Here is a 57,671-nt window from a genome sequence, read left to right on the forward strand (position 1 = left end):
ATTATTGAAGCTATTGCAGTAGAAGATGCGCAACTCTTTGATGATATTTTTTGTCGTTATGAAGCCCAAGAAGAGAGTATTCAAGCAATTATTCATGTAATGAAGGAAATCATAGAGCTCTATAATCATCCGCAATATGCACGTATCAGCATTGAGATTTTTGCTGAAGCTTCACGTAATGCGAGCATTCACGAAATTTTTATTGAAAATGAAAGAAACAATAAACAACGTTTGATTGCAATGCTAGAGAGCGGTATTAAAAAAGAGCAAATTGATCCGACGTTAGAACCAGAGAAAATTGCGGCTTGGCTATTAGTCATTGCGGATGGCTCAATGGGAAGAAATCTTATCGACCCTGAGTTTAATGAAAGTGAGAACCAAAATATGCTGGAATTAATGTTGAGAAAGATATTGGCTAGGCCATAAATAACATGTGTTTTTCTCTTATTGGAATTAGCTAAACGTCAGTTGAAACTGCTTATTTTTAGCCAATTGAGGATTGATTTTTCGATGTTAGAGACGGAGTATAGTCCCTTTCTTTTTATTCCATTCAACAAAAATTAGAATGACTTTATGAATTTACTTAAATCACTTGCCGCTGTGAGCTCCATGACTATGTTTTCACGAGTCTTAGGGTTCATTCGTGATGCAATCATTGCGCGTATTTTTGGCGCAGGTATGGCAACCGATGCTTTTTTTGTTGCGTTTAAATTACCAAATTTACTTCGCCGTATTTTTGCTGAGGGTGCATTTTCACAGGCATTTGTTCCTATCTTAGCGGAATACAAAAATCAACAAGGGGATGAAGCAACTCGCACTTTTATTGCTTATGTGTCGGGAATGTTGACACTGATCCTTGCCGTTGTCACCGTGATCGGCATTGTGGCTGCACCTTGGGTAATTTATGTTACTGCACCCGGTTTTAGTAGTTCACCTGATAAATTTCAATTGACGACAGATTTATTACGGGTCACCTTTCCTTATATTTTTCTTATTTCTTTAGCTTCATTAACAGGCTCAATTCTTAATACGTGGAATCGTTTTTCTGTTCCTGCATTTGCACCAACACTGCTTAATGTCAGCATGATCTTTTTTGCTCTTGTCGTTGCGCCTTATTGTAATCCACCAATTATGGCATTAGCGTGGGCCGTGGTTGCGGGAGGTGTGTTACAACTGGCGTATCAATTACCGCATTTGAAGAAAATTGGTATGCTGGTATTACCCCGGGTTTCATTTAAAAATAGTGGAGTATGGCGAGTTCTTAAATTAATGGGGCCGGCCATTTTGGGGGTTTCTGTTAGTCAAATATCATTGATTATCAATACGATTTTTGCTTCTTTCTTAGTTTCAGGCTCTGTTTCTTGGATGTATTACGCAGACCGACTTATGGAATTACCTACCGGTGTATTAGGTGTGGCATTAGGCACTATTTTATTACCATCATTATCTAAAAGTTTTGCCAGTGGTAATACGCAAGAGTATAGAAAACTGATGGATTGGGGACTAAGATTGTGCTTCTTATTAGCATTACCTTGTACCATTGGTTTAGCAGTATTGTCTGGTCCTTTAACTGTTTCTTTATTTCAATATGGTAACTTCAATGCACATGATGCATTAATGACACAACAAGCGTTAATAGCTTACTGTGTTGGGTTGATGGGACTTATTATTATTAAAATCTTAGCTCCCGGTTTTTATTCTCGTCAGGATATTAAAACGCCCGTAAAAATAGCCATTGCAACACTTATCCTTACGCAACTTATGAATCTAGCATTTGTGGGTAGCTTACAGCATGTCGGTCTTGCGCTTTCTATAGGTATTGCGGCTTGTTTCAATGCATCAATGTTGTTCTGGCAAATTCGTAAGAAAGATATCTATCAACCTTTAGCGGGGTGGCCTGTATTTTTGTTAAAACTGACGATTGCACTTGTGGTCATGGGAGCAGTTTTAGTCGGAATGTTATGGATAATGCCAAGTTGGGATGTTGGCAGTATGCTAATGCGGATCTTACGTCTGTTATTGGTTGTTGTAGCGGGAGCGGGTAGCTATTTTGTTGCTTTATATGCGTTAGGTTTTAGACCACGCCATTTTTCGTTACGCGCTTTATAGTTTATGGTACAGACTCCTTGCTACGGTGTTAAGCGCGAGGAGTCTTAAACCAATAATGTTTTTGTTAGCATCACTTCGGTTATCTAGATCCTTCCTCTATTTTTAGACTATTTATAATGCCACTCAGATCACATTTTTAGCATTTAATTCAGCCCGCCATATTTATTGCATTGAGAGAAAAAAACAAAAAATAGGCTGGGGAGAATTTTACTAGATTCTTTTTTTATTAAATTTTTTTTCCAATCATTGAACGATTCATACAGTTTTTCGGCATTTTAATATGACTTTTATCTGTTATTGATAAATAAATCTAAACATTAAACATGCCGAATATCTTTAGATAATTTGTCTACTAAAGGTGTGGTTTTACATAAAGTAAAAAAATAGACGCTATATTCTAAACACTTATGGTTTGATAAATTATCTTTTTTTAGATAAACTCTCTGGTGTTGTCTAGGTTTAAAAAATGACACATCTGTTAAATATTTCTTACTTAATGATGATATATTACAAATATTTCAAAATATTGCAGTATATTTTAAAATATTTGATTTTTTTGATTTAAAACATATTATTATTTCTTTATTCAGGTAGATTAACCGTGACTGTAAAGTTATTTGCTTGTTATCGTTCAGTACTACTGAAAGTAATCATATCTATTTTGTCTGCGCTTCAAATAGGTAAATACGATTGCTGGGGATAAGCAGTGAACAATAAGTCGTGTAAATAATGAAAATAATATTGAATCTATTATTAATGGGTAATTAGGTTACTGAGAATTCAGTATGGTACACTAATTATTACTTTCATTTGTTCCGTCTTTGTTTTCTGTTTTTCCCTCTCTTTTCAAATCCTTCGCAATATTTCTCACTTTTTTCATTAATAGCTCAATAACTCAAATATTTCTTCATTTGTTCGCTATACTCAAAGCAGTTGTAAACTATTAGATATTTCTAGTTTGAAGACTACTAAACAATCATTCGATGATTTTTAGTAAAAATAAAAATAAAAGAGTGTCAAGGAGCTACTATGAAAAAAGCAATTATCATTTCTGTATCATTAGCTACGCTATTTCTTGCAGGTTGTACGGCGGACGGAAAAATTAATACCTCAAAATTAACACCAGTTAACTGTGTTGGTGTATTTGACAAGACTAATGAGAAGCTGTCATTCACAGCTAAAGATGTCAATGACCGCCTTTATAGCCCAAGCAAACCAATAGATAGTGTTGATGGCTGGATTGAGGCGAAAGATATCAGAGGGCTATTGTGTCAGGATGTTATAACTGCTAACGAAGATTAATGATTAAGTAGCATTGGACGTTGAATTGGAGTGAGCAATTGAAGTGGTTCTCTCGTTATATTGAATAAATTAATAAAAAAACCGATGGTTAAATTGCCATCGGTTTTTTTGTCACTGTTATTTGATAATAGGGAAAAATTACATTCTATCGACCGTTTCAATACCTAATGTATCTAAACCTTGCTTTAACGTTCTCGCTGTTAAACGAGCCAGTTTTAAACGGCTTTGGCGAGTATTTTCATCTTCAGCGGATAAGATAGGGCAGTTTTCATAAAAACCAGAGAAAGATTGTGCTAGATCGTAAAGATAAGCGCACATCACATGAGGTGTGCCATCTCGTGCAACCTGCATAATAGTCTCATCAAATTGTACTAAACGTAATGCTAATTGTTTTTCATGAGATTGAGTTAATGCAATAGGCTGTGTTAATGAGTTTTCATCAATGTCAGCACGTTTAAAGATTGAAGCAACGCGTGTATAGGCATATTGCATATAAGGCGCAGTATTACCTTCAAAACTTAACATTAGATCCCAATCAAAGATGTAATCTGTTGTACGGTTTTTAGATAAATCAGCATATTTAACCGCACCGATACCGACAACTCGAGCAACATTATTTAATTCTTCTTCATCCATATCAGGATTTTTTTCAAGAATTAAGTTACGAGCTCTATCATAAGCTTCATCAAGTAAATCGGTTAAACGAACTGTACCACCAGAACGTGTTTTAAATGGGCGACCATCTTTACCTAGCATCATGCCAAACATATGATGCTCAAGTGACATTGATTCAGGAATATAACCAGCTTTACGTACAATCGTCCACGCTTGCATTAAATGCTGATGCTGGCGAGAGTCGATATAATAAAGAACACGATCAGCATGTAGGTTTTCATGACGATATTTCGCACAAGCAATATCGGTTGTTGTATAAAGGTAGCCACCGTCTTTTTTCTGAACGATAACACCCATTGGTTCGCCTTCCTTATTTTTATACTCATCAAGGAAAACAACGGTTGCACCTTCACTTTCTACAGCAAGGCCTTTCGCTTTTAGGTCAGCAACAATACCAGGTAACATCGGGTTATAAAGACTTTCACCCATAATGTCATCTTCAGTCAAAGTGACATTAAGGCGTTGATAAGTGACTTGGTTTTGTTGCATGGTGATATCAACGAGTTTACGCCACATGGTACGGCAATATTCATCACCACCTTGCAGTTTTACAACGTAGTTACGGGCACGCTCTGCAAATACGTCATCTTCGTCATAGCATTTTTTAGCTTCGCGATAAAACTCTTCGAGATCCGATAACGCCATATCTGCGGCATTTTCGTTTTGTTTTTTTTCTAAATACGCAATCAACATACCAAATTGCGTTCCCCAATCACCTAGGTGATTAGCTCGAATAATATTATGGCCTAAGAAAGATAAAGTACGTGCACTCGCATCACCGATAATGGTGGAACGTAAGTGACCCACATGCATTTGTTTCGCAACATTCGGCGATGAATAGTCGATAACAATAGTTTGAGGTGCGACTGGGGTAACATTCAAATGTTCATCAGCTAATGCATTATCAGCTTGTTTAGCTATCCATTCTTGGGTTAGAAAAATATTGATAAAACCAGGGCCTGCGATTTCAACTTTATCTGCAATATCGGTAATATCGAGCTTTTCCAGAATTTTTTCTGCGAGTTGTCGGGGTGGGATCCCCATTTTTTTTGCAGCTCCCATGACACCATTTGCCTGATAGTCACCAAATTGTACTTTAGCTGACTGACGGACAAGAGGTTCGCTATCAGCGGGTGCGCCAGCAGCACACATTGCCACACTGATTTTTTCTGAAAGAAAAGCCTGAATATTCACCGGGTTACCTTAAATTATTGAGAAAATAAAACCTGAAGACAGATGCCTGCCAAGTTTATTATAAAGAATTGGGATTAACCTTGAATTTATAACATATTCCAGCTAGGACATGCTACTATCTGAGCCTTATCTTTAAGGTTTTTTCTCTGTTTTTCATTAAGGTTGCTCAAAATGGCGTTATTTTCTTCAATACCTCAATTAAATGATTTAAATCGTGAACTTCCATTCTTTGAAGAAAATATGATGCAATTTGCTAATAGTATAGGTTTAGATTTAACACGGTACTCTACCGATCATGTATCGTTACGTTGTCACAATTTAGAGTTGGCAACGCAATGGCAAATAGGGCTAAGTCAATGTGGAAAGTGTATTTCTGATAATGTCATTAATGGGCGACCTATTTACCTATTTCAGTTAGATACGCCATTAATGATTTTAAATCAGCCTATCTCTATTATTGAATTGCCATTTCCAACACATAAAACATACGAATACCAAGGTTGGGAACATATAGAACAAGTTATTTCCATTGAACCTACTGAATTAGTGAATAAAGTGATGTCATTTTTACCTCAACCTTTACCAGAGGGAATTGGTTTAAAAATCAGTGAGCCTAAAGGGGAAAAAGAGCGTTTGCCTAATCCGACGGTTGCTATTTCTAATGGAAAAGTCACTGTGAAGTATCATCCTTATTCGTTACTTGAAATCGTAGAAAGTGAGTGTTGAGCGACATTTTCAGAAAATAGTTTGCTTGTGTCAGCACAAAATTCTGATGGTGGAATTGAATGAATAACGATATTCGACAACTATTGTTAGTAATCGCTAAGAAATGATATTTATTTTCTGATTACTTTCTGTATTAAGGATAAAGAGGGATGATATGGCTACGTTGGAGATTTGTTGTTTTGGCGCAGAATGTGCGTTGATAGCAGAACGAGCAGGCGCAGATAGAATTGAGCTGTGCACCAGCCCATCGGAAGGTGGCATTACGCCAAGCTTTGGGATGCTAAGACAAGTTAGGGATCTTGTTCGTATACCCGTTCATCCCATTGTACGCCCTCGTGGTGGTGACTTTTGTTATACACAAGCTGATTTTTCAGCAATGAAAAATGACATTAGTCTTATCCGCGATATGGGGTTTTCGGGTGCTGTTGTGGGTCTTTTAAATGAAGAAGGGCATATTGATCTCCCTAAAATGGAAATCTTAATGGAACTTGCTGGCCCATTAGCGATTACTTTTCATCGTGCTTTTGATATGTGTATTAATCCGCTATTGGCATTAGAACAGCTTACTCAATTAGGCGTTTCTCGTATTTTAACGTCAGGGCAACAGGCAAATGCGGAGCTTGGCTTATCTTTATTACGAACATTAAATGAAAAAACGAAAGGCCCCATCATTATGGCGGGTGCTGGTGTAAGACTAAGTAATATCCAAAAATTCTTAGATGTAGGCTTAAAAGAAATTCACAGTTCCGCAGGGAAAGTCGCCCCCTCAACTATGGTTTATCGTAAAGCTGGGGTAACCATGAGCTCAGACAGTGAAGTCGATGAGTTTACTCATTACTGTGTTGATGAAGATACGGTTGAAGCAATGAAAGATATTATGAGCATTCATGCACCTTTAGCGTCTTAAATTTAATAAAATAAGCTTGAGCTAAAGATTCGAAGACTGCGCCAAAAAAGCGCAGTCTTACGTTCTGGTGAGTTAAATTCTTACTCTCTATTAATAGAACATCATTAGTTTTTATGTCCTTTATTCTTCCAAATATATTGCAATAAATCTGTATTGTATTTACTCAATATCTTCTAATAATAATGTATGTGTTATACCGCAACGCTCAACAAAGGCTTCATCGTGAGAAATTAATAATAATGTGCCTTGATATTCGATTAGCAAATTTTCTAACAGTTGTTTAGACTCAATATCAAGATGATTATCGGGTTCATCAAGCAATAATACCGCAGGGGGCGTTGGGCTGTGGGTTAATGCTAATAATGTCGCTTTTAATTGTTCACCACCACTTAATTTTTCAAGGGGAAGCAAAGATTTATCGCCTCTGATCCTTAACATACCAAGGCGTGTTCGCCATTGTTCGATAGAAATAGCGGGTTGATATTGGTGTAAAGCGTGAGCAACGGGTAATGTTTTATCAAGTAGAGCAAGATGTTGATCGAGGTAACAGTAATCCTGATTAAGACGAAACTCTCCTGATAATGGTGTGAGTTTTTGGATCAAACATTTTAATAATGTTGATTTCCCACCCCCATTTTTACCTTTAATATGCCAATGTTCATTACCGTAAGCGGAAAATGAAATAGGGCGTTGGTAACCATACGGTAGTTGAAGATTATCAACAAACACATTTAAACGATGGCCTTCACTTTGATAATTCAAGGTGATTTTTTGTTGATGGATATGCGATTTTTCCTCATCCACATTCTGTTTTTGGGATTGCATATCTTCGATAACACGCTGATGCCGTTTAGCAACGGCAGATTGACGTTGTTCTGCTCGATTTTTTTGCATATCAAGCAAAAGTAAGCATTGAGAGCCACTTTGTCTGATAGACTCGCCTTGTCGTTTGCGCTGTGTTGCCTTTTGTAATGTGGCTTGTTGTTGACGTTTCTCATTTTTTATTTGGCTATTTAATCGTTCACTAGCGGCCTCTAAAGAGGCAGTTTCTGCCTCTTTCTGCATTTCATATAAGGCATAATTCCCCCCATATTCAGATAAGCCCTTTTCACTTAATTCTAAAATAGCATCCATATAAGTGAGCAAGTTACGATTATGACTCACGATCAACGATCCTGCTTTGTGTTGTGCTAATTGTTTCACCAGCCATTGCTGCCCTTGGTAATCAAGATGATTATCAGGTTCATCTAACAGAAGAAAACTATCTTCACATAAAAAGGCATGGCAAAGTGCCAAACGTGTTTGTTCACCACCACTAAGATGTGCAATAGGTGTCTCAAGTGCGACAGGAAGTTGTGCGGAATTTAATAAATTTTGCCAAGTAACGGGGAGTTGCCATTTATCATCAAGCAACTCAATATCTTCCAGTGTTGCAATGCCAGCATCAACACGTTTGAATGCTTGATGGATCTCATTAATACCTAAAGCTTCAGCAAGTGTATTACCTTGTAATCGTGTTAATTGATCAACGTGAACAAAGGGTCTGTTCCAATTAATTTGCCCTGAAGTTGGTAATATTTTTTGTGCTAATAATCTTAAGAGCACCGACTTTCCTTTACCATTATGACCAATTAAGGCATTTCGCTGACATGCGAGTGAACGAGTTAAAGGGGGAAAAAGGGCTTCTTGATTAAATTCGATATTAAGTTGTGAAAAGTGACAGGCTATTGCCATCGTGAGACCTCCTATGAGAAATAGGTGGCAGACAGCCGAGATCTTTTTTAGATACGACGAAATAAACTATTGTCTGCCAGTAACAGAAAATGAATACCAATGCGGTATTTGAAATAATTTTCTGGCAGAATTTAGTTCATCGTGGGGAAGTCCCTTCTTAAATGTAAATGGAGTAATAACGAGCGTATTAAAACATGAATAAATAAGAACAACAAGCGTTGAATAACGCTATCTGCGATTGCGTATTTTGATTTTTAGCATCATGCGTTTATAAATTGGTAATAGATTAATATAGGTAATACAAGCTAAAGGAATACTATAAAATAGGGTGCCGTAAGCCATGCCTACATGAGGAACATTAAAATAATCACTGTGTTGCGGAATTAAATAGAGATAATCAATTTCATTTAAATATTGTGGTGTTAATCCACCATAAGGCACTAAAAATTGAAAAATAAGTACAGAGAAAAGGCATAACATAAAATTAATAACTAATAGTGCAGAATAGAGTAGGTTTTTTCCCATTTCTTCTTTTGTTTTTACTTGGTAACCACTAATTATACGATTGGCGATGATCACAGCGTAAAGCCAAATAATTAAATTTTCATCACCCATAATCATACTATTGATAATTAAAGCAAAAATACTATAAATTGGGATGAGTGCAAAAATAAATTTAGTGCGTGCAAATGCAGCCATAAATACGCCAGAATGCACAAGAATAAATTCAAATAAAAATAAAACCGTAAGATTATAAATGGTTTGAACAGAAAAACGCTCAGGGAGCCACCAAACAGTAATAATAAAAGCGACGTATAAAATCTGTGTGGCATAATCAAATAATGAGAAAAAAAGTTGAATGCCACGTTGTAATGGCGTTAATGGTAGCGCTTTTACCGATGTTGTTTCTTCTATAAAGGATGAAAAAAGAGGATCATTATATTGTTGGCATTTATTTTTTTGTAAAAGAGACTGTTGCTTCTTTTGAGTTATTTTCTTTTGATTAGCCGCTTTGTTTTTTGATGTATTTGCCATAATTTTTCTTTAAACGCTTATCAGAGAGTAAAAATAGAGTTAAAGATAATTTTAATAAGAAAGTAACGACGATATTATGGAAAAAGGGATATTAAATAAATTGATATCCCTTTTAAATAAAATAAAAACTTAAGGCTTAGTTGCAATTAATATTGCACGTTTAGGGGCAGGATAGCCTTCAACTGTTTTTGTTTTATCATTCACATCTAAGAAGGCATCTAATGAATCCGTTACCATCCAATCTGTTTTACGTTGCTCATCAAGTGAAGTTGTGTTTTCATCGACAATGCGGACATCGTTAAAACCACATTTTTCTAGCCACACTTTTAGCATTTTCGCTGATGGAATAAAGTACACATTACGCATTTGTGCATAACGTTCACCTGGGATCAAACATTGGAATTCATCACCATCAATGACGAGGCTTTCTAAGACTAATTCGCCTCCAGAAACCAGTTGGTTTTTTAATTGCCATAAATGATCAAGTGGTGAACGACGATGATAAAGTACACCCATAGAAAAAACGGTATCAAAGGCATGTAAATCGGGCATTTGTTCAATACCAATAGGAATTAAATGCGCGCGCTGGTCGTTACCTAATAATTTTCTGACGGCTTCAAATTGGCATAAAAAAAGCTGAGTGGGGTCAATTCCCACAACAAATTCAGCGCCTTCCCCTAACATTCGCCACATGTGATAACCGCTACCACAACCCACATCTAGTACTAAACGGCCTTCAAGTGGTGAAAGGTGAGGCAATACTCGATCCCATTTCCAATCTGAACGCCATTCTGTGTCAATATCAACACCATAAAGGGAAAAAGGACCTTTTCGCCATGGCATTAATGATTTTAAAATATTATTTAAACCAAGTTGTTCTCCCGCACTTAATGCCGGGGTGCTATTGGCGATAACGCCTTTTTTTAAATCAAGTTCAGAGGGCGTGATTTCGGGCAAGTTTTCTAGCATTCTTTCCCATGATGCAAAATGACCATGTAATGCATAAGAACGCCATTGTGTAAGTTGAGCGGGTAAGGTTTCTAACCAATGAAATAAGCGCTCATCTTGCGCAATATGTTGATAAAAAGAGCCGAAATTAATCATTAGTTATTGCCTTTAATCGCTAAAAGAGAGCCGAAATTAAAACATTGGAACCAAACTTCTGCATGTGAAAAACCGGCACTATGTAAGCGAGTTTTATGCATTTCAACAGAGTCTGTTAGCATGACATTTTCTAGCATGCTACGTTTTTGACTGATTTCTAATTCACTGTAACCATTAGCACGCTTAAAATCATGGTGCATATTAAACAGTAGTTCACCAATCTCTTTATCTTCAAAACTAAATTTTTCAGAAAGGACTAACACTCCACCCGGATTAAGACCTTGGTAGATTTTATTTAATAATGTTTGGCGATCATGTGGTTCTAAAAATTGTAGGGTGAAATTAAGCACCACCATTGAGGCGTTGTTAATCTCGATATCAAGAATATCCCCTTCAATAATATCAACGGGTGTTTCCGCTTTATAGGCATCAATATGGCGCTGACAACGTTCTACCATAGCGGGTGAATTATCAATGCCAATAATTTTGCAACCTGCAACATTAATATTACGGCGCATAGAAAGGGTAGCCGCACCTAAAGAACAGCCTAAATCATAGATTTGGCTATTAGGTGTAACAAAGCGACCAGCAAGCATTCCAATCATAGAAATGATATTAGAGTAACCCGGTACTGAGCGTTTTATCATATCTGGGAACACTTCAGCGACTTTTTCATCAAAGCGCCAGTCACCAAGGTTAGCAATAGGTGTCGCAAATAAGCTGTCTTGTTGTGATGATTTTGAGTTCGACATAACTAAAATAGGTTTAAGGAATAAAAGAAGTGAGCATTCTACCAGAAGCGACGGTGCTCACAAAGTTGCATTATTTAGAAAGAAATTGGAAAAAATAAATAAACCTTTTTGATACCTTGCCGTTATTAGAGACAACAGCAAGGATGTCGGTTTTGATCATGGATGATCATGTTATTCCCACGAGGACTTAATAATAAAAGGAAAAGATTTGTATCCAAGGAAGGAAATAAATATTAGCAATGATCATCAATACCATTGATAAGTAAGTGGCGGCCATGCCTGAACGACGCCAACGAAGTTCGCGGTGTTTTAATCCATAAGAGTGTAAGAAGCGACCTGCGATTAAAATTGAGCCACAGATGTGTACCATCCAAACAAAAGCACCATTCATTTCCATAACCAGCAGTAAGATCATGGAAATAGGAATATATTCTACCGCATTGCCATGAACGCGGATGGCTGTTTGTAATTCATAAAAACCACCATCACCATAAGCAACCCGATATTGTGTTCTGAGTTTTACAACATTGAAGGACAGTTTAATCAATAATAGTGCGCCCAGTACGATATAAAGCGAGCTAACCATCTTTTCTCCATTGCCAAAGCCAAAAAACGGCGAATTTAATGATAAACCTCAAAGCGACTTCTGTCGCTATAAATAATTATTATTAATTAATTGTTTGGGGATTAGCAAATCCTTGAAAAGATGTATCATATAAACTAGGTCTATACTCTTATCTCCATGAAGAATTTTCGTTATAATGTCTGCCTTTTTTTTGACACTACTCGAAAAAGACTATTGCCAAAATTTCCGCAGCAGAAAGCACAACAAGCTGAGTAAAAGGATATTGTATGCGTACTAATTATTGTGGGCAGTTGAATAGTGCCCATGTGGGCCAAAAAGTGACTCTTTGTGGTTGGGTTAACCGTCGCCGTGACTTAGGTGGGCTTATCTTTATTGATATGCGAGATCGCGAAGGTATTGTTCAAGTCTTCTTTGACCCAGAGCAGAAAGAGGCATTTTCTCAGGCAGCAGAACTGCGTAATGAATTTTGTATTCAAGTCACAGGAACAGTACGCGCTCGTCCTGATAGCCAAGTTAACAAGAATATGGCAACAGGTGAAATTGAGTTAGCGGCAGAATCTCTGTCTATTTTTAACCGTTCAGAGCCATTACCGTTAGATAGCAATCAAACAAATACGGAAGAGCGTCGTTTAACCTATCGTTATTTAGACCTGCGTCGCCCTGAAATGTCAGATCGCTTAAAAACTCGTGCCAAGATCACAAGTTTTGTTCGTCGTTTTATGGATGGTGAAGGTTTCCTTGATGTTGAAACCCCAATGCTAACCAAAGCGACACCAGAAGGCGCGCGTGACTATTTAGTTCCAAGCCGTGTGCATAAAGGTAAATTTTATGCATTACCACAATCACCACAGTTGTTTAAACAACTGTTAATGATGTCTGGTATTGACCGTTATTATCAAATCGTAAAATGCTTCCGTGATGAAGACTTACGTGCTGATCGCCAACCTGAATTTACACAAATCGATGTTGAAACCTCTTTCATGAGTGCAGACCAAGTGCGCGAAGTGATGGAGCGTATGATCCATGCTTTATGGTTAGATATTCTAAATGTTGATTTAGGCGCGTTCCCTGTGATGACCTTTGCGGAAGCAATGCGTCGCTATGGTTCAGATAAGCCTGATTTACGTAACCCAATGGAACTCAAAGACATCGCTGATTTAGTTAAAGATGTTGAGTTCAGTGTGTTTGCACAAGCTGCAAATGATGAGAATGGCCGTGTTATCGCACTGCGTGTACCTGGTGGCGCATCATTAACCCGTAAGAATATCGATGAATATACACAGTTTGTCGGCATTTATGGTGCGAAAGGCCTTGCGTGGATGAAAGTCAACGAAAGTGCAAAAGGTATTGAAGGTGTACAAAGCCCAATTGCTAAATTCCTAACGAACGAGGTTGTTAATCGTATTTTAGAAACAACGGGCGCAGCAGACGGTGATTTAATCTTCTTTGGTGCGGGTCGTAAAGGCACAATGAGTGATGCAATGGGTGCGTTGCGTTTGAAAGTCGGACGTGATCTTGAACTGACAGACTTAAGCGCATGGAAACCATTGTGGGTTATCGACTTCCCAATGTTTGAAGAAGATGAAGATACCGGTGGCTTAAGTGCAATGCACCATCCATTTACGTCACCAAAAGACTTATCACCTGTTGAGTTGACCGCACATCCAGTGGGTGCAGTGGCGAATGCGTATGATATGGTCATTAACGGTTATGAAGTGGGTGGTGGTTCGGTACGTATTCACCGTAATGAAATGCAACAAGCGGTGTTTAGCATTTTAGGTATTTCGCCAGATGAGCAACAAGAGAAATTTGGTTTCTTATTAGATGCACTAAAATTTGGTACGCCACCACATGCCGGTTTAGCTTTTGGTTTAGACCGTTTAGTGATGTTGTTAACGGGAACGGATAACATTCGTGATGTTATTGCTTTCCCTAAAACAACTGCGGCTGCATGCTTAATGACTAATGCACCAAGCTTTGCTAATGCCGATTCTTTAAAAGAGTTAGCGATTGCAGTGACTCAAAAAGAAGTTAGCGAAGATAAAGAGTAAATGATGAAATATAAGCGCCCGATATCCGTTTTAGTTGTTATTTATGCAAAGGAAACCAAACGGGTGCTTATGCTGAAGCGTCGAGATGATCCTGATTTCTGGCAATCAGTGACGGGCAGTATAGAAGAGGGGGAAACCCCTTTTCAAACCGCATTGCGCGAAGTGCAAGAAGAGATTGGAATTGATATCATAAAAGAAAGTCTTGAGCTGGTGGATTGTCATCGCTCAATTATTTTTGAGATTTTTGCACATTTTCGGCATCGTTATGCACCTGATGTGACACATTGTCAGGAACATTGGTTTACGTTAGCACTGCCCGCAGAGCGAGATATAGCGCTAACTGAACATTCACAATACCAATGGCTAGACGCGTCACAGGCGGCAAAATTAACAAAATCCGCCAGTAATCAGCAAGCAATTGAAGAATTTGTTATTTAATGATTAGACCACGTTTGGAGATATTTTCATGGCAGGTCATAGTAAATGGGCCAATACAAAACACCGTAAAGCAGCGCAAGATGCGAAACGCGGTAAAATTTTCACTAAAATCATCCGTGAATTAGTTACAGCAGCACGTTTAGGGGGGGGCGATCCTGCAACTAACCCACGTTTACGTGCGGCAATTGATAAAGCATTATCAAACAACATGACTCGAGACACCTTAAATCGTGCAATTGCACGCGGTGTGGGTAGTGATGAAAATGATAATATGGAAACTATCATCTATGAAGGCTATGGCCCAGCGGGTACGGCAGTGATGGTAGAGTGCTTAAGTGATAATCGTAACCGTACTGTTTCCGATGTTCGTCATGCATTTACCAAAACAGGGGGTAACTTAGGAACAGACGGTTCAGTTTCTTACCTGTTTACCAAAAAAGGCGTGATTTCTTACGCACCCGGTGTTGATGAAGATGCTGTTATGGAAGCTGCGTTAGAAGCAGGTGCTGATGACGTTGAAACTTATGATGACGGCGCTATCGATGTTTATACTACGCCAGAATCGTTTGGTGAAGTTAAAGATGCAATGGATGCTGCGGGTTTTGTGGCTGAATCAGCTGAAGTTTCGATGATCCCATCCACGAAAGCGGAACTTGATATTGAAACTGCACCAAAATTACTGCGTCTTATCGATATGTTAGAAGACAGTGATGATGTACAAGAAGTATATCACAACGGTGATATCTCGGATGAAGTTGCAAAACAACTGGAAGATATCCTGTAATCGTTCTAACGATTATCGAAAATAACAGTGTTCAATTCTGTTATTAGAAAGTGCGAAGAGAAGAGCAAAGCAGGGTTTATTGCTCTTTTCTCTCGCCATCGACCATATCGGCAACAGGAAATGATATGGCTATCATTTTAGGTATAGACCCAGGCTCGCGTGTTACAGGTTATGGCGTAATTCGACAGCAAGGGCGACAGCTTATCTATTTGGGAAGTGGGTGTATTCGTACACAGGTTCCTGACCTTCCTAATCGACTTAAACGTATTTATGCAGGTGTCAGCGAAATTATCACGCAATTTTCGCCGGATGTCTTTGCTGTTGAACAAGTCTTTATGGCTAAAAATGCCGACTCTGCCTTAAAGCTGGGGCAAGCGCGAGGTGTGGCAATATTAGCGGCAGTAAATAACGATTTGCCCGTTTTTGAATATGCGGCTCGGCAAGTCAAACAAACTGTTGTGGGTACAGGCGCCGCTGATAAAAGCCAAGTACAGCATATGGTGCGATCAATATTAAAATTATCAGCGGCACCTCAATCAGATGCTGCCGATGCGTTGGCGATTGCGATTACCCATTGCCACTTTAACCAAAATTTATTACGCGTGGGTGATCCTCGTCTCGTTTTAGCACGCGGTCGATTAAGATAGGTCTTTATCTTGCTCATTGTCTTTGGTTTTTCACAAGCTGGATATACGTCCAGCTTTTTTTATGTTATAAACTTGACGTAATTATTTTTGCGGAGGCGTTAAGGTGATAGGTCGTATCAGAGGAATTATTCTTGAAAAACAGCCACCAGTGGTGCTGATCGAAGCAGGTAATGGTGTTGGATATGAAATTAATATGCCAATGACCTGTTTTTATGAATTGCCTGATATTGGCCAAGAAGCCATTATCTACACGCAATTTATTGTACGAGAAGATGCACAGTTACTTTATGGTTTTAACCAAAAACAAGAACGCGCACTTTTTCGTGAACTAATTAAAGTGAATGGCGTAGGGCCTAAATTAGCATTGGCGATTTTATCAGGCATGTCAGCTCGCCAATTTGTTACCGCCATTGAAAACGAAGCTATTTCATCATTAGTCAAATTACCGGGTGTTGGTAAGAAAACAGCCGAGCGTTTAGTGGTTGAAATGAAAGACCGCTTTAAAGGACTCAATGGTGATTTATTCGATCAAAACAGTGATATTGAATTGCCTGCAAGTACATCACCTAAAGCACCAACTACCGCAGATATTGAAGCAGAAGCATCATCAGCATTAATTGCATTAGGGTATAAACCGCAAGAAGCGGCTAAAATGATCAGTAAAGTAGCTAAACCGGGTGCGGATAGTGAAACGCTGATTAAAGAAGCTTTGCGTGCGGCTATTTAGGGGTAATACATTGTGATTGAAGCAGATCGCCTGATTTCAGCAGAAATTCAACAACCTGAAGAAGAAATGATTGATAGGGCCATTCGGCCTAAATCTCTTGCCGACTATGTAGGGCAACCTCAAGTTCGTGAGCAAATGGAGATTTTTATTCAGGCAGCTAAATTACGTCATGATGCTTTAGACCATTTACTTATTTTTGGACCTCCTGGGTTAGGTAAAACAACACTGGCTAATATTATTGCCCATGAAATGGGCGTTAATTTGCGTACGACATCAGGCCCTGTATTAGAGAAAGCCGGTGATTTAGCCGCAATGCTGACTAATCTTGAACCTCATGACGTGTTGTTTATTGATGAAATTCACCGTCTTTCCCCTGTTGTTGAAGAAATTCTTTACCCTGCCATGGAAGATTATCAACTTGATATCATGATTGGTGAAGGGCCTGCAGCACGCTCTATTAAAATTGATTTGCCACCTTTTACACTTGTTGGTGCAACCACAAGAGCCGGTTCATTGACATCCCCTTTACGTGATCGCTTTGGTATTGTTCAGCGCCTTGAATTTTATAATGTTGACGATCTACAACATATTGTTTCGCGTAGCGCCAACTTTATGGGGCTTGATATGACCACTGAAGGTGCTCGTCAAATTGCGATGCGATCACGAGGTACACCTCGTATTACTAACCGATTATTGCGCCGTGTACGAGACTTTGCTCAAGTGAAAGGGAATGGCGCTATTGATGAAGACACTGCATCTAAGGCTCTTGATATGTTGAATGTTGATGCGGCAGGTTTTGATTATTTAGACCGCAAATTACTCTTTGCAATTATTGATAAATTTATGGGTGGCCCTGTAGGGCTTGATAATCTTGCCGCAGCGATCGGCGAAGAACGTGAAACCATTGAAGATGTATTAGAGCCTTATCTTATTCAACAAGGGTTTATTCAACGTACGCCAAGAGGCCGTATTGCAACGAGCCATGCCTATCGTCATTTTAATCGTATCGTAAAAGATTAAGCCTACGTTCTATAATTTATAATAAACAGATAAAAATAACCCTTGATGGCGTAATCACCTCAAGGGTTATTTTTGTATTAAGGCGTAATTTACCCAAATTATTGTTTAGCAGGAGCAAATAGACTCAAGATAAATAAACAGCTAGCCGCCAATACAACTGAAGGGCCAGCTGGGGTATCGTAAAGTGCTGAGAAGGTTAATCCCCCTGTAATTGCAAACATACCAACCACAATTGCAATAATCGCCATTTGTTCAGGTGAGCGGGCAAAGCGGCGAGCTGTCGCTGCGGGAATAATTAGCAGAGAAGTAATAATCAACGCGCCCACAAATTTCATTGCTAACCCAATGGTTAATGCGGTGATCATCATTAATTTCAAGCGTTCACGTTGAATATTAACACCATCAACAAAAGCCATATCTTGATTAATAGTCATAGAAAGCAATGGACGCCATGAACGAATAATTACAAATAAGACAATGACGACGCCAATAAAAATACTGATAACATCTTGGTAGTTAACCGAAAGTAAGTCACCAAATAAATATGCCATAAGATCAACGCGAACATTGGACATTAAACTGACAACGACAAGCCCTAAAGAAAGGGCGCTGTGTGCCATGATCCCTAATAGGGTATCAACAGACAGTTGTGGTTTTAGTTCTAACCATACTAATAAAATGGCTAACAGCAGGGTGACAATGATAACAGCATAGAAAGGTTCGATATTAAAGAGCAACCCGAAAGCTACCCCAAGTAATGAGGCATGCGCTAATGTATCGCCAAAATAAGACATACGACGCCAAACGACAAAAGAACCTAAAGGGCCTGCCGCTGTTGCTAAGAGCATACCCGCAATCCAGCCTGGTAATAGCAACTCAATCATGACGGCACTCCTTACTGTGTTGATGATGATGACGATAAATACCGAGTTGCTCAGCACCACGACTACCAAACATAGCAATAAATTCCGGATGAGAAGAAACTACATCAGGCGTACCGGAACAGCAAATATGACCATTTAAACAGAGGACTTCATCTGTTTTTGCCATCACCAAATGAAGATCATGGGAAACCATTAAAATGGCACAGCCTAACTCATGGCGAAGTTGATTAATTAAATCATAAAGAGCAAGTTGACCATTGACATCAACACCTTGAGTTGGTTCATCTAACACTAAAAGTTGAGGGCGATTAAGTAATGCCCTTGCTAACAATACACGTTGAGATTCACCGCCAGAAAGTTTCTGCATAGGCTGATGAATTAATTTAGCCGCATTTACTCGCTCTAAGGCAGGAAGAATATCTTTATCTTGCACACCCGGTTTTAGTGTCATAAAGCGTTTAACTGTTAATGGCATTGTGGGATCGAGATAAAGCTTTTGGGGTACATAGCCAACCCGTAGCCCGTGTTGACGTTCTACTTTTCCTGAGGTTGGATTTAATAAACCAAGCACCAAACGGATAACCGTAGATTTACCTGCACCATTGGGGCCAAGTAAGGTGAGAATACGGCCTGCATTTAAATCAAAAGAGATATCTTTTAAAATTTCTCTTTGACCAAAAGAAACACAAACCGATTTTAAACAAATCAAGTCAGACATAAAATTAGCACTTGCAGAATCATTGAAACGTTATAATATAACATTTCCAATGATGATTCACGAGAATTCTTCCAATGTTACATAAAAACAACAAATTTGCGCATCGTTTTTTATTGAAATCATTTTTAGCGACAGCGATGATAACCACATTCAGTGCTTCAGTTCAGGCAGATGTGGTCGCTTCTATTCGGCCTATTGGTTTTATCGCAGCGGCTATTGCAGATGGAGTGACACCAACAGACGTTTTATTGCCAGATGGCGCTTCTCCACATGATTATGCGTTAAAACCCTCTGATTTGAAAAAGATCACCTCTGCCGATCTGATGGTATGGGTCGGGCCTGATATGGAAGTGTTTTTAGATAGGCCATTAAACAGACTTACTGACAATCATAAGTTGGCTTTAGCGGAAACTGACGAAATAAAGTCACTTTTATTAAAAGAGGGGGATGACAATGTGTATAAATATGAGGAAAATCACGAACATCATTCTCACGGTGATTATAATATGCACATCTGGTTATCACCAGAGATTGCGTTGTCGTCTGCAAAACTGATCCATGAAAGGTTAATTGCACTTTATCCAGATAAAAAAGCACTTCTGGACGTAAACCTAAGTAAATTCAGCGAACAACTCAAGCAAACTGATAAGAATCTTGTTAATATTCTGTCGCCTGCTAGAAGTAAGGGTTATTTTGTCTTTCATGATGCTTATGGCTACTTCGAAAACCATTATAATTTAAAGCCATTAGGTCACTTTACGATCAATCCTGAAATACAACCAGGCGCACAGAAATTACATCAAATACGAACACAGTTGGTTGAGCAAAAAGCAACCTGCATTTTTGCTGAGCCACAATTTAGGCCGACGGTAATAGAGACAGTGGCGAAAGGCACTGGGGTTAAAATGGGTGTATTAGACCCCCTAGGAAGTGGGATTGCTCTAACTCAAGAGAGCTATGTGAAATTCCTTACTCAACTAGCTAACCAATATGCGAGCTGCCTGAATGAAACACAATAAGGAATTAAGAACGTGCAGCAGAAGAAATCCATTGCACAGGTATACTTAAGTTTACCACTCCCACATAAAATTATGCTTGGTTCGTTAACTGCAGCAACATTGGCCGTCGCAATTTGGCGGCCTGTGGTACTTCAAAATGAGCAAGGCCGTGAAGTTCCTGTCAGTATTCAAATGCCACTCGTTAATCAAGGTGAAAATACGGATGACATTATCACTGACAGTAGCGATCAACTGACTACTGAAGGCTTGGTCGATGCTGATGATGGCACTGATACGAGCACTGCAGTTGCACAAGTTCCTCATACTTATATTGTTTCTAGTGGTGATTCATTAAGTTCAATACTGACTCAGTTTGGTATCGATTCTGCTGATATTGCAACTATCTCTAATCAAAATAAAGATCTCAGAAACCTAAAAATAGGGCAACCTATTAGCTGGGAACTTGATGATAATGGGTTATTGCAAGAATTAAGTTGGGGTGTTTCTCGCCGTGAAACCCGCGTTTATACCCGCACAGAAACAGGTTTTAAAGAATCAAAAGAATTCCAAAAAGGGGAATGGAAAAACAGTGTGACCACAGGTGTTATTCGTGGCAGTTTTTCTGTTAGTGCAACAAATGCTGGATTAACCAATTCTGAAGCACGCGCAGTTACCAAAGCATTACAATGGCAAGTTGATTTTAAAAAATTACAAAGCGGTGATCAATTTGCAGCACTGTTTTCTCGTGAAGTGCTTGATGGTCGTACCGAACAAAGTGAGTTAATCGGTGTGCGCTTACGTAGCGCGGGCAAAGATTACTATGCTTTCCTTGCTGAGGATGGTCGTTTCTATGACAGCCAAGCTGGGGGATTAGAGCGCGGTTTTATGCGTTTTCCAACGGTAAAACAGTTTAGAGTTTCATCTCAATTTAACCCCCGTCGTATTAACCCTGTTACAGGACGTTTAGCTGCTCATAAAGGTGTCGATTTTGCCATGCCAGTAGGGACTCCAGTATTAGCAACAGGGGATGGCGAAGTGATTGTGGCAAAATACAGTGGCGCGGCTGGTAACTTTATCGCGATTCGCCATGGTAGCCAATACACCACACGCTATATGCATTTACGTCAGTTATTGGTAAAGCCAGGGCAACGTGTTAAACGTGGTGACAGAATAGCCTTATCAGGCAATACAGGACGTTCTACAGGGCCTCATTTACACTATGAGATGTGGATCAACCAACAAGCTGTTAATCCATTAACGGCAACATTACCTCGTGCTGACGGTTTAACAGGCAAAGATAAGCAAGAATACTTAGCTAAAGTCAAAGAAATCAAGCCTCAATTAGTGCTAGCCGATTGACAGTAAACACGAATTTAAAGACATAAAAGCGGATGATTGATATCATCCGCTTTTGTTTTAACGTTTTTTACGCCTATTAGGGGTGTCAGTTCAGAGAGTTATCTGATGAATAAAGAAAAAGATACAGATAGCAAAGCGGGTTATGTGCCCACTTTCCACCGTGCGTATTTGCATCCTCGTCACTGGGGAACATGGTTAGGTGCAGGTGTTTTAAGTGCATTGGCTTATATGCCAGTCAAATGGCGTGATCCATTTCTTGCTTCTATTGGTCGTTTTGTTGGGCGTAAAGCGAAAAGCGCAAGACGTCGTGCAGATATCAACTTAAGATACTGTTTCCCTCAGTGGGATAAAACACAACGTGAAAGTGTACTTGATGGCATGTTTGAAATTGCACCCCAATCTTTTGCCATGTTAGCTGAACTTTGCTTAAGAGGGCCTGACCGCATATTAAAACGGACAAACTGGCAGGGCTTAGAGATTATTGAACGTTTTAAAGAACAAGGCCGTAATGTCATTTTTATGGTGCCCCATGGTTGGGCTGTTGATATTCCTGCAATGCTATTAGCAGCAAAAGGCCAGCAAATGGCGGCCATGTTCCATCACCAAAAAGATCCTGTTGCTGATTATTTATGGAATAAAGCACGACATCATTTTGATGGACGATTGCATTCACGCGAAGCAGGCATTAAGCCATTTATTTCTTCTGTACGACAAGGCTTTTGGGGATATTATTTACCCGATCAAGATCACGGTGCTGAGCATAGCCAATTTGTCGATTTTTTTGGCACCTATAAAGCGACATTACCTGCCATTGGGCGTTTAATGAAAGTATGCCGAGCGGCTATTGTGCCTTTATTTCCAGTGTATTGTCATAAAACACATCAATTGACTATTATTATTCGTGAGCCAATGGATGATATTGAAGGTAAAGATGATGCTTACATTGCACGCAGAATGAATGAAGAGCTAGAAGCGTTAGTCACGCCAACGCCAGAACAATATACGTGGATCTTAAAATTATTGAAAACACGTAAAGAGGGTGAAATAGAGCCTTACGCGCGTGAGAATATCTTGGATTAGTCAGCGATAAATTGATAAGCCGATATAAAAAACGGGCACTTAATTAAGTGCCCGTTTTGCTATTAACATTTACAAAAATAGCTTATTCAACAGTCAGAATACGACAGGTGTTGGTACTGCCTACTGTGCCCATTTGGTCACCTTGAGTCACTAACACTAAATCACCAGACACTAAGAAACCTTTATCACGTAAACGCCCAATCGCTTCATTAGCGGCTGCGATGCCATCCGTGTGAGTGCTGCAAAAAACAGGTGTCACACCACGGTAAAGTGCAGTTTGGTTGAGTGTTTTCTCATGACGAGACATAGAGAAAATAGGTAAACCCGTGCTAATGCGAGACATCATGCGTGCTGTACGCCCTGATTCTGTCATAGCGATAATCGCATTAACACCTTTCATATGGTTGGCTGCATACATGGTGGACATTGCAATAGCTTCTTCCACAGTATCAAACACCATATCTAAGCGGTGTTTAGAGATATTGGCGGCTGGCATTTTCTCAGCGCCTAAACAGACTTGAGCCATTGAAGCAACTGTTTCAGCTGGATACTGGCCTGCTGCGGTTTCTGCTGAAAGCATAACGGCATCCGTACCATCTAATACGGCGTTAGCTACGTCCATAACCTCTGCACGTGTTGGCATTGGGTTTGTTATCATTGACTCCATCATTTGAGTTGCAGTGATAACGACACGATTAAGCTGGCGAGCACGGCGAATAAGTTTTTTCTGGACACCAACAAGCTCTGGATCACCAATTTCAACGCCTAAGTCACCACGAGCGACCATCACGACATCAGAAGCAAGAATGATTTCATCGATAATTTCATCATTAGCAACCGCTTCGGCACGCTCGACTTTAGATACGATTTGACATTCACAGCCCGCATCGCGTGCTAAACGGCGAGCAAGGTTTAGATCTTCACCTGTTCTTGGGAATGAGACCGCTAGATAATCAACGCCAATTTTTGCTGCTGTAATAATATCTTGCTTATCTTTTTCGGTTAACGCATCAGCAGAGAGACCTCCGCCTAATTTATTAATACCTTTATTATTGGATAAAGGGCCACCCACAGTGACTTCAGTAAAAACTTTTAGTCCGTCAACTTTGAGTACTTTTAATTGAACGCGACCATCATCAAGCAGTAAAATATCACCCGGAACAACATCGGCAGGCAAACCTTTATAATCAATACCGACTTGAGTTTGATTACCTTCGCCTTTTTCTAAATTGGCATCAAGTAAGAATTTATCACCGACATTTAGGAAAACTTTTCCGTCTTTAAACGTAGAAACACGGATTTTAGGGCCTTGTAAATCCCCAAGAATAGCAACATGGCGACCAAGTTTTGCTGCAATTTCACGCGTACGATTAGCGCGAGCAAGATGATCTTCCGCAGAACCATGAGAGAAATTTAATCGAACAACGTTTGCGCCAGCAATAATAATTTTTTCTAAGTTATTATCACGATCTGTTGCTGGGCCTAAGGTGGTAACAATTTTTGTTCTTCTGAGCCGTCTGGACATGTATTACTCCGTTGACCTTGAACGAAAGGTGTTGGCTATTGGATAAAATAGGGAAAAGGCAATATTTTATCCAATATGTTAAGTGAAACGCTTCAAGCTAATTGTAACATACACTACTGTTTTCATTATATGCGAGAGTTAGCTCGCAGATATGCTACCATTTTTCAAAAAGTTATCTAGTCAAGGGCACAATAGGAAGTGTGACAATACTAACAGAATAATTAAAAACGATTACTTATCAAACCGTGAATCACGTAATGCTTCTTTGACGCGCTTCAAGTTATCTCTGAATTTAGGACCTCGGCGTAAAATAAATCCTGTCGCAAGAACATCAATGACGGTGAGTTGTGCAAGGCGGGAAATCATCGGCATGTAAATATCAGTATCTTCGGGGACGTCGAGTAAGATTGATAAGGTCGCTTCAGATGCTAACAACGAACCCGGAGTTGTTATCGCAATAACCGCAGCATCATTTTCGCGTGCGATTTTAGCTATTTCGACTAAATTTTTAGTACGCCCAGTATGTGAGATAATCACCACTACATCACCATCTGTACTATTGATACAACTCATTCTTTGCATCACTACATCATCAAAATAAGTCACCGGAATATTAAAACGAGAAAACTTATTCATGGCATCGTGAGCCACTGCAGCAGATGCACCTAAGCCGAAGAAAGAGATTTTTTTTGCTTGTGTTAAAATATCAACCGCGCGATTAATGACAGCGATATCAATATTATTTTTAGCATTTTCTAATCCTGCCATGGCGGATTCAAAAATTTTATTGGTATAAGAAGAAACAGTATCAGAATCATCGATATTACGATTTACATAAGGTGTGCCATTGGCAATGCTTTGTGCTAATTGTAATTTAAAATCAGGAAATCCTTTTGTTGCCATACGACGGCAAAAACGATTAACAGTGGGTTCGCTGACATCAGCTGTTTTCGCCATCAAGGCAATACTAGAGTGGATAACAGTTTGTGGTGCAGTTAAAACAGCCTCTGCCACTTTTTTTTCTGATTTACTCAAGATGTCCAGATTAGACTGAACCCTTTCCAATATATTCATCAAATATACAGATCCTTGGCTTTGCCAATTTCAATAAAAGGAGAAATCTATAACGGTTTTATGAAAATATACTACGCATAGAACAAGGCTTGCAGTGTAAACCATCGGTAAACAGGGCTTTTTTCGTTAAAGTATGACGTGTGTCTAACTTTCAAAGCTGAAAACAAGAAACAAAACTGTTGTAAAGTTACAAGAAAGAATAAAACACTAGACATAAAATGAAGCATTACAATATGTGTGATAAGTTAGAGACTAAAATGTGCGAGCGTATTTACTGAATACACCCAAAAGAGTACATTAACACAAAATTCTGTAACAAAATTACAAAATCTCATCATGAGGAGACGTACTATGGCAGCGATATCGACTGCTCAGGCCTGTGATCTGGTTATCTTCGGCACGAAAGGGGATCTCGCGCGCCGTAAGCTTATTCCATCATTATATCAATTGGAAAAAGCAGGGTATATTCACCCTGACTCTCGTATTATTGGCGTTGGTCGTGCCGACTGGGATGCTGAGGCCTATAAAAATGTTGCCCATGAAGCGCTACAAACCTTTTTAAAAGAAGAAATCAATCCTGAAATTTGGCAGCGTTTAAGTGATCGCTTAGATTTTTGTAATCTTGATGTTAATGAAACAGACCATTTCATTGAGCTATCAAAGCACCTAAAACAAGACAAATTACCCGCTATTTATTACTTTGCAATGCCACCAAGTACCTTTAGTGCTATGTGCAAGGGCTTAGGTCATGCAAAATTAAATAAAGAACCTAACCGTGTCGTGATGGAAAAACCATTAGGCACAGATTTAGCATCTTCAGTTTCTATTAATGATAGTGTGGCGAAATACTTTAAAGAGAGTCAAATTTATCGTATCGACCACTATTTAGGCAAAGAAACAGTTTTAAATTTATTAGCATTGCGTTTTGCTAACTCCCTATTTGTTAACAATTGGGACAATAAAACGATTGATCATGTCCAAATTACCGTTGCTGAAGAAGTCGGTATTGAAGGACGTTGGGGATATTTTGATCAAGCAGGGCAAATGCGCGATATGGTGCAAAATCACCTGTTACAAATTTTGACCATGATTGCGATGTCGCCACCGGCTGATTTGACTGCTGACAGTATTCGCCAAGAGAAAGTGAAAGTATTACGTTCATTGCGCCGTATTGATAATACGAATATTCGTGAGAAAACGGTTCGTGGGCAATATACAGGTGGTTTTGTACAAGGTAAAAAAGTACCGGGTTATCTTGATGAAGAGGGTGCCAATAAAGCCAGTCATACAGAAACCTTTGTAGCCATCCGCGCTGATATTGATAACTGGCGTTGGGCTGGCGTTCCGTTCTATTTAAGAACAGGTAAGCGTCTACCAAGCAAATGTTCTGAAGTCGTCGTTTATTTTAAAAAACCAGCATTAAATATCTTTAGTGAGACATATCAAGAGTTGCCACAAAATAAGCTGACGATCCGTTTACAGCCAGATGAAGGCATTGATATCGAAGTACTGAATAAAGCACCAGGTCTTGATCATAAACATCGTTTACAAACGACAAAGCTGGACTTAAGTTTCTCTGAAACATTCAATCAAACACATTTAGCGGATGCTTACGAACGTTTATTGTTAGAAGCTATGCGTGGTATTCAAGCCTTGTTCGTACGTCGCGATGAAGTAGAAGAGGCATGGAAATGGGTTGATTCAATTATCAATGCATGGGAATGTGATAATGAATTACCTAAACCATATCAAGCAGGCACATGGGGCCCAGTAGCTTCTGTTGCTATGATCACTCGCGATGGTCGTTCTTGGAATGAAATTGAATAATTAATGTCGATTATTTATTCTCATGAGAAAACACCCAGTTATGCTGGGTGTTTTTGTCTCAACTAAATATCTTTAAGCATAATTACAGCAATTTAGATGAATAAAACTACTGAAGTATCGTAAAACTACTGATTAACTATGCAATCTGATTTTAGTTAGAAACTAAAACTTAAACAAAACCAATCAATTAACTAAAAAATTTTTCTTCAAAAGCATTGCTTTAAATAATTTGGCGTGATAGAAATATCATGTAATATTTAACCATCTTATATGAGGATTCGGAGTATATCGTGCGGATGGTCTGTGCGATGAAAGAATAAACAATCATGACTAGCGCCAAAAGCGTCAAAGTTAAACGTTCTACCTATAAGTTATTCCTCTCTGCTATTTTATCCAGCGAACACTACTGGTGTGGCGCATTATAGAAATCTCTCACCTTAATTCCTGACGCAATCAGGAAATGACGTTGCCTTAACGTTCGGCTTTTATTGCCGCCAGAAAGACTATCTACCTCTTCTCTATCTTCTGCGCAAGAAACGTTTTGGCGTATTTCGAATGTGTATGAGAGATGAAAAAATGATTTATTGGATATTTTTAGCATTAGCTATTGTTTGTGAAGTTATCGGTACTTTATCGATGAAGTACGCCAGTGTAAGTGGTGGTTACACCGGTATGATAGTGATGTGGTTTATGATTGCCACTTCCTATATCTTTTTAGCCATTGCCGTTAAAAAAGTGGCATTAGGTGTAGCATATGCACTGTGGGAAGGTATTGGAATTGTCATTATTACGACATTTAGTGTTCTGTGGTTTGGTGAATCACTTTCACCATTAAAATTAGGTGGTCTAGCGATGTTAATTGCTGGGATCACGCTCATCAAATCAGGGACTAAAAAATCGGCAGTTGCGAAGAAAACAACCGAGTCGGTGAAAAGTATTGCAGGTAAAGCCAAGCACGTTGCGAGTGCCGTAAAAGGAGCGAATAAGCCAATTCCTGCCAATATCAAGGAGGCTTAATTATGTTAGCTCAATTTGAATGGTGGCATGGTGCGTTTCTAATACTGGCGGTTGTGCTTGAAATCGTAGCGAATATATTCTTAAAAATGTCTAACGGCTTTAGCCGAATGAAATTAGGAATATTATCACTAGTTTGTGTGTTAGGTGCCTTTAGTGCGCTGGCAATGGCAGTCAAAGGGATAGAGCTTTCAGTTGCTTATGCACTTTGGGGAGCATTCGGTATTATTGCAACTATCGCCGCCGGTTGGATTTTATTTAATCAGAGACTCAATTATAAAGGATGGGGTGGAATTATATTATTACTGGTTGGTATGGTAATGATTAAATTTGCCTAAATCTACTTAATGTAATGAATAAGTAAAGCAATAAGATTAATATCACAGTAAAATTAGAAAACAACAAAGGGCCGAGTTTTTCTGAACTCAGCCCTTTGTTTTATACTTAAGATATTATTGTTCTATTTTTTGAGTCAAAATTGTGTTTCTGATATCAGTTAAATAAAGTGAAATTAAATATATTTAATATAAAATATATTTAACTATTTTTTCTTTAAAATATGATTGCTTGAGATTATCGGAAAATGACAATGAAACTGAAATATATCGCTTTATGCTTACCTTTATTATTAACAGCGTGTGGTGAAAAAACGGAACCTATTGGCTGTTCTTCAGATGTAACACAAATTTCCCTTATTGAGGCATTGAAAAAAACAACATTAGAAGAAATCTCTCGCCAGACAAGTCATTATTCTGATGTCACAAATCAATTAAAACGGACAACATTAGAAGAAATTAGTTTTAATGTGTCTGAAATAATGACTAAAGCGAATGACCCTAATAGTACGATGAAATCATGTTCTGCAATGGTGTCAATGACCATACCTGCCAATAATTATGAAACATTACATGATTATTATCGTACTGAATTCAATAGTAATCTTGATAAAACCCTTGAAACCTTATCATTAGAGCAAAATGCGAATACTTTCTCTGCGAGAATAGATTATAGTGCTCAACCAACCGATGATAATAAAACAGTATTTGTCAATATTGCCTCAAAAAATAGTATTTCAAATGGTGCTGCGTTTGTTTCTACGTTATCTATAGTCAAACCGATTAAAGAACAACAAAGAATATTGCAACAACAGCAAGAACAAGAGTTACAAAAGAAACAAGAAGAACTTCGCCAACAGCAAGAATTAAATCGTCAAAAACAATTATTAGATCAACAAGCAGAACAAGAATCACAACGTCAGCAGGCGTTAGAACAACAAGAAGTTCGTCGTCAAAGACAAGCCTTGCAACAAGAAGAGCAAGAAATACCACAACTTTCACTTTCTCAAGCAAAACAAGATTTTCTTTCTGCAGATGCTGAATTAAATAATAGATGGCAAAGTTTAAGTAGTGAACAAAGAAAAGCTTTATTATTAGGTCAACGCCAGTGGATAAAAAATAAAGATCTTATTTGTGGGAAAGTGACGTCTCAAGGTAGTGATGCTGAATTGGCAAAGATATATAATTGTCATGCGGAAACAATAAAAAATAGAATTCCTGATTTGAAATAAATTTCATAAATAAAAATTTAGCACCTAAAGTATAGGTGCTAAATAAAGCTTATTTACATTGCCGCAATAATTTTAATTTCAACTTTATATTCAGGGTGCATTAATTGTGCTTGTACAGTACAACGAACAGGGGCGCTGCCTTTAGCAACCCAAGCATCCCATGCTTTATTCATGCCCTCAAAATCGGCTTTATCTGCTAAAAAAAGTGTAGCATCAAGAATTTTCGTTTTATCAGAACCCACTCGTTGTAATAAAACATCAATTGCCGCTAATGTATCTGCTGTTTGTTCAATAATATCGCCTGATAAATTTTCGGGTACTGCAGTGTAATAGATAGTGTCATTATGAATAACAGCTTCAGACCAGCGATCTTCAGGGTCGATACGTTTAATTGTCATTGAGTTCTCCTTTGTATTAACGGCATAGGTGGTACTTTTAGTTATCCACTGGCATAATTTACGTCTTATTTTATAAAAAGAGTATGCCTGTGTCAGACGATTTTGCAGAAAACGGGATTTTAACCCGAACGATCCCTGGATTTCATCCCCGTGAAGCTCAACGACAAATGGCGAAATCAATAACGGATATTATTGACAAGCAGGGCGTACTTATCGCGGAAGCAGGAACGGGAACAGGGAAAACCTATGCCTATCTTGTACCCGCGTTGCGTTCAGGTAAAAAAACCATTATCTCAACAGGCTCTAAAGCCTTACAAGATCAATTATATAGCCGTGATCTCCCCACGATTATTGAAGCGATTAATTATGAAGGTAACACAGCCTTATTGAAAGGGCGTTCTAACTATCTCTGCTTGGAACGACTTGATCAACAAATGCTTAGCGGTGGTGATCTTGACGCTGAAGTCTTATCTGATGTGATGTACGTGCGTCAATGGTCAACACAAACCGAAGATGGTGATGTTAGCCGCTGTCATAGTGTTGCTGAAGATAGCCGAGTTTGGCCTTTAGTGACGAGCACTAACGATAACTGTTTAGGCAGTGATTGTCCTCGTTATAAAGAGTGTTATGTTTTAAGTGCACGTAAAAAGGCAATGGATGCGGATATTGTTGTTGTGAATCACCATTTATTTATGGCGGATACCGTTGTTAAAGACACGGGCTTTGGTGAGTTAATCCCTGAAGCAGAAATCATGATCTTTGATGAGGCTCACCAAATTCCTGATATTGCCAGTCATTACTTTGGTCAGCAACTGACCAGTAGGCAGCTTTTTGATCTTGCAAGAGATATGACGATTGCTTATCGCACAGAAGTAAGAGATCAAGTTCAGTTACAAAAAAGTGCTGATAGATTAATGCAAATGGTGATGGATTTTCGCCTAGTGCTAGGTGAAACAGGCTATCGAGGAAACTTACGTGAGCTATTGCAAGGTGGCGAAACAAAACGTTTTCTTACGTTACTGGATGATGCCTTAGAATTGAGTTATGACGTAATGAAACTCTCATTAGGGCGAAGCCAATTACTTGATAGTGCTTTTGAACGTGCTACCGTTTATCGCAATCGCTTAAAACGCCTAATTGATACTACAATACCTGGCTATAGTTATTGGTTTGAAAGCTATGGTCGTCATTTTTTATTAGCCATTACACCTCTCTCTGTTGCTGATAAATTTCGTGAATTGATTAAAGCACATAAAAGTAGTTGGGTATTTACTTCAGCAACACTCTCTGTGAATGAGAAAATGTCTTATTACACAGATAGGCTGGGTTTAGAGAATGCTACAACACTGATTTTAAACAGTCCGTTTGATTATCAACATCAAACGTTATTATGTGTACCTCGTTATCTCCCCCCGTTAAATCAATCCTATACTGCGAAGCGTCTCGCTGAAATGCTAACGCCAGTCATTCTAAAAAATAAAGGTCGCTGTTTCTTTCTTTGTACCTCGCATGCCATGATGCGCGGGCTTGCTGAAGAATTTAAAGCCAGTTTGCCGTTACCTGTATTAATGCAAGGTGAAATGAGTAAAACACAGTTACTGCAAAAATTTGTCTCATCTGGTAATGCACTTTTAGTTGCTACGCAAAGTTTTTGGGAAGGGGTCGATGTGCGTGGTGACGCACTGTCTTGTGTGATTATTGATAAGTTGCCGTTTACTGCCCCTGATGATCCATTACTAAGAGCACGTATCGAAGATTGTGAATTACGAGGTGGAGATGCTTTTCGAGATGTACAAATTCCGGATGCCGTTATTAGTCTAAAACAGGGTGTCGGACGATTAATCCGTGATGTACAGGATTACGGTGCGATTATAGTTTGTGATGATAGATTGGTTTCTCGCGCTTACGGCGAAGTTTTTTTAAGTAGTTTACCGCCGTCACCACGTACTCGTTCACTTGAAAAAACAATGAAATTTTTGAGCCAACGCGCACCGCATGATGAAACACAAGAAATATCTGCGTCATAATAGCGATCGCACAGAATGTGTGTTTATTCTGTTGAACACTATTATGATATTATTCTTTCTCTTTTAATTATCGAATTTGCCGGAGTTATGGCGTGTCACTGCGAATTTTAGCAATTGATACTGCAACAGAATCTTGTTCAGTTGCAGTTTGGAATGAAGGTGTTGTTGCTTCACGTTTTGAAATCTCACCTCGTGAACATACACAAAAGATTTTACCTATGGTTAAAAATGCTTTACAGGAAGCAAATTTAACATTGCAATCATTAGATGCAATTGCGTTTGGGCGAGGACCTGGCAGTTTTACTGGGGTTCGTATTGGCGTAGGTATTGCACAAGGTATTGCGCTAGGTGCTGAATTACCTATGATAGGAATTTCATCACTTGCCACTATGGCCGAAGGCGTATTGAGAACAACGGGTATTAAACAGGTTCTTGTTGCAATAGATGCGCGTATGGGCGAAATTTATTGTGCACAATATCAGTGCGACGATGCAGGTGTATGGTCTGGTGAAGAAACGGAAGCCGTAATGAAACCAGAACAATTTGTAGACGTATTGCAATCAACCTCTGGGACTTGGGCAATTGCAGGTACAGGCTGGCAAGCCTACCCTGATTTAAAAGAAACGTTACCTTGTACGATTGTTGACACTGAAATTACGTTACCTGCAGCACAAGATATGTTACCCCTTGCCGTTACCGCTTGGCGTGAGGGCAAAGCAACAAAAGTTGAAGAGGCTGAACCGGTCTATTTACGTAATGAAGTCACGTGGAAAAAATTACCTGGGCGTGAATAGAGTGTGAGTATCTATTAGAATCCGAAGAGTGAGGCTATAATAGCACTATAGAGTAACGTCAATAATGACTTGCAATGAGGTGGTTTATGAACAGACAATTAAACTATCGTTTGGTAAGCAAAGCGCTATTTTTGTCTGGTGCGTTGCTTCTAGCCGGATGCGTCTCTATACCTGAGTCAATAAAAGGCACATCAGCTACACCCGTCACTGATCTAAATGGTGTTTTTGTGGCCCCAGAGCTTTATGTCGGTCAAGAAGGACGTTTTGGCGGACGTGTGATTGATGTTAAAAACCTTCAATCATCCACACAGCTAGAAATTGCGGTTATGCCTCTTTCTCAATACGATGCAGCACCTGAGTTACAGCAACCTTCTGTCGGTCGCCTCTATGCTAATGTCACGCATTTTTTAGATCCTACAGATTATAAAAATCAGTATGTAACCGTGGTCGGAACGATTAAAGGCGTCGAAAACGGCAAGGTAGGTGAAGCTAACTATCCATTTTTACGCATGGATGTAACAGGGATGAAACGCTGGACATTGACACAACAAGTTATTATGCCAGCACCTGTTATGACATGGGGTTACTATGGTGATGGTCCATATTGGGGTTATCATCATGGGTATGGTGGTTACGGTGGGTATCCTTACGGAACAGGTCAGGTTGTACCCATTTTAGAATAAAAAATGGGGTTTTGATTTAATGACGTTATAATATTTTATCTCCATTTGTTTGAATCGGTGTATAATTAAAACCTATAATATATTAGGTAACTATCTAATAGAGTTATTAAAGTTGAATAAAAATTAAGAGAGGGCGGTTTTTACCGCCTTCTTTTTTGTTAGCCTAAAAATAAAATATTTAGTGACACACTTCGCATCTTCACAACAGAAAATTGTTTGTGCTGGTAGGATGAGTTAATACTTTGTTAAAAATGAAACATAATATTAACCCGAGAAGTGCGATTAATCAGGAGTACTACTTTGGAAAAAGTCTGGCTTAAACGTTATCCGGCAGATGTTCCGGCTGAAATTGACCCGGACCGTTTTGCATCCCTTGCTGAGATGCTTGAAAACGCTGTCGCAAATTACGCAGATCAACCCGCCTTTATCAATATGGGCGAGGTCATGACTTATCGCAAACTTGAAGAGCGCAGCCGTGCTTTCGCCGCTTACTTGCAAAATGGTTTAGGGTTAAAAAAAGGCGATCGTGTTGCCTTAATGATGCCTAATTTATTGCAATATCCTATTGCGCTTTTCGGTATTCTTCGCGCAGGTATGGTTGTGATAAATGTGAACCCACTTTATACACCAAGAGAGCTCGAACATCAGCTAAATGACAGTGGCGCAAGTGCTATTGTTATTGTCTCTAACTTTGCGCATACACTCGAAAAAATCGTCTTTAATACCAGCATTAAACACGTTATTTTAACCCGAATGGGTGATCAGCTATCACGCCCAAAAGCAACCTTAGTTGATTTTGTTGTGAAGTATATCAAACGATTAGTGCCTAAATATAATTTGCCTGATGCTATTTCATTTCGTCGAGCAATGCATTTTGGTTATCGGATGCAATATATCAAACCGGAGATCACTGGGGGCGATTTAGCATTCTTACAATATACTGGGGGTACAACAGGAATTGCTAAGGGGGCTATGTTAACGCATCGTAATATGTTGGCAAATCTTGAACAAGCCAAAGCCGCTTATGTGCCCGCCTTAAATGTAGGTAAAGAGCTGGTGGTAACTGCATTACCGCTGTATCACGTTTTTGCTTTAACCGTTAACTGTCTGTTGTTTATTGAAGTCGGGGGTAAAAACCTACTGATCACTAACCCTCGTGATGTTAAAGGTACGATTAAGGAATTATCACGTTACCCTGTCACGGCAATTACAGGTGTGAATACCTTATTCAATGCATGGCTACAAAATCCAGAGTTTCGCCAGCTTGATTTTTCTAAACTTAATCTTTCTGTCGGCGGCGGTATGCCTGTACAACGCAGCGTAGCTGAAGAGTGGGAAGCATTAACCGGCAAACATTTGTTAGAAGGTTATGGGCTAACAGAATGTTCTCCTCTGGTCACTGGAAATCCGTATAATCTAAAAAAATACAGTGGCAGTATTGGATTACCCGTACCTTCAACGGACGTCAAGTTTATGGATGATGAAGGTAATGAGGTTGACCGTACTGTAGGCGGCGAAATGTGGGTTCGTGGACCTCAGGTCATGAAGGGGTATTGGAACCGTCCTGATGCAACTGATGAGGTTTTACATGATGGTTGGGTTGCGACGGGTGATATTGCGACAATGGATGACGAAGGCTTTATTCGTATCATTGATCGTAAAAAAGATATGATTTTAGTGTCAGGTTTTAACGTCTATCCCAATGAGGTTGAAGAGGTCGTTACAGCACACCCTAAAGTTTTAGAATCCGCGGCAATTGGTGTACCGAGTAAAAATTCAGGTGAGACAGTTAAAATTTTTATCGTGAAAAAAGATCCTTCATTGACAGAAGATGAAGTGAAAACTCACTGCCGTCGCTATTTAACAGGTTATAAAGTTCCCAAGATTATTGAGTTTCGTGATGAGTTGCCAAAGTCAAATGTGGGTAAAATTTTACGCAGAGAGTTAAGAAATGAAGAAAAACAGTTGAAAACATCAACTGAATCTTGATACAACACTCAATAACCTTTTTCAATTTCGCCGGTTTACACCGGCGTTTTTGTGATTACACAAAAAGTCATTAGACATAAAAACAAGAGAAACCTGTTTTGAATTATCAATTGATTACGACAGACACTGCATTAGATATCGCCTGTAAAGCCGCATCACTGGCTTCACAAATCGCCTTAGATACAGAGTTTGTCCGCATACGCACCTATTACCCACATCTTGGTTTAATCCAGATGTATGATGGTCAACAGATCTCTCTTATTGATCCGCTTGCAATCACTGATTGGACTCCTTTTGTTGAGTTATTAATGAACCCAAATATCATGAAATATCTCCATGCGGGGAGTGAAGATATTGAAGTGTTCTCACATCAATTTGGTTGTGTCCCAACACCAATGATAGACACTCAAGTTGTTGCCGCCTTTTTGGGATATCCTATTTCTTGTGGTTTCGCAACATTAGTTGAGATATATGAAAATATCGCATTAGATAAAAGTGAATCTCGAACAGATTGGTTAGCGCGCCCATTAACTGAAAGACAGTGTCAATATGCCAGTGGTGATGTTTTCTATTTACTTCCATTAGCTAAAAAATTAATTACAGAAGCCGAAGATGCTGGTTATATGGATGCGATTGCTGATGAATGCGAAATGATTGCAGAACGTCGCCAAGAGACAGTTATACCTGAGCTTGCTTACCGTGAAATTAGTAATGCTTGGCAATTAAAAGGCCAACATTTAGCCTGTTTACAAATGCTTGCACAATGGCGCTTAAATCAAGCTAAAGCCCGTGATATGGCATTAAACTTTGTTGTAAGAGAAGAGCATTTATGGGCTGTTGCACGTTATCTTCCTTCTTCATTAGCCGAATTAGATGCCTTGTCGCTATCGGGACAAGAAATTCGTTGTCATGGACGCCGCTTACTCGATTTTGTTGCTAAAGCTAAAGAAGTAAAAGATGAAGATTGTCCTAAGCCGATTAGCAATATAATTGAACAACCTAATTATAAAAAAGCGTTTAAAGCCATCAAAACGGTTATTCAAGAAATCAGTGAAGGTCAGCGTTATAATCCTGAACTATTAGCCTCAAGAAGACAAATTAATCAGCTACTGAGTATTCACTGGAAAATAAAGGAAGGGCAACCCGAACTTATTTCACGCTGGCGTAAAGCATTATTAGAAGAAAAAGTGACTGAAATCTTGGCTGAATATCCTTAGTTTTATTAATTATCTAATACCCGAAATTAAATAGGAGTCTCTTTAGAGGCTCTTTTTTTACACGCAAAAAAATCGCCTATAAAAAATAGGTGAGATTAGAAAGGGGATGAAATAGATTAAGGGTAAAAATAAACGTTATTACAGAATAAAAGAGCTCCTTTGACTTATCACCAATGATTAAAATAGCAACGAGATATAGCGCTATTTGCGCATTCAGGTCTTTCGTATTTGTATATAATTAAACACAGAGCCAATCAAATTAGTTATAGTTCATGGCTGGCTCTGTGAATAATGACTGATATAAAGTGTCAATGTGATTTACTTTGTCGGTTCTTCGTTTTCAGGTAAAGTCACATTGAGTTCTAATACAGAGATATCGTCCCCTTTTTGTTCAAATTGAACAGAAAGCATCTCTGGATCTATCTGTACATATTTACAGATAACAGCTAATAAATCTCTTTTCATATCAGGTAAATAAGCAGGCTCACTATCACCACGGCGACGTTCTGCTACGATAATTTGTAGACGCTCCTTGGCAATATTAGCTGTCGATTTTTTACGCGACAGGAAAAAATCTAGTAAAGCCATCTTTTACCCCCCAAAAAGGCGTTTCAGAAAGCCTTTTTTCTCTTCTTCAATAAAACGGAATGGATGTTCTTCACCTAACAAACGATTTACGGTATCTGAATAGGCTTTACCTGCATCAGATTCGCTATCTAAAATAACAGGTTCACCTTGGTTAGATGAACGTAAAACAGATTGATCTTCGGGAATAACACCCAAAAGTGGAATGCATAGAATTTCAAGGACATCTTCCATACTTAACATATCACCACGGCTTACACGGCCGGGATTATAACGTGTTAATAAAAGATGTTCTTTTATTGGGTCTTGACCACGTTCAGCTCGACGTGACTTAGAGGCAAGAATGCCTAAAATACGGTCGGAGTCACGTACAGATGAAACTTCAGGGTTTGTTGTGATAACTGCTTCATCTGCAAAATAAAGGGCCATTAATGCACCGCTTTCAATACCCGCAGGCGAATCACAAATAATAAAATCAAATCCCATTTGATCGAGTTCATCTAATACTTTCTCTACACCTTCACGGGTAAGAGCGTCTTTATCTCGTGTTTGTGATGCAGGGAGAATAAATAGATTTTCTGTGCGCTTATCTTTAATTAATGCTTGATTTAAAGAGGCATCGCCCTGAATAACGTTAACAAAATCATAAACAACTCTACGTTCACAACCCATGATAAGGTCTAAATTACGTAACCCAATATCAAAGTCGATAACAACCGTCTTATGACCTTTTTGAGCGAGGCCGGTAGAAATGGCCGCGCTGGAAGTTGTTTTACCAACCCCACCTTTACCTGACGTAACAACAATAATGCGTGCCATGGAGTGATTCCTTGTCGATGCTCTAAATTAAGTTCTCGATTGTTAATTCATTCTCTTGCAAACTAAGTTGTACAGGCTGACCAACAAAGTCTGTAGGAATTTGGTCGCTTAGCCAATATTGACCAGCAATGGAAACAAGTTCAGCAGACAGATGTGTACAAAAAATATGGCTTTCTTTATCACCCGATGCACCAGCAAGCACACGTCCACGTAACACACCGTAGATATGCACATTGCCATCAGCAATCAATTCAGCGCCAGCACTCACATTACTAATTACAACTAAATCGCTATTTTGAGCATAAATGCGCTGACCCGAACGTACAGGGGTATGGATGATTTTTGTTCTTTGGCGCACAACTGTCGGTGCTTCATCCGTTTTATCGGTATTTTCCTGAGCGGTTGGCTTAACTATTTTACCTTCATTTAAGATAGGTAACTGTGCGGCAATTATCGCTTCTTTCTGTTGCGCGTCTGAACTACCACTAATTCCCACGACTCGTAAGCCAGCATCTTCTACAATTCGCCTCAGTTTTTTAAAATCAATATTTTCATCTGCCAAGGCAGAGACATTGATAACTACAGGCGCATTTTTCAGAAATTGAGGCGCTTGTGCAATTTTTTCTGAAATCGCCTGACGAATAACCTTCGGTGTTCCATCATTTAAATGGAGTACTGAAAGGGTAAAATTACTGCCTTTTAACTCAATGGGCGTATTTGACATCTATCTGACTCAGTAAATTTTTTATAATCTGGCACAAAAAACCAGAGACGATATTACGAAAGTATATAAGCATGTTATATTTACTAAAATATTCAGGCAAGTCGCTTATTTTAATAATTAGAGTTTAATGAAAATGATTTGTGCAATTTACCGTAGTACCAAACGTGATCAAACTTATTTATACATCGAAAAAAAGGATGATTTCTCTCGAATTCCAGCCGAATTATTACAAAGTTTTGGCGAGCCTCAATTTGCAATGTTGCTAAACCTCGCGGATAGACAGCGTTTAGCGCATGCTGACATTGAAAAAGTCAAAAAAACGTTAGTTGAACAGGGTTTTTACTTACAAGTACCACCCCCTGTCGAAAGTCTGTTAAATGTTTATTTAGATGAATTAAAAAAATCAGAAAAAACTGAATAAATCATCGAGATAAAAGGAGCATAAATGTTCAAATATTCGTTCATCGCTGTGATTGTTTCTGGATTAATGTTATCTGCATGCACTAATAGCCAGCAAAAATTGGCGGAAAGACAAATTAAAGTCCCAGACTCAACCATACTTGAAACACAAAAAACGCCTCGATGGAAACAAGTGGATGTTTCATCATTAGAACAAGCCTTTCCTAAAGACACTCGTATCCCTGCACAATTTCCGGCATATGTTGATGCATTGAAATTGAAAGCCGCTCAATTAGGGTATAAGCAAGAAACAATAGATTTTGCTTTTTCAGAAGCACATTTTATTGAACGAGTGATTAAATCAGACCGAAATCAACCGGAAAAGAAAATCACACTTGATGTTTACCTTCCCCGTATTGTCACTAATGGACGCTTAAATCAAGGGGCTACGCTATATCAAGAAAATCAAGAAACCCTAACGAAAATTAGCAATAAATATGGTGTGCCAGCAAGCTATATTGTTGCTTTATGGGGACTCGAAAGTGGTTTTGGCAAAGTGCAGGGAAAAGAAGATGTTGTCTCTGCCCTTGCAACGTTAGCATTTGAAGGCCGCCGAGAAGAACTATTTTCACGTCAATTAATGGCAGCGCTTGAAATTATTGAAGAAGGATATTTACCTCAAGGACAACGCCTGAAAGGTTCTTGGGCAGGTGCGATGGGACAGACTCAGTTTATGCCTTCTTCTTTTCTCACTTACGCTGCAGATGGCAATGGTGACGGGAAAATCGACATTTGGAACACGCGTGAAGATGCTTTTGCTTCTGCGGCTAATTATCTCGCCACAGAAGGCTGGAAAAGTGGACTTCCTTGGGGAGAACAGGTTACTTTATCGGTAGATTTTAACCAGCAGCTTGAAGGTATTAAGGCCGAGCAACAAAAAACAGTGGCTCAATGGAAAGTATTAGGTGTTCAATTACCTGTAAATAGCGTATTGAGTGATGATATGCCTGTATGGCTAATAATCCCCGATGATGATTTGCACAGAAGCTATTTAGTGACACAGAACTTCCGCACGATAATGCATTGGAACAGTTCTTATTTCTTTGCCCTTAGCATTGTCACAATGGCTGATGGCGTTGCTAATAAAATAAATACACTGCCTAACGCGGGTTAGTCGCATTGCAGTGAAAAAAACACAGCAATTTACCTAAAAGGAACACATTATGTATCAACATCGTGATTGGGAAGGTGCATTACTTGATTTCCCTGTCAGTAAAGTCATTTGCGTTGGTAGTAACTATGCAAATCATATTAAAGAGATGGGATCTGTTCGCTCGGAAGAACCCGTCATTTTCATCAAACCAGAAACTGCTATGTGTGATATCCGTCAACCGATTGCTATTCCTAAAGATATGGGTGCGGTTCATCACGAAATCGAATTAGCCGTATTAATTGGTCAGCCACTTAAGCAAGCGAATGAAGATAGGGTTGATCGTGCAATTGCAGGTTTCGGTATTGGTCTTGATCTTACTTTACGTGATTTACAAGGTAAATTGAAAAAAGCAGGACAGCCGTGGGAAAAAAGTAAAGCGTTTGATGGCTCTGCACCATTATCCGGTTTTATTCCTGTTAATTCATTTGGTGACCCGCAAAACGCAGATTTAATGTTACGTGTTAATGACGAGATTCGTCAGCAGGGCAACAGTCGTGATATGCTTACCCCTGTTTTACCCCTTATCAGCTATATGTCTCGCTTTTTTACCCTACGTCCAGGTGATGTGATTTTAACGGGAACACCTGAAGGTGTGGGTCCTCTAGAATCTGGTGACATGTTGGTATTAAGTGTTAATGAGCATCAGCTGACAACGCGGGTTATTTAATTCGTATCAGATGAGCAATAAGGTAATAACGTAGAGATGACACAGGCTTTTTGGCAGACTAAAACACTAGATGAAATGAGTGATGATGAGTGGGAGTCACTCTGTGACGGGTGTGGGCAATGTTGTTTACACAAGTTAATGGATGATGATACTGACGAGATATATTTTACTAATGTCGCGTGTAATCAACTCAATATTAAAACCTGCCAATGCAGTAATTATGAAGATCGTTTTCGTTATGAGCCAGATTGTATCAAGCTTACAAGGCATAATTTACCAACATTTGAGTGGTTGCCAATGACATGTGCATATCGTTTGTTAGCAGAAGGCAAACCGTTGCAAAATTGGCATCCTCTTATTGCGGGTAATAAGGCTAAAATGCACCAAGGTAATATTTCTGTAAGGTATATTGCGGTGCCAGAAACGGAAGTTGAAGATTGGGAAGATCACATTCTTAATCGTCCAAAAGGACGTGGTTAATTAGAACCAAATTATTTTCCCTATCTAATCATTAAAAGCCCTTTTCAGGGCTTTTGTCTATTTAAAGCCTAATTACGTTGGTTCCGAACAGTGCTGCTTGTCCACCAACACTCACGCGGCTAATTTTTTGTGCGTGTGAATCAATAATCACTTCAAGTAACGATGAGCATCCCATTGCCCGCCCTTGTTCAAATAAGAAATGCGTTTCATTAGGAAAAACATAATTAACTAAATAGCAGCCTAATGCCCCGCTAGAGCTTCCTGTGGCAGATTCTTCATTTATGCCGTAAAGTGGCGCAAAGTTCCGGCAGTGAGCCGTAATAGTGGCCTCATGACTCAATTCAAACACGTGAAAACCAATAGTATTGAATTCACGACTTAGATTGGCAATCGCATCAAAGTTGGGTTGTAAAGTATCTAGCGAGCCTGATTGCACAGGAACAAGGATATCGTGTAAGCCTGTTGAAATAATCGTAATAGGCAAGCCAGTTTCTTCAATAACATTACGTTGTACACCAAGCGCTGTGGCAACATCATCAATGTTTGGGCCTTGTCGCATAATAGGGAGAGTTTGCTCCATAATAATACTTTGTGGGCTCACTGCGACGTTTAGAATACCCGCCTTTGTTTTTTGCGTGTAATTACCTGCGCTAATGATATTAAGTGAAGCCATAGTAAAAAAAACGGCTAATGTTGCGTGACCACAAAAATCGACTTCACCTTCTGAGGTGAAAAAATCCACTTTAAAATCAGTTTGCTCACCCGCATAAACAAAAGCTGTTTCAGAAAATCCCACTTGGCGTGCAATCTCTATTTTTTGTGTATCACTTAAATTAGGTGCGTTAAGAACGACGCCTGCAGGATTTCCACCCAAAGTATTTCGGGTAAAAGCGTTCACAAGGTGCACTGTTATTTCGTGTTTTGTATTGTTTTGCATCTTTGTTCTCATGTTTGGTTTTATTAATCACTGTAATAAAGTCATTATTTACGCAGGCATACTAATACTAATACTAATAATAAAAAGGTCACTAGAGACGTGACCTTTTTATTTGTCTATTTGATTAATTATTAATGACTATCAAAGTTAATCAGTTGATGACGTTGATTGAAAAATTTCTTATAGGTTAAATAGCAAGCAATAATTGTTGAAATACTTGCTGTCGCCATCAACATAAAAGTCACCATAATTTGATATTTAACCGCTTGTAGCGGGTCAACGCCAGCAAAAATAAGCCCTGACATCATACCTGGTAAACTCACTATACCGACCGTTTTTGCTGCATCAACTGTTGGAATTAATGAGGATTTAATACTATCTCTGATAATACTCATAGAAGCTAATTTAGGTGTAGCACCGAGACTTAACATCTCTTGTAGTTGCTGTTGCTGACTTTGAAAACGTTGCCCTAAATGATTATAACAAAGTCCTGTCGCTATCATTGCATTACCTGCAATCATTCCAGTTATAGGGATAATCTGAATAGGGGTAAATGCAATAGAGCTAGTGAGTAATAAAATCGTTAAGGTTAATAATGCCCCAGTTGTAATAGCGGTAAAAGAGATCAGAAAAATATCTTTAACATATTTACTGCGTTTTTTGGCATTATGCGCCGCGTTATAGCAGATAAATAGCACCATCAAGAAGGTGAGAATAAAATGGTCAACATGGAATATATAGGTTAAGACATAGCCAACGATTAAAAGTTGGATAATGGCTCTGGCGGTACTCCAAATAATATCTTTTTCTAAAGAAAGTTTTTCTTTACGGCTAATAAGAATGGCCACAAGAACTAATAAAAGAGAGAAAATAAGAGATTCATTACTTATCGTATGTTCGTTCATAATATTATGTTCGCTCATAACAAAGGGGTGACTGATAAAGAAATAAAAAATCTAAGCATCATGATGAGAGGGTAATTGGATCACATCATCAGCATGTTTGATTTCATTTTGATCGTGAGTGACCCATAAAACGGCTAGTTTTTGCTCTTTTACATAGTGGTGAATAATATCATTCACTTTTGTTTTATTATCTTCATCTAATGCGCTGGTTATCTCATCGAGTAATAAAATTTTTGGCATAAATTGTAAATTTCTTATTAATGAAATTCGTTGTTTTTCACCGCCCGAAAGCTCATTTATTCCTTTTTCCATAATAGATGATGGCAAGCCGAAATAATCTAAATCCTGTGTAAGTTTTTTATTATCCACAGAAACTTTTCGTAAGAAATAAGGAAATTTAAGATTGTCGTAAACGGTTTCACCAAACAGCATTGGTGTTTGTGTACAGTAAGACACTTGTTGGCGGTATTCTTCGGGTAAGAGCGTTAAATAATCTTTATTTTCAAAGAAAATGGAACCGCTGGTGGGTGATAAGAGAGACGAAATAAGTTTAAGTAAGGTGCTCTTACCACAGCCTGAGGGGCCTGTGATAAGTTTAAATTCAGAAGGTTGAAGTTGAACGTTGATATCATTAAGGATAGTTTTATTGTTGATTCGATAGCCTATATTATTAAGGCGTAAAAGTGCCGTTGTGTTTTCCATTCTTATCCCAAATTTAGAAGAGAGAATAACTATTATTATATAGAAATAACGATATAAAGATCCTGCTTTAAATCAGCTAGTAAGCTATTTTATTACCTTCTAAGTATAGGTGAATAAAAAAATGAATGAATAAAAAACCACCCTAATTTTAAGTAATAAAAATAAATTAGTTAAAATATTTATCTGTTTTTTATCAGTAAATTATTTTTCATTTCGAGTATACCACTGATGTATATCGCTGATTATTTGGTTTGTCAGGCGCTCACCTTGTTCATTATAAAATCCATGGTCTAATTTATCGTATGTTATAAATTTCACATTAGTCTGAGTAATGTTTTGACTTAGTTGGCGAAAAGAATCTACATTTACGTTCGTGTCATTGAGAGTTTGAATAATTAGAACGGGCGTGTGTTGATTGCTTTGAATGACTTTAAGTAAATCGACAGCAAAAAATTGTTGCCACCATATTTTACTGTGCTCGCTTATAAATTGTTCACCATCAATTTGGTTGTTTTTTATTGCATCAGCAAATTGCTGAAAACTATTTAGTGCATCTTCAACATGTTCTTTAGGCGTAGTATGGCGAATATTATAAAGTACATCATCAAGAAAAAAACGACCTCCACCATTTAATGCAATAGCCGCTTTAATATCATTGCGCTTAGCCACGACTAAATGCACCATTGTTGCACCTTCACTTCCACCAATTAAAATAATATTTGGATACTGTGAAGATAATTTATCTAAAACTACGCCATAATCTTCTGCTCTTTGAGAGGGATTATCATGAAGCATATAGCTTTTAGGGCAATCGGTACGTTCACCTTCATAGCGTGAATAAGGCAATTGGGCTGTAATTCCGTATTTTTCTACCATTAAAATATCACTGTTAGGCAGCCATTGACCAAACGTTTCTTGGATAAATGCGTTATTTTTAATGCTATTACAATCAGAACCTTGCATTAATACTAATAATATTTGATTTTTTTCAGCACGTTTATCTAAATAATAATGTATTTTACTTCCATCTTGGCGAGATAAGATATGCGTTGAAATATCAGCATAACTTGTGAAAGAAGACAATAAAAAAGTAGAAAGTAAAGCAAGGGATGAAATGCGCATGGTAACCTTATTAATTTTTATAGAGATACATAATAGGTGATTTAAATTAAGTATAACTTTTTAAATGAGTACAGTTTCTTATAAAAATAAAGGATAAAAAGCCTGAAATATTCAGGCTATCTAGTACAGTTATCAGTGAATTGGAACGAAATAATCTATTTCCAAGGTTCTTGGTAGTTCCATTAAATCGACGTCAGTTTCTATACTGATATATTTTTCAATATCAGCACCTAAACGGCGACATAACCCTAATGCAGGTAGTGTATAAAAATAGATTTTTATCGCAAATTGTTTATATTCTTCTAGTGTGCCTTTAAATTGAAATCTAACATAGCGCCCTGATTCTATTGTTTTCTTTCTAAAACCACTGGTTTTTGTAAAGTGATTTAAGCTATTCAAACCAATTTCATAGTCAATTTGGATTTTATTTTTGCGTAATGTATTTGGCTGATATGAAATAAGCACCGTACTTTCTGTAAAGTTTTTATCAGTATACAACAGAAAATCATTCCAGAATTGATGACGAATATCTTCATGTAATTTACCAATATCCTCGATAGAACAAAAATATTGGTACTGCATACCATAAACATAACTTTCTGGCAGTTCCATAATTTGAGGAATAGGTAAGTCTGTGACATCAAAATTAATCGGTGGTTGAAAGTTATCTCCACAAAGATTATCAAGCTTACGATATTCAGTGGGTGTGACGCCGAATGTTGCTTTAAAACGACGAGTGAAAGATTGTTGAGAATCAAACTGATAACGCAATGCCACTGTAAGAATAGGTAATTTAGTTAATCGTAATTCTGTCGCCGCTTTTGTTAAGCGTCGCCCACGAATATATGAAGCCAATGTTAAACCAGTTGCTTGCTTAAATACTCGCTGTAAATGCCATTTTGTATAACCCGATTTAATTGCAACATCATCAAGTAGCAACGGTTTTTCCAGATTTACCTCAATCCAGAGAAGAAGCTCTTTGATAATGTCTATATTAAATGCGGATAAGGTATTAGAGGGAGCAAACCCATTGTACGGAGATGACATGATAATTTCCTGAAAATATTTTGTTCAGTTTACACAAAACTGATACCCATATATTATTACATACTTATGGTATGTTTTAAGGGTTTTATCATGAAAATAAAATCACGGCAACAAGAGAATTCAGAGCAAACACGCACTGCACTACGTGAAGCTGCACAAGAACTATTTATAAATCAAAACTATTGTGATGTTTCTGTCGATGAAATATCACGTCATGCAAGAGTCACTAAAGGGGCGTTTTATCATCACTTTAGTAATAAGAAGGCATTGTTAAAAGAGTGCTATCTTTTTCAAGTTGATAAAGTAGTAGAAAAACTCATTAAAATTCCCCCTTATGATGATAAGTGGCAAGAACTTGAGGCTATTTTTAGTTTTTGCGTTGATCATATCTATCAACATAAAGATACGCTTATTCCGTTACAAGAAATTATTTCAGTGTTAGGTTGGAAGGAGTGGGATGAAATTGATGCACAAATTCTTATTCCTCGAATTAAAGCTTGTGTAGAGACTCTGTATTCTAAACAAGAAATTTGCACTTATTCTCCTGATATAGTCGTTAATTTAATTTATGGTTTTGTCACACATATTGCGATTAACTTAAAAAATGAAGCAACATTACCTGAAAATGCGTGTAAGGATTTTAAAACAATATTTTCTGATTTTTTAATGGGTATAAAACAAGCATCAATAAATGCAAAAGTGAGTATATAGCACAAAAAATATGACAACTTGATGTACATTGAAACCTAATGAGTAAGACATAAGGAGAATGATGTTATGACAATTGAAGTCCCTAAAAGCCATTTCACTGCAACAGGTATTGTATTTAATGAACAAGGAAAATTTCTTTTACATTTACACCCAAAAATAGGATGTTGGCTACCACCAGGTGGGCATATAGAAGAAAATGAAGAACCACAAAATGCGGTATTAAGGGAAATAGAAGAAGAAACAGGTCTATTGTGTGAGTGTCTTTGTTATCAACCTGAATTTAGCCTTAACCTAGCTAACAATGAAGTTATTGAGCTTGTAAAACCCCTCGCCATATTAAAAGAACCTATCCATGATAAAAAACAAGGATTTCATTATCACATCGATATGATTTATCTTTGTAAGCCGTTAAAAAACAGCCAATTAACAAATAAATCTTTCCAATGGTTTTCTTTAGATGAAATTAAAATAATAGAAACACCACTGAATGTGATAAGACTTATTGAACTAACCGAAGCATTACTAATAAAAGAAAATATTTAGGTTTCTTAATAAAACTAAATTAATCTTAATAAATGGATAAGAAGGGCAGTTTTAAGAAACTGTCTTGTTTTTATCGGAAATAAATGATTATCAATCTTTGGTTGGAATTAATATTGTAATTAAATAAATTAATGTTAATAGGTGTATATACTTAATAAAGCGATTAAATATAATTAAATGAAAAACTGTAAAAACTAAAAAATAATTAATAAATTATCTTTTTATGAGTAAAATCAGCATCACCGCAGGATATTATAGAGATAATTTACATCTATATAGATAAAACAATCGTTTATTTTGTAAATGAAAAATGCTTTTCACTGCGCTCTAAAGTTTTCCCTCATTATTACCGACATTATAAGCAAAGGCAGATCTTACTTGCTTTTATATTCTAATGAATAAATTTTAGCCTTATTTTTATTGACACCAGGGGATCTACTCTTTGCTAGTGAAAGAGTGCATTTCGATATCTTACAAATGTGCAGATAAAAAATTCTGTATATTTTGATGGAATATGACCATGTTTAAAAATATCAGTATAGAAAAGACCGTTAAGGTCATGCTGGCCATTTTATTTGCGTTGATTATGAGTATTATCTATTTTAGTTATGATGCTTCCAGTCGCTCTTATAATAATTTCGTTTCATCAAATAGCCTAAGCCAGCAAATGCTACTTATGGGCAAAGCTCGATATCAAATGGCCGTGATCAGGGCAAATATTAATGGTTTAGATGGGCAACTGAGGGTGAACGAAAAACCATCTGCAAAATATTTTCATCAAACAGCCGAATACATTGAAATTACACGTGAAGAAATTCACCGCTGGGCAGACGCTGAAAAGCTGACGATGGAAGGGCGTGAATTGGCAGATGATATGACAAAACGCTTTGATGAATTACTTGATATCTTTACTGGTGCACTAGAAAGATTACGCCGAGGTGAACTCACAACACATTCTGCCAGTGTGAAAATGGATGAGTTAAACGACATTACCATGCAATATTATGCTGTTGCGAATGGTATCGAAAATAGCTATATCGATATTGCTAAAATATCTCAAGAACGTTTGATGATAGTGTCAATTACGACGGGTATTATCGTTATCCTGTTATTTATCTTTATATTACGTTGGTTCTCTCATACGTTTATTGGCAATATCAAGATACTCATCAATATCTTTAGTAAGATGAGTCAAGGTGATTTAAGCATGCGAGTAGAAGATCACGGTAATAATGAGTTTGGTCAATTATTCAATGAAATGAATAAGATGAAAAATTCATTAAGCCATATGATTTCTTCTGTTAAAAATGCGGTTAATACTATCAGCGTAAGTGCTAGTGAGATTGCGACAGGAAATACAGATTTATCGTCTCGAACGGAAGAGCAAGCCAGTGCACTGCAAGAAACGGTAGCTAGCATGGAACAAATTAAAACAACCGTTGAGAAAAATGCGGATAACTCTCGTGAAGCAAGCAAATTAGCACTAACAGCAACAGCATCTGCTCAAAACGGCGAAAATGTGATGGATAGCGTGGTAGAAACCATGTCTTCAATCTCTGAAAGCGCGAAGAAAATTGCAGACATCAATGACATTATTAACAGCATCGCCAATCAAACGAATATTCTGTCATTGAATGCGGCAGTTGAAGCGGCAAGAGCAGGTGAGCAAGGTAGAGGATTTACTGTTGTGGCATCTGAAGTGCGCAGTTTAGCGAGTCGTAGTGCGGAAGCTGCGAAAGAGATCAATGATTTGATCACACACTCTGTTAATAAAGTACATGTTGGCTCTCAGCAAGTGGCTCAAGCGGGTCGTTCGATGTCAGAGATCGTTACAACTATTAATCAAGTAAATGATTTTATGCAACAGATCGCCCTGGCTTCTAATGAACAGAGTATGGGGATTAATCAAATCGCATTAGCTGTTAGTGAAATGGATACCGTAACCCAGCAAAATGCGGCATTGGTTGAAGAATCAGCCACAATTACAGCCAATATGGATGATGAAGCACACCAATTAGCTAAATTAGTGTCACAATTTAAAGTGGATGAAGATAAAGACGTTTTTTCACGCTTTGATGGAATAAAAGGCACAGAAGATACCGATATGCAAGCGAAGTAAGCATCACTTATCTTATTGAAAAATTAGCCCCCTTGGCTTATATCATCGCGAAGGGGGCTTTTTATTACATTAATTCTGAATGTTTAAACTATGCTTTTATTTGATTAATAGATGTATTACTAGAGGCAATATCTTTAATATTGTGCAGTGTTGTCTCACTAATACTGATTAATGCTTCTTCTGTTAAGAAAGCTTGATGGCCAGTAAATAATACATTATGACAAGATGAAAGGCGGCGGAAAATATCATCTTGAATAACGTCATTGGATTTATCTTCGAAGAACAGGTCTCGTTCATTTTCATAAACGTCCATGCCTAATGCGCCAATTTTTCCTTGTTTTAGGGCATTAATTGCAGCCGCTGAGTCAATTAAAGCGCCGCGGCTAGTATTAATGATCATCACACCATCTTTCATTTGAGCAAACGCATTTTCATTTAATAAATGATGATTGTCTGCCGTTAATGGGCAATGTAATGAGATAACATGTGAGTTTGCATATAACGTTGCCAGATCAACATATTCAGCACCCAAATCAAGTACGGCTTGGTTTGGATACGGATCATACGCAAGCAGTTTCATACCAAAACCTTTTAATATGCGTAAAGTTGCTAATCCAATTTTACCTGTGCCTATAATACCAGCAGTGCGATTATGCATATTAAAGCCGGTCAGGCCTTCTAATGAAAAATTGGCATCACGAGTACGTTGATAAGCCCTGTGTATGCGACGATTTAAAGAGAGCATCATCCCAACAGCGTGTTCTGCAATAGCTTCTGGCGAATAAGCAGGAACACGAACAACCGTAATACCGAGTTCAGCCGCTGCGTCTAAATCAACGTTGTTAAATCCCGCACAACGTAATGCAAGAATACGAATGTTAAGGCTAGCCAGTTCTTGTAAAACAGGGCGGCTTGCATCGTCATTGACGAAAATACAAACCGCGTCAGCACCAACAGCATTTTTTGCAGTTTGTTCTGTTAAATTAAAATCGAAATATTCAATATCATAATGATATCCATTATGCTGATTGACCCATTCCATGTGCTTACGATCATAATGTTTAGTACTATAGGAAACGATTTTCATCCAGTTTTCTCTACTCTCGATTAAATTTTTGTTCAGGGACTGGAAAAACAAGAATTATCCAGCCCCAATATGAAAGGAATTAATATTATCATTATAAACAATTTAATGAGGTAAGTGGATGATTGAGATTTGTTTAAAAGGAATATGATGTGTTGTTAAGAAAAACAATCAGATGGACAGGGACAATACTACTAGGTGTTGGTGTCATTGGCACGACATTATGGGTGTCTATTCCTCGTTGGTTACCTGTTGTTGTGAAATATTATTTACCTGAAGGTGTGTCTCTCTCACTATCACAACCGCAACTACAAATCACGGGATTTTCTCTTGAGAACATCGCATTAAAAACAGATCGTTGTACTTTAGCAAGCCTTAATAACGTTGTTTTTTCTTATCAAAAAAATCAACTTGATAAACTCCAATTTAATAGCCAACAATTTGCTATCGATGAATCCTGTTTTTCAACAATGCCTTCTAGTAAGCAGAAAGAGACAGCAACAGTACCTATTGACATAAATTCGGTATTAACATCGATACCTTCTTTATCCGTCAATATAGAAAATGTACTCTTAAAAGAAAATACGCGCTATCAAGGTGCGTTACAGCTAAAAACACAAAATAATGGACGGCTCGTGACGTATCAAGGAGAAAATGCTCAACTTGGTATTTTTATTAGAGATAACCAGTGGCTTGATATTAAACAGTTTAAAGTGAATTTGCCTGATGATAACAATATCGAATTGGCTGCCGAAATAGCGCTTCCTCTAGATATAGCGTCATTACCTGAAAAAGGTACCATCGATGCAACGCTATTAACTTCTCACTATGAACATCCGTTAGTTTTTATTCTTGAATGGGTTGGACACTCTGGCACTATTTCAGTTGCTGAACAAGGCGGAGGCCATGCATTGGCTTTATTACCTTGGACAGTCACACCTGAAAATATCGTTATTGAGCAAGGCCGTTGGGAATGGTTTGGATTAGACCAACCCTTGCGCGGAGGCGTCAATATTAATATTGCGCAGTGGCAAAAAGGCCTGACTGATTTAAGATTAATGGCACGATTAAATGTAATGACAGAAGGTAGTGCAGGAAAAGGGAACTTAGTTATTTCAATTCCTGAAACCACCGTCAATTGGCTAGATGCACAAATTCCTATTCAAATTACGGGCGTTGTTAATAAAGAACTTATGCAGGCCAGCGCGCAATTACCCGTTAAAGTCACTGGTGCGTTGACAGATCCTACGGTTGAATTTCAATCAGGTTCATTACTTCGGTTTAAAGGACCATTAACGGAAACCCTCACTATAAAAGATGCCCGGCTCCCCCTAGCGGGAACGACATTTTCATCAAAAGGATTTAATGGTCGTTTAAATGCGATAGTCGTTGCCCAAGACAGTATTTGGGGAGATTACCGCCTTCATTTCCAAGGTAAGGCACTTGATTTTTTACCTGATAATGGCACTTGGCAATGGCGTTATTGGGGGGAAGGTAATTTATTACCTTTGAAAGCGCAGTGGGATATTGCAGGAACGGGTTATTGGGCTGATAAATTGATTAGCTTTGAAAAACTCAATACCGGATTTGATGTTTTAAAATATCAACATACTGTAATGACGGCACCTCGCTTATCTTTACTCAGCCCATTTCGTTGGATAAGGGATGAGAAAAAGCCCGCATTTGATGGAAAGCTGAAATTAACCAGTCAACGTGTTGATTTTCCTGCGGGGGGATTTTTAGATAAGACAGAATTTATTGCAACAGTAAAAGGTGAGTCACCTTTTAATTTTAATGTTAAAGGTGAATTAAGTGCTAAACCCAATATAGGACCTATTGCAATAAATACACGTTGGGATGGTGCTAGGCTAAGAGGCCAAATGCGTTGGCCTTCACAGCCAATAAATGTTTTTCAATCTTTATTACCCTTAGATTTAGGCATTACTCTTGATAAAGGTGAGTTATATACACAAGCTGATTTTTCTATTGCACCTGATCAAGGGCTTATTGCAGGGGGGCATCTTGTTGTTAAACAAGGCAGTATGTGGCTTAAAGAGGGAGTTTTAGAAGGATTAGATTTTATATTGCCTTGGCGTTTAAACAGTGATGAATGGCAATTAGGTGTTAAACAACCTATTCAATTACGAATAAAACGCATTAATAATCTTTTTGAAATGACAGATATTACAGCAGACCTTCAAGGTTTTTATCCAGCAACTGAAAATAAGCCATTGGTTTTATCCAACGTTAATGTGGCAATGCTTGATGGAACTATTTCATTAGCTAAACTTGCTATTCCACAGCATGATGCAGCGATTATTTCTCTTGATAATATTCAATTAAGCTATCTATTTACTCTGCTAAAAGTGACGCAGTTTGCAGCATCAGGCAAAGTCAGTGGTGAATTTCCCTTTTTTATCAGTAATAATCAATGGATTATTAAAGATGGATGGCTGGCAAATTCATCTTATTTAACACTACGACTTGATAAAGACTTTGTTGATTCAATTGATGACAGTAACATGTCTGCGGGCATTGCTATGGCGTGGTTACGTTATTTAGAAATTAGTCGCTCTTGGACGCGTGTTAATTTAAGCAATCTAGGGGAGTTGGTCTTAGAGGCTGAAATTCATGGAACGAATCCTTTAGAAGATAAACGACGACAAGTTAATTTAAACTATCGGCACGAAGAAAATGTCTTTCAATTATGGCGAAGTTTACGATTTGGCTCGCGATTGGAAGAGTGGTTAGAAAAAAGCCTATCAGATTTAGGGAGTGAGTCAGAGTGAAATCTTTATTTTTTTTAAAAAAAGCATTTTTGTTAATGGCGTTGATGATAGGAATATCAACGTTAACAGGATGTATTCGGCTAGAAGTTGCGACACCGGATAAACCTATAAATATAAATATGAATGTAAAAATTGAACATGAGATTAATGTAAAAATAGACAGACAAGTTGACGATCTCTTAAAAAACAACAGCGCCATTTTTTAAAGGATAAATGATGAATTATAAAAAATATCTCTTAAGTTTTGCGCTAATGTTGGCTTTAGCAAGTACAAGTGCTACCGCGTTAACATTGGATGAAGCACGAGCGCAGGGGCTGGTGGGTGAAACATTTGGTGGCTACATTGAGCTTGTGCAAACGAATAATAAACAGGCTCAACAGCTTGTTGATGAAATAAATCAAGCAAGAAGGGCTAAATATGCTGAAATTGCTAAAACTAATCAGGTGACACCTGAATCAGTTGCTCGGCTTGCGGGTGAAAAGTTAGTCGCAAGAGCCAATGAAGGTGAGTTTGTAAAAGGAATTAATGGAAGATGGGTAAAAAAATAGTTAAATCTAAAATAGATATTGAGTGACTATCTTGTAATTTCAAAAACAATCCCTCTATTTATAGAGAGATTGTTTTTTATATCTTCAATTAATTATTATTCATTAAAAATAACAACATCATCATTTATCATTATAACGAAATGAATATTTGATTGTATATAACCGGGATCAGGTGACATATCATCTTTTTTTACATAGTTAACTTGAAAATAAAATTCAGCTGTTCCATCAACTAGACTCTCAATGAATTCATTTTCTTTATTAAGATTTATAGGTCTTTCTTCAATATCATATAATAATTGAAATGCAATATTAGAACTAGCTTCACTGCCTATAATATTATTTTTTAAGTAACCTGTAGCATTATCAATACTTGAGTTTTCGATTTTTAAACGAACATCGCCATAACTTTTAGAGCAATCTTTTATTATAATCAAAATAATATGATTTTCGGTATCTGATAATGTTCCTGCATCATAGGATGAAAAATCGTTGCCATTAATAGACATGTTATCATTAATGTTTTCATGGATATAATCAATGTCACAACTTAATGGAATATCGTGATCACCACGCCTTGCTGTAGAGGGTAATGAAAACGAAAATAACAGTAAAATAATCATTAAATAGTGTATGTGTTTTTTGTTTTTCATGTTTATCTTAATGTATTTATAATCATATTAGTTAAAGACATTTAATTTCTTTTTTTATTAATATGTTCTCTTTTTCATTACTGTTTATGCTGTAATTAAATTGACATTGATTATCCTCTCCCCATTTTATCTGTACTGTTCCATTTTCAGAAAGACCAGCAAGAAAAATAATATTATTATCTGTAACTAGTCCCTGTGTGATAATATTTTTTTCTTTATCAAATACGGTTACTCTTGAAGCAAAAGGAAGAGGAGTTGTTGATTTAAATATAACACGATAACCTATTTTTACTGGGAAAATGACTTTTGATATTGCACCTAGTGTTGGAATGGTACTTTTACTATAATATTCAGCTTCAGCAAATTGAGGTAATGTCGTTGCGTCTAATTTAATGGTATTTATTCGATATGGGGTTATATTATTTAAAATTAGATTACCAAAATTATCTGTCTCTTCTTTCGATGAAAATGATGTTTTGATACCAGAAATGCCTTGGGTATTAATTAATGTAAATGTTTTACCTAAGCGAGGAGCCAAAGTAATACCATCAGAATGAAAAACAATCCCACCATTAATAGAAAGATTAAGATTATAATCATCTTTCATTTTATTTACATTAAATGTATAAAACTGATAATTATTTTGATAACGTACATTGGTCGAAAAACGATTGGGTTTTATTTTAGCATTATGAGTATACTGATAATTTACCGAATAGCCTAAATTATTATTAAGTAGTCCCCCTCCAATATTTGTACTATTTACGTAATCTTTTCTTCCTGGTTGAAAATTTGTTTGATTATTAAACCAATGATAGTGGCTATTATTGCTTCCTAATGAAATCTGAAAATTAATTGAGATAAAATGATCTAAAGTGTATTTTTCTTTTTTTAAATCATACTTAAAGTTATAATTTATTCTATTTGTTGAAGATGAAAAAGAGGTACCAAATTCAGAGGTTTTAGATGTATTGTTATATGTTTTTTCATGATAATTAAAAGAAAGATAACCTAATTCATTAATACGCTGCGATAAAGAGAATGAATAGCTTTTTCTAATTCTGTTTTCGGGTGAGAAAATATCTAGATAATGATAAGAAGATAGTTCAGAAGTGAAGTAAGAGTCTGTTATTAAAATGTTTTTTTGATAACGAAATTGATATTTTAATTTGTTGTTATTTTTATTTTTTTCATAACTTATATTGGTTGCTAAACCTCCCAATATACCTAAATCTAGTGATAAACCAGATAAATAATTTAAATGACTATCACATTTCTTTATCGCGCTATATGAGGTTATTTTTTGGCTAAGACCATATGAAAATTCACTTAAAATAAAAATAGAATTTTCTTTATGATTATTACTTGATAATGTACCAGAAATTAAATTATATTGATAACTCCCTTTATTTAGTTGATTGTGAAGAGAAGTAAAGTAATGTGTCGAAATTTTTATTCTTCCATCCGATTCTATTATTTCTAAAGTGAGTTTTTCACCTCCTAATGTAGGTAATGAGTTTAAAAGGAAAGGGCCAGGAGGAACTCTAGTTTCATAGATAATTTTATCACCTTGTTTTACGAGAAGTTGAGCTTGAGTATCTGCTATTCCTTCTATAATAGGTTTATTTGCATAAAGAGTATTATTTGAAACTAAGTTATTGGATATTAATTGAAAGCCAATAATTTTCTCGGTTGGTAATATTCGAGTTGTGGGTGAAAATTTTCCTCCATAGAAAAGAGAAGAAAAAGAGTTAATTTGTCGATAGGTATACATTGATGAAAGTGTATATTTATAATATTTATTATTCCAATAAACACCATTTTGGCTGCGTATACGCCAAGCGCTTAGATTAAGACCTGTATAAAAATTAAATTTTTGTTCACTTATGTTTTTTTGATAATATCTAATCGAGTATGAATACTGACTAAATAATGCAGTGATCCCATTATCCCAATTTTGCTTAGCAGTAATATGGTTTTCTTTTTTTATTAATGCTTTTTGTGGAATGATTAAATTTAATTTTTGATTGGAAAAATTATACTTAAAATCGATTGAGTAATCACTTAAAAGTATTAAGTCTTGATTATCTTTTTTTATTTTATAAAAATCAGTATTAATGCCAAGAAAAATAAAATCATCTATAGGAATGTAGGGGGTTAATTTGTTTTCTATATTTTTAAAATAAAGTGGTTTTGCCATTTCTTTTCTATTATTTATATAGATAGTGACGTGATAAATTCCTTCTGGATTTTTATTTTCAAGTAATGATTTGATGGTTACATCATCAATGTTAGAAAGTGAATGAGCATAAATAGAGAGAGAGTTATCTTGGGATTTAGTGTCTCTACCATAAATGGTCATTAAAATAAAAAATACTATTTTTATTTTTTTAGACTTAATTCTCATTAATGACAGCCTTTTCTATTGCATTTATTTCCATATTATATTGATTATATGTTTTCCAATTAACAATTCCATTTTCTTGAATTGTTTTTTTTGTATTGTATTTTTTAAATGGAGGGATTGTTTTACTTTTATCGATGAATAATTTCCCATTATAAGAAATTTTAAGTAGAGTGATAAAATAAGGTGTGGGATTGTTTATAATAAATTCATTATTCTTGTTTTTTAAAAATTCAATTTCTTTATAAGCTTTGTTTGCATTTTTCTCTATAGA

56 protein-coding genes (2 of these 56 cut by a window edge) are annotated in these 57,671 nt (G+C 37.5%); 33 read left to right on the forward strand and 23 right to left on the reverse strand.

Annotated features, from left to right (window positions below):
* From INT04_RS12945 to INT04_RS12955, 3 genes are all read left to right on the forward strand, one after another.
* Nucleotides 1–426 carry the 3' portion of a TetR/AcrR family transcriptional regulator gene (locus INT04_RS12945; protein WP_193016524.1) on the forward strand. Its footprint begins 171 nt before the window's first position, so only the last 426 of its 597 coding nucleotides appear in the window; the start codon falls outside the window, past its left edge; it ends in the stop codon at nucleotides 424–426.
* Nucleotides 427–573: 147 nt separating this feature from the next.
* On the forward strand, nucleotides 574–2,109 hold the full coding sequence (murJ, locus tag INT04_RS12950; protein WP_193016525.1) for a murein biosynthesis integral membrane protein MurJ: 1,536 nt from the start codon (nucleotides 574–576) through the stop codon (nucleotides 2,107–2,109).
* 1,029 nt (nucleotides 2,110–3,138) lie between these two features.
* Nucleotides 3,139–3,411 carry a hypothetical protein gene (locus INT04_RS12955; protein WP_193016526.1) on the forward strand — a complete coding sequence of 91 codons (273 nt, stop codon included), beginning with the start codon at nucleotides 3,139–3,141 and terminating at the stop codon, nucleotides 3,409–3,411.
* Between the two features lie 138 nt (nucleotides 3,412–3,549).
* Here INT04_RS12955 and argS read toward each other — a convergent pair whose 3' ends face one another.
* Nucleotides 3,550–5,280, reverse strand: coding sequence for an arginine--tRNA ligase (gene argS / locus INT04_RS12960; protein WP_193016527.1), 1,731 nt, complete (start codon nucleotides 5,278–5,280; stop codon nucleotides 3,550–3,552).
* A 171-nt stretch (nucleotides 5,281–5,451) separates the two neighbouring features.
* On the opposite strand from argS, the gene INT04_RS12965 reads away from it, so the two are divergent.
* Both INT04_RS12965 and cutC read left to right on the forward strand, forming a co-directional pair.
* The gene (locus INT04_RS12965) at nucleotides 5,452–6,006 is read left to right on the forward strand and encodes a VOC family protein (protein ID WP_193016528.1); all 555 of its coding nucleotides are present in this window, start codon (nucleotides 5,452–5,454) and stop codon (nucleotides 6,004–6,006) included.
* A gap of 154 nt (nucleotides 6,007–6,160) precedes the next feature.
* Nucleotides 6,161–6,913 (forward strand): copper homeostasis protein CutC, encoded by a 753-nt coding sequence (gene cutC / locus INT04_RS12970; RefSeq protein ID WP_193016529.1) that lies wholly within the window; start codon nucleotides 6,161–6,163, stop codon nucleotides 6,911–6,913.
* Between the two features lie 159 nt (nucleotides 6,914–7,072).
* Here cutC and INT04_RS12975 read toward each other — a convergent pair whose 3' ends face one another.
* The 5 genes from INT04_RS12975 to INT04_RS12995 form a co-directional block, all read right to left on the reverse strand.
* Nucleotides 7,073–8,647 carry an ATP-binding cassette domain-containing protein gene (locus tag INT04_RS12975; RefSeq protein ID WP_193016530.1) on the reverse strand — a complete coding sequence of 525 codons (1,575 nt, stop codon included), beginning with the start codon at nucleotides 8,645–8,647 and terminating at the stop codon, nucleotides 7,073–7,075.
* Nucleotides 8,648–8,875: 228 nt separating this feature from the next.
* Entirely contained in the window at nucleotides 8,876–9,682 is an 807-nt protein-coding gene (locus INT04_RS12980) for a hypothetical protein (RefSeq protein ID WP_193016531.1), read from the reverse strand.
* A gap of 129 nt (nucleotides 9,683–9,811) precedes the next feature.
* A complete protein-coding gene (gene cmoB / locus INT04_RS12985) occupies nucleotides 9,812–10,786 on the reverse strand; it encodes a tRNA 5-methoxyuridine(34)/uridine 5-oxyacetic acid(34) synthase CmoB (RefSeq protein ID WP_193016532.1) in 975 nt (324 codons plus the stop codon).
* Nucleotides 10,786–11,538, reverse strand: a complete 753-nt coding sequence (cmoA, locus tag INT04_RS12990; RefSeq protein ID WP_193016533.1) for a carboxy-S-adenosyl-L-methionine synthase CmoA — start codon at nucleotides 11,536–11,538, stop codon at nucleotides 10,786–10,788. The genes cmoB and cmoA overlap by 1 nt, the downstream gene beginning before the upstream one ends.
* Nucleotides 11,539–11,725: 187 nt before the next feature.
* On the reverse strand, nucleotides 11,726–12,124 hold the full coding sequence (locus tag INT04_RS12995; RefSeq protein WP_193016534.1) for an MAPEG family protein: 399 nt from the start codon (nucleotides 12,122–12,124) through the stop codon (nucleotides 11,726–11,728).
* A gap of 266 nt (nucleotides 12,125–12,390) precedes the next feature.
* Between INT04_RS12995 and aspS the strand changes: the two genes are divergently transcribed.
* From aspS to ruvB, 6 genes are all read left to right on the forward strand, one after another.
* Nucleotides 12,391–14,175 (forward strand): aspartate--tRNA ligase, encoded by a 1,785-nt coding sequence (gene aspS / locus INT04_RS13000; RefSeq protein ID WP_193016535.1) that lies wholly within the window; start codon nucleotides 12,391–12,393, stop codon nucleotides 14,173–14,175.
* A gap of 3 nt (nucleotides 14,176–14,178) precedes the next feature.
* Nucleotides 14,179–14,613: a dihydroneopterin triphosphate diphosphatase gene (gene nudB, locus INT04_RS13005; protein ID WP_193016536.1), complete on the forward strand. Its 435-nt coding sequence runs from the start codon at nucleotides 14,179–14,181 to the stop codon at nucleotides 14,611–14,613.
* Nucleotides 14,614–14,641: 28 nt separating this feature from the next.
* A complete protein-coding gene (locus INT04_RS13010; protein WP_193016537.1) occupies nucleotides 14,642–15,397 on the forward strand; it encodes a YebC/PmpR family DNA-binding transcriptional regulator in 756 nt (251 codons plus the stop codon).
* A 125-nt stretch (nucleotides 15,398–15,522) separates the two neighbouring features.
* The gene (gene ruvC / locus INT04_RS13015; protein ID WP_193016538.1) at nucleotides 15,523–16,044 is read left to right on the forward strand and encodes a crossover junction endodeoxyribonuclease RuvC; all 522 of its coding nucleotides are present in this window, start codon (nucleotides 15,523–15,525) and stop codon (nucleotides 16,042–16,044) included.
* Between the two features lie 103 nt (nucleotides 16,045–16,147).
* Nucleotides 16,148–16,771, forward strand: a complete 624-nt coding sequence (ruvA, locus tag INT04_RS13020) for a Holliday junction branch migration protein RuvA (protein WP_193016539.1) — start codon at nucleotides 16,148–16,150, stop codon at nucleotides 16,769–16,771.
* Between the two features lie 12 nt (nucleotides 16,772–16,783).
* Nucleotides 16,784–17,791 (forward strand): Holliday junction branch migration DNA helicase RuvB, encoded by a 1,008-nt coding sequence (gene ruvB / locus INT04_RS13025; RefSeq protein ID WP_193016540.1) that lies wholly within the window; start codon nucleotides 16,784–16,786, stop codon nucleotides 17,789–17,791.
* A gap of 98 nt (nucleotides 17,792–17,889) precedes the next feature.
* Here ruvB and znuB read toward each other — a convergent pair whose 3' ends face one another.
* Nucleotides 17,890–18,675 (reverse strand): zinc ABC transporter permease subunit ZnuB, encoded by a 786-nt coding sequence (gene znuB / locus INT04_RS13030; protein WP_193016541.1) that lies wholly within the window; start codon nucleotides 18,673–18,675, stop codon nucleotides 17,890–17,892.
* Nucleotides 18,668–19,393 carry a zinc ABC transporter ATP-binding protein ZnuC gene (znuC, locus tag INT04_RS13035; protein ID WP_193016542.1) on the reverse strand — a complete coding sequence of 242 codons (726 nt, stop codon included), beginning with the start codon at nucleotides 19,391–19,393 and terminating at the stop codon, nucleotides 18,668–18,670. The genes znuB and znuC overlap by 8 nt, the downstream gene beginning before the upstream one ends.
* 74 nt (nucleotides 19,394–19,467) lie before the next feature.
* Between znuC and znuA the strand changes: the two genes are divergently transcribed.
* The 3 genes from znuA (at nucleotide 19,468) to lpxM (ending at nucleotide 22,830) form a co-directional block, all read left to right on the forward strand.
* A complete protein-coding gene (znuA, locus tag INT04_RS13040; protein WP_193016543.1) occupies nucleotides 19,468–20,412 on the forward strand; it encodes a zinc ABC transporter substrate-binding protein ZnuA in 945 nt (314 codons plus the stop codon).
* A gap of 12 nt (nucleotides 20,413–20,424) precedes the next feature.
* A complete protein-coding gene (gene mepM, locus INT04_RS13045) occupies nucleotides 20,425–21,750 on the forward strand; it encodes a murein DD-endopeptidase MepM (RefSeq protein WP_193016544.1) in 1,326 nt (441 codons plus the stop codon).
* Nucleotides 21,751–21,855: 105 nt separating this feature from the next.
* Nucleotides 21,856–22,830 carry a lauroyl-Kdo(2)-lipid IV(A) myristoyltransferase gene (gene lpxM / locus INT04_RS13050; protein ID WP_193016545.1) on the forward strand — a complete coding sequence of 325 codons (975 nt, stop codon included), beginning with the start codon at nucleotides 21,856–21,858 and terminating at the stop codon, nucleotides 22,828–22,830.
* A gap of 82 nt (nucleotides 22,831–22,912) precedes the next feature.
* On the opposite strand, the gene pyk is transcribed toward lpxM, so the two are convergent.
* Together pyk and INT04_RS13060 are read right to left on the reverse strand one after the other, a co-directional pair.
* Nucleotides 22,913–24,355 (reverse strand): pyruvate kinase, encoded by a 1,443-nt coding sequence (gene pyk / locus INT04_RS13055; RefSeq protein WP_193016546.1) that lies wholly within the window; start codon nucleotides 24,353–24,355, stop codon nucleotides 22,913–22,915.
* 231 nt (nucleotides 24,356–24,586) lie between these two features.
* The gene (locus tag INT04_RS13060) at nucleotides 24,587–25,429 is read right to left on the reverse strand and encodes a MurR/RpiR family transcriptional regulator (protein ID WP_193016547.1); all 843 of its coding nucleotides are present in this window, start codon (nucleotides 25,427–25,429) and stop codon (nucleotides 24,587–24,589) included.
* 351 nt (nucleotides 25,430–25,780) lie between these two features.
* Here INT04_RS13060 and zwf point away from each other — a divergent pair, with 351 nt between their 5' ends.
* The 4 genes from zwf (at nucleotide 25,781) to INT04_RS13080 (ending at nucleotide 29,837) form a co-directional block, all read left to right on the forward strand.
* Complete coding sequence (gene zwf, locus INT04_RS13065) at nucleotides 25,781–27,256, forward strand: glucose-6-phosphate dehydrogenase (protein WP_193016548.1); 1,476 nt, start codon at nucleotides 25,781–25,783, stop codon at nucleotides 27,254–27,256.
* A 576-nt stretch (nucleotides 27,257–27,832) separates the two neighbouring features.
* The gene (gene mdtJ, locus INT04_RS13070; protein WP_193016549.1) at nucleotides 27,833–28,273 is read left to right on the forward strand and encodes a multidrug/spermidine efflux SMR transporter subunit MdtJ; all 441 of its coding nucleotides are present in this window, start codon (nucleotides 27,833–27,835) and stop codon (nucleotides 28,271–28,273) included.
* A gap of 2 nt (nucleotides 28,274–28,275) precedes the next feature.
* The gene (gene mdtI, locus INT04_RS13075; protein WP_193016550.1) at nucleotides 28,276–28,608 is read left to right on the forward strand and encodes a multidrug/spermidine efflux SMR transporter subunit MdtI; all 333 of its coding nucleotides are present in this window, start codon (nucleotides 28,276–28,278) and stop codon (nucleotides 28,606–28,608) included.
* A 251-nt stretch (nucleotides 28,609–28,859) separates the two neighbouring features.
* Complete coding sequence (locus INT04_RS13080; RefSeq protein ID WP_193016551.1) at nucleotides 28,860–29,837, forward strand: lysozyme inhibitor LprI family protein; 978 nt, start codon at nucleotides 28,860–28,862, stop codon at nucleotides 29,835–29,837.
* Nucleotides 29,838–29,890: 53 nt separating this feature from the next.
* Here the strand turns inward: INT04_RS13080 and INT04_RS13085 are convergent, their stop codons facing one another.
* A complete protein-coding gene (locus INT04_RS13085; RefSeq protein WP_193016552.1) occupies nucleotides 29,891–30,235 on the reverse strand; it encodes a RidA family protein in 345 nt (114 codons plus the stop codon).
* An 83-nt stretch (nucleotides 30,236–30,318) separates the two neighbouring features.
* On the opposite strand from INT04_RS13085, the gene INT04_RS13090 reads away from it, so the two are divergent.
* The 5 genes from INT04_RS13090 (at nucleotide 30,319) to rnd (ending at nucleotide 36,945) form a co-directional block, all read left to right on the forward strand.
* Complete coding sequence (locus INT04_RS13090; RefSeq protein WP_193016553.1) at nucleotides 30,319–32,262, forward strand: ATP-dependent DNA helicase; 1,944 nt, start codon at nucleotides 30,319–30,321, stop codon at nucleotides 32,260–32,262.
* A 98-nt stretch (nucleotides 32,263–32,360) separates the two neighbouring features.
* Nucleotides 32,361–33,056: a tRNA (adenosine(37)-N6)-threonylcarbamoyltransferase complex dimerization subunit type 1 TsaB gene (gene tsaB, locus INT04_RS13095; RefSeq protein WP_226894102.1), complete on the forward strand. Its 696-nt coding sequence runs from the start codon at nucleotides 32,361–32,363 to the stop codon at nucleotides 33,054–33,056.
* An 86-nt stretch (nucleotides 33,057–33,142) separates the two neighbouring features.
* Nucleotides 33,143–33,739, forward strand: a complete 597-nt coding sequence (locus tag INT04_RS13100) for a Slp family lipoprotein (protein WP_193016555.1) — start codon at nucleotides 33,143–33,145, stop codon at nucleotides 33,737–33,739.
* 300 nt (nucleotides 33,740–34,039) lie between these two features.
* The gene (gene fadD, locus INT04_RS13105) at nucleotides 34,040–35,728 is read left to right on the forward strand and encodes a long-chain-fatty-acid--CoA ligase FadD (RefSeq protein ID WP_193016556.1); all 1,689 of its coding nucleotides are present in this window, start codon (nucleotides 34,040–34,042) and stop codon (nucleotides 35,726–35,728) included.
* 98 nt (nucleotides 35,729–35,826) lie between these two features.
* Nucleotides 35,827–36,945 (forward strand): ribonuclease D, encoded by a 1,119-nt coding sequence (gene rnd, locus INT04_RS13110; protein ID WP_193016557.1) that lies wholly within the window; start codon nucleotides 35,827–35,829, stop codon nucleotides 36,943–36,945.
* A gap of 318 nt (nucleotides 36,946–37,263) precedes the next feature.
* Here rnd and minE read toward each other — a convergent pair whose 3' ends face one another.
* Genes minE through minC form a run of 3 tightly spaced genes read right to left on the reverse strand, consistent with a single transcriptional unit; the run spans nucleotide 37,264 to nucleotide 39,073 of the window.
* Complete coding sequence (minE, locus tag INT04_RS13115) at nucleotides 37,264–37,533, reverse strand: cell division topological specificity factor MinE (protein ID WP_193016558.1); 270 nt, start codon at nucleotides 37,531–37,533, stop codon at nucleotides 37,264–37,266.
* 3 nt (nucleotides 37,534–37,536) lie between these two features.
* Nucleotides 37,537–38,349 (reverse strand): septum site-determining protein MinD, encoded by an 813-nt coding sequence (gene minD, locus INT04_RS13120; RefSeq protein ID WP_193016559.1) that lies wholly within the window; start codon nucleotides 38,347–38,349, stop codon nucleotides 37,537–37,539.
* Between the two features lie 22 nt (nucleotides 38,350–38,371).
* Nucleotides 38,372–39,073: a septum site-determining protein MinC gene (gene minC / locus INT04_RS13125; RefSeq protein WP_193016560.1), complete on the reverse strand. Its 702-nt coding sequence runs from the start codon at nucleotides 39,071–39,073 to the stop codon at nucleotides 38,372–38,374.
* 133 nt (nucleotides 39,074–39,206) lie between these two features.
* On the opposite strand from minC, the gene INT04_RS13130 reads away from it, so the two are divergent.
* The 4 genes from INT04_RS13130 to INT04_RS13145 are packed head-to-tail and all read left to right on the forward strand — an operon-like array spanning nucleotide 39,207 to nucleotide 41,832.
* Nucleotides 39,207–39,494 (forward strand): YcgL domain-containing protein, encoded by a 288-nt coding sequence (locus INT04_RS13130; protein ID WP_193016561.1) that lies wholly within the window; start codon nucleotides 39,207–39,209, stop codon nucleotides 39,492–39,494.
* Between the two features lie 24 nt (nucleotides 39,495–39,518).
* The gene (locus INT04_RS13135) at nucleotides 39,519–40,646 is read left to right on the forward strand and encodes a lytic transglycosylase domain-containing protein (RefSeq protein WP_193016562.1); all 1,128 of its coding nucleotides are present in this window, start codon (nucleotides 39,519–39,521) and stop codon (nucleotides 40,644–40,646) included.
* Nucleotides 40,647–40,695: 49 nt separating this feature from the next.
* On the forward strand, nucleotides 40,696–41,352 hold the full coding sequence (locus tag INT04_RS13140; RefSeq protein ID WP_193016563.1) for a fumarylacetoacetate hydrolase family protein: 657 nt from the start codon (nucleotides 40,696–40,698) through the stop codon (nucleotides 41,350–41,352).
* 36 nt (nucleotides 41,353–41,388) lie between these two features.
* Nucleotides 41,389–41,832, forward strand: a complete 444-nt coding sequence (locus INT04_RS13145) for a YcgN family cysteine cluster protein (RefSeq protein ID WP_193016564.1) — start codon at nucleotides 41,389–41,391, stop codon at nucleotides 41,830–41,832.
* Nucleotides 41,833–41,893: 61 nt separating this feature from the next.
* Here the strand turns inward: INT04_RS13145 and INT04_RS13150 are convergent, their stop codons facing one another.
* From INT04_RS13150 to INT04_RS19490, 5 genes are all read right to left on the reverse strand, one after another.
* Nucleotides 41,894–42,769, reverse strand: coding sequence for a PhzF family phenazine biosynthesis protein (locus INT04_RS13150; RefSeq protein ID WP_226944451.1), 876 nt, complete (start codon nucleotides 42,767–42,769; stop codon nucleotides 41,894–41,896).
* Between the two features lie 131 nt (nucleotides 42,770–42,900).
* Nucleotides 42,901–43,674, reverse strand: a complete 774-nt coding sequence (gene fetB / locus INT04_RS13155) for an iron efflux ABC transporter permease subunit FetB (protein ID WP_193016566.1) — start codon at nucleotides 43,672–43,674, stop codon at nucleotides 42,901–42,903.
* A 51-nt stretch (nucleotides 43,675–43,725) separates the two neighbouring features.
* A complete protein-coding gene (fetA, locus tag INT04_RS13160) occupies nucleotides 43,726–44,376 on the reverse strand; it encodes an iron efflux ABC transporter ATP-binding subunit FetA (RefSeq protein WP_193016567.1) in 651 nt (216 codons plus the stop codon).
* Nucleotides 44,377–44,577: 201 nt separating this feature from the next.
* Nucleotides 44,578–45,498 carry an acyl-CoA thioester hydrolase/BAAT C-terminal domain-containing protein gene (locus tag INT04_RS13165; RefSeq protein ID WP_193016568.1) on the reverse strand — a complete coding sequence of 307 codons (921 nt, stop codon included), beginning with the start codon at nucleotides 45,496–45,498 and terminating at the stop codon, nucleotides 44,578–44,580.
* Between the two features lie 132 nt (nucleotides 45,499–45,630).
* Complete coding sequence (locus tag INT04_RS19490; RefSeq protein WP_193016569.1) at nucleotides 45,631–46,545, reverse strand: helix-turn-helix domain-containing protein; 915 nt, start codon at nucleotides 46,543–46,545, stop codon at nucleotides 45,631–45,633.
* Nucleotides 46,546–46,635: 90 nt separating this feature from the next.
* Between INT04_RS19490 and INT04_RS13175 the strand changes: the two genes are divergently transcribed.
* From INT04_RS13175 to INT04_RS13185, 3 genes are all read left to right on the forward strand, one after another.
* Nucleotides 46,636–47,256: a TetR family transcriptional regulator gene (locus INT04_RS13175; protein ID WP_193016570.1), complete on the forward strand. Its 621-nt coding sequence runs from the start codon at nucleotides 46,636–46,638 to the stop codon at nucleotides 47,254–47,256.
* Between the two features lie 66 nt (nucleotides 47,257–47,322).
* Nucleotides 47,323–47,799, forward strand: coding sequence for an NUDIX hydrolase (locus INT04_RS13180; RefSeq protein WP_193016571.1), 477 nt, complete (start codon nucleotides 47,323–47,325; stop codon nucleotides 47,797–47,799).
* Between the two features lie 520 nt (nucleotides 47,800–48,319).
* Nucleotides 48,320–49,918, forward strand: a complete 1,599-nt coding sequence (locus tag INT04_RS13185; protein ID WP_193016572.1) for a methyl-accepting chemotaxis protein — start codon at nucleotides 48,320–48,322, stop codon at nucleotides 49,916–49,918.
* An 88-nt stretch (nucleotides 49,919–50,006) separates the two neighbouring features.
* Here INT04_RS13185 and INT04_RS13190 read toward each other — a convergent pair whose 3' ends face one another.
* Nucleotides 50,007–51,005: a 2-hydroxyacid dehydrogenase gene (locus INT04_RS13190; RefSeq protein WP_193016573.1), complete on the reverse strand. Its 999-nt coding sequence runs from the start codon at nucleotides 51,003–51,005 to the stop codon at nucleotides 50,007–50,009.
* Nucleotides 51,006–51,154: 149 nt separating this feature from the next.
* Between INT04_RS13190 and INT04_RS13195 the strand changes: the two genes are divergently transcribed.
* From INT04_RS13195 to INT04_RS13205, 3 genes are read left to right on the forward strand one after another with little or no spacing between them, the layout of a single operon-like run.
* The gene (locus tag INT04_RS13195) at nucleotides 51,155–53,791 is read left to right on the forward strand and encodes a YdbH family protein (protein ID WP_193016574.1); all 2,637 of its coding nucleotides are present in this window, start codon (nucleotides 51,155–51,157) and stop codon (nucleotides 53,789–53,791) included.
* A 35-nt stretch (nucleotides 53,792–53,826) separates the two neighbouring features.
* Nucleotides 53,827–53,997 carry a YnbE family lipoprotein gene (locus INT04_RS13200; RefSeq protein ID WP_193016595.1) on the forward strand — a complete coding sequence of 57 codons (171 nt, stop codon included), beginning with the start codon at nucleotides 53,827–53,829 and terminating at the stop codon, nucleotides 53,995–53,997.
* 10 nt (nucleotides 53,998–54,007) lie between these two features.
* Entirely contained in the window at nucleotides 54,008–54,340 is a 333-nt protein-coding gene (locus INT04_RS13205; RefSeq protein WP_193016575.1) for a YdbL family protein, read from the forward strand.
* A 95-nt stretch (nucleotides 54,341–54,435) separates the two neighbouring features.
* Here the strand turns inward: INT04_RS13205 and INT04_RS13210 are convergent, their stop codons facing one another.
* The 3 genes in view from INT04_RS13210 to INT04_RS13220 are tightly spaced (at most 31 nt apart) and all read right to left on the reverse strand, a layout consistent with a single transcriptional unit that may run on beyond the window.
* A complete protein-coding gene (locus INT04_RS13210) occupies nucleotides 54,436–54,993 on the reverse strand; it encodes a fimbrial protein (protein ID WP_193016576.1) in 558 nt (185 codons plus the stop codon).
* A gap of 31 nt (nucleotides 54,994–55,024) precedes the next feature.
* Nucleotides 55,025–57,400: a fimbria/pilus outer membrane usher protein gene (locus INT04_RS13215; protein ID WP_193016577.1), complete on the reverse strand. Its 2,376-nt coding sequence runs from the start codon at nucleotides 57,398–57,400 to the stop codon at nucleotides 55,025–55,027.
* On the reverse strand, nucleotides 57,390–57,671 hold the end of the coding sequence (locus INT04_RS13220; protein WP_193016578.1) for a molecular chaperone. The gene runs 420 nt beyond the window's last position; 282 of the gene's 702 nt are visible here — the last part of the coding sequence; the start codon falls outside the window, past its right edge; its stop codon occupies nucleotides 57,390–57,392. Before INT04_RS13220 ends, INT04_RS13215 begins: the two co-directional genes overlap by 11 nt.

Origin of the sequence: Proteus sp. FME41 (assembly GCF_014897315.1) — a bacterium.
Classification (GTDB): Bacteria; Pseudomonadota; Gammaproteobacteria; order Enterobacterales; family Enterobacteriaceae; genus Proteus.

Excerpts from the sequence above, each read along its gene's own strand:
- cutC (WP_193016529.1), top strand. The coding sequence starts at position 6,161 with ATGGCTACGTTGGAGATTTGTTGTTTTGGCGCAGAATGTGCGTTGATA.
- INT04_RS13135 (WP_193016562.1), top strand. The coding sequence starts at position 39,519 with ATGTTCAAATATTCGTTCATCGCTGTGATTGTTTCTGGATTAATGTTA.
- INT04_RS13080 (WP_193016551.1), top strand. The coding sequence starts at position 28,860 with ATGAAACTGAAATATATCGCTTTATGCTTACCTTTATTATTAACAGCG.
- INT04_RS13165 (WP_193016568.1), bottom strand. The coding sequence starts at position 45,498 with ATGCGCATTTCATCCCTTGCTTTACTTTCTACTTTTTTATTGTCTTCT.
- INT04_RS13205 (WP_193016575.1), top strand. The coding sequence starts at position 54,008 with ATGAATTATAAAAAATATCTCTTAAGTTTTGCGCTAATGTTGGCTTTA.
- INT04_RS13145 (WP_193016564.1), top strand. The coding sequence starts at position 41,389 with ATGACACAGGCTTTTTGGCAGACTAAAACACTAGATGAAATGAGTGAT.
- INT04_RS12965 (WP_193016528.1), top strand. The coding sequence starts at position 5,452 with ATGGCGTTATTTTCTTCAATACCTCAATTAAATGATTTAAATCGTGAA.
- fetA (WP_193016567.1), bottom strand. The coding sequence starts at position 44,376 with ATGGAAAACACAACGGCACTTTTACGCCTTAATAATATAGGCTATCGA.
- INT04_RS13150 (WP_226944451.1), bottom strand. The coding sequence starts at position 42,769 with ATGCAAAACAATACAAAACACGAAATAACAGTGCACCTTGTGAACGCT.
- fetB (WP_193016566.1), bottom strand. The coding sequence starts at position 43,674 with ATGAACGAACATACGATAAGTAATGAATCTCTTATTTTCTCTCTTTTA.
- INT04_RS13100 (WP_193016555.1), top strand. The coding sequence starts at position 33,143 with ATGAACAGACAATTAAACTATCGTTTGGTAAGCAAAGCGCTATTTTTG.
- minD (WP_193016559.1), bottom strand. The coding sequence starts at position 38,349 with ATGGCACGCATTATTGTTGTTACGTCAGGTAAAGGTGGGGTTGGTAAA.
- INT04_RS13090 (WP_193016553.1), top strand. The coding sequence starts at position 30,319 with ATGCCTGTGTCAGACGATTTTGCAGAAAACGGGATTTTAACCCGAACG.
- INT04_RS13180 (WP_193016571.1), top strand. The coding sequence starts at position 47,323 with ATGACAATTGAAGTCCCTAAAAGCCATTTCACTGCAACAGGTATTGTA.
- INT04_RS13175 (WP_193016570.1), top strand. The coding sequence starts at position 46,636 with ATGAAAATAAAATCACGGCAACAAGAGAATTCAGAGCAAACACGCACT.
- INT04_RS12955 (WP_193016526.1), top strand. The coding sequence starts at position 3,139 with ATGAAAAAAGCAATTATCATTTCTGTATCATTAGCTACGCTATTTCTT.
- nudB (WP_193016536.1), top strand. The coding sequence starts at position 14,179 with ATGAAATATAAGCGCCCGATATCCGTTTTAGTTGTTATTTATGCAAAG.
- INT04_RS13190 (WP_193016573.1), bottom strand. The coding sequence starts at position 51,005 with ATGAAAATCGTTTCCTATAGTACTAAACATTATGATCGTAAGCACATG.
- cmoB (WP_193016532.1), bottom strand. The coding sequence starts at position 10,786 with ATGATTAATTTCGGCTCTTTTTATCAACATATTGCGCAAGATGAGCGC.
- INT04_RS19490 (WP_193016569.1), bottom strand. The coding sequence starts at position 46,545 with ATGTCATCTCCGTACAATGGGTTTGCTCCCTCTAATACCTTATCCGCA.
- INT04_RS13010 (WP_193016537.1), top strand. The coding sequence starts at position 14,642 with ATGGCAGGTCATAGTAAATGGGCCAATACAAAACACCGTAAAGCAGCG.
- cmoA (WP_193016533.1), bottom strand. The coding sequence starts at position 11,538 with ATGTCGAACTCAAAATCATCACAACAAGACAGCTTATTTGCGACACCT.
- znuB (WP_193016541.1), bottom strand. The coding sequence starts at position 18,675 with ATGATTGAGTTGCTATTACCAGGCTGGATTGCGGGTATGCTCTTAGCA.
- ruvC (WP_193016538.1), top strand. The coding sequence starts at position 15,523 with ATGGCTATCATTTTAGGTATAGACCCAGGCTCGCGTGTTACAGGTTAT.
- mdtJ (WP_193016549.1), top strand. The coding sequence starts at position 27,833 with ATGATTTATTGGATATTTTTAGCATTAGCTATTGTTTGTGAAGTTATC.
- INT04_RS12975 (WP_193016530.1), bottom strand. The coding sequence starts at position 8,647 with ATGGCAATAGCCTGTCACTTTTCACAACTTAATATCGAATTTAATCAA.
- lpxM (WP_193016545.1), top strand. The coding sequence starts at position 21,856 with ATGAATAAAGAAAAAGATACAGATAGCAAAGCGGGTTATGTGCCCACT.
- pyk (WP_193016546.1), bottom strand. The coding sequence starts at position 24,355 with ATGTCCAGACGGCTCAGAAGAACAAAAATTGTTACCACCTTAGGCCCA.
- mdtI (WP_193016550.1), top strand. The coding sequence starts at position 28,276 with ATGTTAGCTCAATTTGAATGGTGGCATGGTGCGTTTCTAATACTGGCG.
- INT04_RS13060 (WP_193016547.1), bottom strand. The coding sequence starts at position 25,429 with ATGAATATATTGGAAAGGGTTCAGTCTAATCTGGACATCTTGAGTAAA.
- INT04_RS13085 (WP_193016552.1), bottom strand. The coding sequence starts at position 30,235 with ATGACAATTAAACGTATCGACCCTGAAGATCGCTGGTCTGAAGCTGTT.
- minE (WP_193016558.1), bottom strand. The coding sequence starts at position 37,533 with ATGGCTTTACTAGATTTTTTCCTGTCGCGTAAAAAATCGACAGCTAAT.
- INT04_RS12980 (WP_193016531.1), bottom strand. The coding sequence starts at position 9,682 with ATGGCAAATACATCAAAAAACAAAGCGGCTAATCAAAAGAAAATAACT.
- INT04_RS13210 (WP_193016576.1), bottom strand. The coding sequence starts at position 54,993 with ATGAAAAACAAAAAACACATACACTATTTAATGATTATTTTACTGTTA.
- INT04_RS13130 (WP_193016561.1), top strand. The coding sequence starts at position 39,207 with ATGATTTGTGCAATTTACCGTAGTACCAAACGTGATCAAACTTATTTA.
- INT04_RS13215 (WP_193016577.1), bottom strand. The coding sequence starts at position 57,400 with ATGAGAATTAAGTCTAAAAAAATAAAAATAGTATTTTTTATTTTAATG.
- murJ (WP_193016525.1), top strand. The coding sequence starts at position 574 with ATGAATTTACTTAAATCACTTGCCGCTGTGAGCTCCATGACTATGTTT.
- aspS (WP_193016535.1), top strand. The coding sequence starts at position 12,391 with ATGCGTACTAATTATTGTGGGCAGTTGAATAGTGCCCATGTGGGCCAA.
- znuA (WP_193016543.1), top strand. The coding sequence starts at position 19,468 with ATGTTACATAAAAACAACAAATTTGCGCATCGTTTTTTATTGAAATCA.
- INT04_RS13185 (WP_193016572.1), top strand. The coding sequence starts at position 48,320 with ATGTTTAAAAATATCAGTATAGAAAAGACCGTTAAGGTCATGCTGGCC.
- znuC (WP_193016542.1), bottom strand. The coding sequence starts at position 19,393 with ATGTCTGACTTGATTTGTTTAAAATCGGTTTGTGTTTCTTTTGGTCAA.
- zwf (WP_193016548.1), top strand. The coding sequence starts at position 25,781 with ATGGCAGCGATATCGACTGCTCAGGCCTGTGATCTGGTTATCTTCGGC.
- INT04_RS13140 (WP_193016563.1), top strand. The coding sequence starts at position 40,696 with ATGTATCAACATCGTGATTGGGAAGGTGCATTACTTGATTTCCCTGTC.
- INT04_RS13200 (WP_193016595.1), top strand. The coding sequence starts at position 53,827 with ATGGCGTTGATGATAGGAATATCAACGTTAACAGGATGTATTCGGCTA.
- minC (WP_193016560.1), bottom strand. The coding sequence starts at position 39,073 with ATGTCAAATACGCCCATTGAGTTAAAAGGCAGTAATTTTACCCTTTCA.
- INT04_RS12995 (WP_193016534.1), bottom strand. The coding sequence starts at position 12,124 with ATGGTTAGCTCGCTTTATATCGTACTGGGCGCACTATTATTGATTAAA.